The following is a 41,852-nucleotide window of genomic DNA, read 5'->3' as shown; positions in this document are numbered from 1 at the left end:
GACTCCCGAACCAATGGTTATGTTGAACGGATCAGACGCTCATCGCCTCCCGGCCACGGCCCGCACGACGGCGGTGAACATAACCCCAAGGTCGACATACCGTCGCCGAGAGCCCGTAGAGGTCGAGCTGCGGTGTCTCCCAGATGCCACGGGTCGCGTTCCATGCCGCGAAGGGTTGCATCGCCGTGGTTGCGTCGTTCATGGTCGTCTCCTTGTGCTGGTAACCGTGTCGCGGGCGAGGACAGCAGCCCGCGGACGTTCTCGATGACGACCCATTCGGGCTGGAGAGCGTCGATGGCTGCGGCCATGTGCGCCCAGAGCCCTGAGCGCGTACCTGGTGCGAGGCCGGCGCGCTTGCCGACGGTGGAGACGTCTTGTCGCTCCAATGTCAGGGTGGTGGTGCCGTCTTCGTTGACGGTGGCCGGTGAAGCGGCGGTGGGCTGACTCGTTCCCGTGCTGTCACCACGACGACCGAGGAGAGAGCCGATGGTGCTGTGCTTCGAGAATGGAGAGCACGGTGCCGGGTTGGCTCCTTCCCTTAGGTCGCCTTCGTGGTTGACGTGGTCTTGTCATGTCGCCCGTCGCCGCTTCGCTGAGGACCGGTGTGACTTCATTGGAGCGTGATCCCGAGTGCGGGGTTCTTGATTGAGGCATGTCCACCGGTCGACCCCTGAATCGAAAGGAGAACGGAGATGGATCAGAGAATCGTCATCGGGCTCGATCCGCACAAGGACGTCCTGGTCGCTGTCGCGGTAGACAGTAACGGCAGGCAGCTCGATGTGAAGGACGCCTCCGCAAGACCGCGCGGATATCGAGAATTGCTGACGTGGGCGAGGAAGCTCGGGCGGCACCGCTGGGCGGTGGAGGACGTGCGTCACGTCGCCGGCGGGCTCGTGCGGTTCCTGCTCGCCGAGGGCGAGCAGGTGGTGTGGGTGCCAACGCATATGAGCGCCGACTACCGCCGTCGGGTGCGCGCGATCGGGAAGTCTGACCCGATCGACGCCCTGGCTTGCGCTCGCGCGGCGTTGGCGGAGGACCTGCCCGTGGCGGTGCCGGAGACGGACGTGCGGGAGATCAAGATGCTTCTGGACCACCGGGAGGATCTGGTGGGCGAGATGGTGCGGATGTGCTGCCGGCTGCGGTGGCACCTGCACGACATTGACCCGGACTTCGCCGCTACGATTCCCGCCCGCAAGCTGCATCGACCGAAGTGGAACGCCATGGTCGTCGCGTTCCTGCGCGAGCACGAAGGCGGTGTCGCAGTCTCGATCTGCCTGGACCTCGCGGAACGGATCAAGGACCTCGGCGACCGCGCCGGCCGTCTCGAACGTGAGTTGGAAGAGCGCGTGAAGATCGAGGCGCCGCAGTTGCTGGAGCTGCCGGGTTGTGGGCCGATGTCGGCGGCACGGATCGTCGCCGAGACCGGCGACCCTGGGCGGTTCAAGTCGGCCGCGGCGTTCGCGATGTTCACCGGGTGCGCGCCGATCCCAGCATCGTCGGGCAACAGCCAGCGGGTCAGGCTGAACAGGGGCGGGAACCGGCGGATGAACGCCGCGATCCACCGCATCGCGATCACCCAGAAGCGCATGTACCCACCAGCGCAGGATTACCTGGCTGCCCGGCGGGCGCTGGGTAACTCGAACACCGAGGCCATCCGTGCTCTCAAGCGGCATCTTGCGAGGCGCGTGTTCGGCCTCTTGCACGAGCTGCACCGCGAAGCAGAGGCCGGTGCGGCGTCCCTGCGCTCGGCCGCTTGAGCGTGCCTGACTACACGGCGGGTCGCGGGGGAAGCTCTCCGCCGGTCGCGTGCGGTGGGTGTCCGAGTCGTCCCTTCGTGATGGAGATTGTGATGATCGCGAGTGCTGCGAGTCCGAGCGCGGCAGGCCAGTTGTTTTCGATGGCCTGACCGGTGATGGTGCCTGCGGCGAATAGCGCCCAGTTGATGCCGTTGTGCCCGAGGATCGCGAGCATCACCGAACCGTTCGAGCCGTTGAACAGCCAAGACATGATGACCGACATGCTCACGACGAGGAGGAGGTAGGCCAGAAACTGGCTGGGCTGATGACGGGCCGTGTCCCATTCGGAGGTGAGGAACAGCGGTGCGTGCCAGAAGCAGTGGATGACGCCGAGGACGAGCGCCGCGGTGACCGGGGACAGCCGTGTCTGGAGGCGAGGAAGTGCGAAGCCCCGCCAACCGATCTCCTCTTGAACCGGCCCGCCGAGAAGATAGGTAACGTACGTCGTGGTGAGAACCGCCAGCGCCGTAAGGACTCCGCCGTCGAGGACGAAGGTCGTGCCAGGAAGGAAGAGATAGCCGAGGCCGGTCGCCGCAGGGATCACGACGAGCGCGAGGACGTACCAGAAGGGCCGGGCGCGCCACTGCACCATGCGTCGCAGCAGTCGGCGCGGCCCGTCGCGTCCCTCGATGATCCGGGTCACCAGCAGAGCGGATGCGAACGGTCCGGCAAAGAGCCCGAGCTGGTTGATGCCCGCAACCGCGACGAATGGGAGCTCGAATGGGAGCACTCCGACGCCGCTTTGCGAGAGCCACCACGGGCTCCACAGCACCCATGATCCCAAGTACGCGAGAACGAAGAACGCCGTCAAGGGCCGGCGGCGGATGAGAGCGATCACAATTGTCCTTCAATGTCGTCGAGTATGGATTGCCAGAAGGCCAGGTCGGCTCGCACCGTCATCCGGCCCCAGGACAAGACGCGGCGGTGCGCGGGTTGCGTGCCGCCGAGGCCGGGTTGTTCCAGGAACTGCAGCATGCCCGTCAGCTCACCGATGCGCTGCTTCGCCAACGTCAAAGCCCGCTCGGGGGCTGCGTCGGTGAAGAACAGGCGCAGCATCGCGGGATCGTGATACTGCGATGGCTCCGGAGGCGTGCCGAGCCAGCTCACCAGAGCGTCTTGCCCAGATTCTGTAATGGTGAACGTGCGGCGTCGGCGCCCGGACGTCTCCTGGCTCGCCGAGACGAGCCCAAGACCTGCTAACCGTTTCGGCTCGGCATACAACTGTGAACGCGGGACGGGCCAGAAGAAGGACACCGACACGTCGACGTTCCGCGCCAGCTCGTACGACGTCTGAGGGCCGGCGGTCGCCAGCAGGCCCAGCACGATGAACGAGACAGGGCGAAGCAGACGGTCTGATTCGGATGGTTGCATCGCAACTAGCCTAATGGTGCCGGCAGACCAGCTGGGCTCCCGCAGAGCGTGAACTTGACATTGAGGCAGGGGAACCCGCCGATGAGGATGTCCACGGGCTCGACCCGGCTCCAGTCGATGGCCGTGATGTCCCCGAGGTTCGGCACCTCGGGCCAGTGGCGCCAAAAGACGTGGGCGACGGGCTCGTTGAGTTCGGAGAACCACACGGTCTTGGCGTTGAAGACGTGCTCGACGGCGAGGTCGAGCCCGCCGTAGCCACTGAACAGCGACCCGATCCTGAGTCGTGGGTCGCCGCTGGCGTCGAGGTCGCGCATGAAGTCCGCTCCGGTGACGGTCGTCCCCGGCAGCCGTGCCTCATCGAGAACGGATGCCGAGCTGGTCACCTGTCAGGTGCACGACTCCGGCACGCCCGCCGCTCATCGAGCCATCCGAGCGACACCGCCGGAGCCCGATCTGCCACTTCCTCTCCGACCGCACATCGAGGTCACACGCCTCTTGCAGGTCGAGGGTGAGCCGGGCATTACCGCTTCAGAAATCACCGGGTGCGGGTGCTCACCTGCTGGCCATGAGCGGAGGTGAGCATGACGGTTTCGATGCGTGTGATGTCGGCGGGCGATGGCTATAAGTACCTGCTCAAGACGGTCGCGGCTGCCGACGGCGACCGGCCACTTTCAACGCCGCTGACTCGCTACTACATGGAGGAGGGCACCCCGCCTGGTCGCTGGCACGGCGCGGGTGTAGCGGACCTCGGCAAGGGCGAGATTCAGGTGGGCGACCGAGTATCAGAACACCAGCTCCAGATCCTGATGGGCACGGGCTGTGATCCGATCACTGGCGACAAGCTCGGCCTGGGCTTCGCGGCGTACAAGAGCCAGGAAGAGCGGATCGAGGCACAGATCGCCGCTCTTGACCAGACGCTGACACCTGGGGCCAAGGGCGAGGCGGTCGCGCAGATCGTTGCCGATGAAACTGCCCGGAGCACACGGCGTGCGGTGGCGGGCTTCGACTTCACCTTCTCCATCCCGAAGTCCGCATCGGTGCTGTGGGCGGTCGCCGACGCCGGGGTCCAAGCACTCATCGCAGAAGCGCATCATCGCGCGGTTGCGGAGGTGGTTGCGTTCATGGAACGCGAGGTTGCAGCCACCCGCGCGGGCGCAACCGCCGGGGACGGTGCGGTTGCTCAGGTCGATGTCACCGGGCTGATCTCGACCGCGTTCGATCACTTTGACTCCCGCGCTGGCGACCCTCACCTCCACACGCACGTGGTCATCAGCAACAAGGCCAAGACCGTCCTCGACGGGAAGTGGCGCTCGCTCGACGGCAGACCCATGCACACCGCCGTCGTCGCGCTCTCCGAACTCCACGAAGCCGTGTTCGCCGACCACATGACACGCACCTTCGGCGTCTCATGGGAGGCCCGAGAGATGGGCCGCGACCACAACCCTGCATGGGCGATCACTGGAGTGCCCGACGAACTGATCGCCGAGTTCTCTACCCGCGCGCGTCACATCAACGCCGAGACCGATCGCCTCATCGCCAAGTACGTCGCAGCGCACGGACGACGCCCGACACCAGCGGCGATCATGAAATTGCGAGCTCAAGCCACACTCGCGACTCGGCCCGAGAAGCAGGTTCGGTCCTTGGCTGACCTCACCGTCGAATGGCGGGAGCGCGCCACGAAGTCGTTGAGGCGGGATGCGACGACGTGGGCGCGCGAGGTGACCGACAACGACAAGCCGCTCCTGCTGCGTGCCGACGACGTACCGCTCGATGTCATTGGCGAGATTGGGCGTTCGGTCGTCGAGGTGGTCGGTGAGAAGCGCTCGACCTGGCGACGCTGGAATCTCATGGCCGAGGCATCCCGGCAGACGATGGGCTGGCGCTTCGCCACCATGCACGACCGGGAAGCCATCGTCGCCATGGTTGCCGATGCCGCCGAGTTCGCTTCGCTTCGCTTGACCCCGCCCGAACTCGCCGCCTCGCCCGTCGTGTTCCGTCGTCCCGACGGCACCTCGGTGTTCCGACCGAAAAGCTCGACGGTGTTCACCTCCGAGGCCCAGCTCGCGGCCGAGGACAGACTCCTCGAACGAGCCGCCAACCTCGGCGGGCCGACGGTGCCGCTGTCAACCATTGAGAAGATCACGCGCAGACCCGATGCGGACGGTCGGATGCTCGGCGACGACCAGGCCGACGCCTTGACCCGGATCGCGGTGTCGGGACGGATGCTCGACGTACTGGTCGGTCCCGCCGGGGCGGGCAAGACTACCGCCATGAACGCGCTCCGCCGCGCATGGGAAGCCGAGCACGGCTCCGGTTCCGTCGTCGGTCTCGCGCCGTCAGCGGTTGCTGCTCAGGTTCTCGCTGACGATCTCGGGATCGCGACCGAGAACACGGCGAAGTGGTGGCAGAACCACCTTCTCCACGGCACCACGTTCGAGGCGGGCCAGCTCGTCATCATCGACGAAGCCTCCCTCGCTGGCACCCTGTCACTGGACCGCCTCACCCACCTCGCCCAGGACGCTGGCGCGAAGGTGCTGCTGGTCGGCGACTACGCCCAACTGCAATCCGTGGATGCGGGCGGTGCGTTCGCGATGATCGCCAGAGACCGGGCCGACACCCCCGAACTGGTCGATGTTCACCGCTTCACCCACGCCTGGGAGAAGACCGCCTCGCTCGAGCTGCGTCACGGGCGCACGGCGGCTATCGACAGTTACCTCGCCCACGAGCGCATCACCGACGGCGACGCCAAGGCCATTACCGATGCCGCCTACAACGCCTGGCGCGCCGACCGCGACGCGGGACTGGTCTCGGTACTGATCGCCGAAACCCACGAAGACGTGACCATGCTGAACCGACGCGCCCGAGCCGACCTGATCCTCAACAAGACCCTGAAACCCGACCGCGAAGTCGAGCTGCGCGACGGCACCGCCGCCGGCGTCGGGGACACCATCATCACGCGCCTCAACAACCGGAACCTCCGCACCCTGGCCGGACGGGACTGGGTACGCAACGGCGACATCTGGACCATCACCGCCGTCGGCGACGACGGGACCATCACCATCGCACGCGACTACGGGATCGGCACCACCGTCCGCGACGACGGAACCATCAGGGCTCGCAGGCGTGGGCGCAGGTTCGGCGGCAGCATCGTCCTCCCAGCGGCGTATGTGGATGAGCATGTCGATCTCGGCTATGCAGTCACCGCCTACCGCGCCCAAGGCATCACGACCGACACCGCGCACGTCCTGGTCGAACCGACCTCGACGAGAGAGACCTTCTACGTCGCGATGACCCGAGGACGGCACGCGAACCACGCCTACGTGACCCTCGACCGCGCCGACGACCACGCGCAGCCACACCCCGGCGACGACCCGCACGCCACCGCACGAAGCGTGCTCTACGGCGTCCTGCAGCACAGCGGGGCCGAACTCTCGGCGCACGAGACCATCGTGGCCGAACAGGAACTTTGGGGCTCGATCGCCCAACTCGCCGCCGAGTACGAGACCATCGCAGCCGCAGCCCAACACGACCGCTGGGCCACCCTCATCCGCGCCTCCGGGCTCACCGACGAACAGGCCGAGAGCGCCATCGAGTCCGAAGCGTTCGGCCCGCTCGCGGCAGAACTCCGACGCGCCGAAGCCAACCACCACAACGTCGAAGCGCTGCTGCCGCGCCTCGTCGCCGCGCGTGGGTTCGGCGACGCCGACGACATCGCCGCTGTCCTCCACTACCGGGTTGAGCGGGCGACCGCGCGTCCCGCAGGCTCAGGCAGGACACGCAAGCCATCGCGGCTCATCGCCGGCCTCATCCCGCAGGCGCATGGAGTCATCGACGCCGAGATGCGCTCAGCTCTCGACGAGCGAGAGGGACTGATCGAGGCACGCGCCGACGCCGCACTCGAAGCTGCACTCACCGAGAACGCACCGTGGACGAAGGCTCTTGGGGCGCAGCCAGACGACCGACGACGAGCCGCGGTCTGGCGTAAGGCCGCCCGCGTGGTCGCCGCCTACCGAGACCGCTACCGCATCACCGACGACACACCTCTCGGTGCTCCGCCCGAGTCGGCCGCCCAGAAGATCGACGCCGCGCGAGCACGATCCGCAGTCACGCAGGCGACCGAAGCCGCTGGTACGCCTACGGGACACAGCGGGCCTCGGCCGGTTGAGCACAGGCCGCTGGGTCGCTCGCTGTGACCTGAGCCAGTGGGAGTGTCGGAGCGGCGGCGTAGAGTAGTTACATGGTTGTAGTTCCCGCAAATCCGCCCGACGCCGGAGGCAACGTGCCCGGTGGTCAGCTTGAGGTGGGCGCACAACTGGACAGCGCCGGGGTGACCGGTCAGCTACCTGAGATGGGTTCAGAACCGTTCCAGATACTGGCACTGGACGGCGGCGGCGCCAAGGCCCTCTTCACCGCTCATGTGCTCGCAAGGTTAGAGCAGGACCTTGGTGTCAGCATCAGCGAGTCTTTCGACTTGATCGCCGGGACCTCGGCTGGCGGGATCGTCGCGCTGGCGCTGGGCGCCGGGCTCACCCCCGCCCAGATCGTTGAGCACTACGAGGAGCTCGTCAACACTGTGTTCCCGGCCGCAAGACGTCGGCTGTGGCGGCGTCCGCGCCAGCTGACCGCTCCCATCTACGATGGCGCTGCACTCCGAACCGCGCTCACGAACGTGCTCGGAGGACGGATACTCGGCAACAGCACCAAGCGACTGGTCATCCCAGCGTGGGACGTGCAACGGGGCAGCGTGCACATCTTCAAGACACCACACAACACGCGGCTCACCCGAGACTGGCGCATCCCGATGGTGGACATCGCGATGGCGACCTCAGCAGCGCCGCTCTACTTCCCGGCCGCTCGCGTGGACGGGCACCGACTCATCGACGGTGGTGTATGGGCGAACAATCCATCCGTTGTCGCGATTGCTGAAGCCGTAAGCATGCTCAATCAGCCACTGAGCTCGATCAAGGTGCTCAACGTTGGCACCATCGACCAGCTCACGAACCACCCCAAGCGCCTCGACCGCGGCGGACTGCTGAACTGGGCGAAGCCAATCGCTCCACTCATCCTCAACGCCGGAAGCCGCGGTGGACAAGGCATCGCTGAACATCTGATCGGCAAGGATGCCTACACCAGGTTCGATGCCCGCGTCCCCGGCGATCTGTACGCACTCGACTCGGCAGACCCGAGCGACCTCGCCGGGCTTGCTGCGTCCGCCAGCCGCGAACTCAGCCCCCTCTACACCGAGAAGTTCGCGACGCATCGCGCAGCCGAATACACACCATTGATCGGAGACCCACATCGCGGTGACCCGACGAGTATGCCTACCACGGAGGTCTCCCGATGAAGCTCACCGACCACTTCAACGTCCTGCTCAAGGACACCGTCAACCTCGGCCAGGTAAAGCTGGACCTGCTCGACTCACGCGTCGAGTCGGTCTACAAGGCGTTGAAAGCCGACGAGCAGATCGGCCCGCTTATCCTGGGCAAGACGCCCCAGGGCTCCTGGGCACACAAGACGATCATCAACCCCGTCGGCGACAACGAGTTCGACGCAGACTTCATGCTCAACATGAGCGAGAACCCGGACTGGTCCGACGAACCGAAGAAGTACATCGAGGAGGTCTACGCGGCTCTGCATCGCCACAGCACCTACGGCAACATGCCGCACTCACGGAAGTGCCGCTGCGTCCGTCTAGTCTACGCGAACTCGATGCACCTTGACATCGTGCCGCACTTGAACCTCTCAGACGGGCGCGAGGTCATCGTAAACCGCGACGACAATGACTGGGAACCGACCAACCCCCAGGGCTTCACCGACTGGATGAAGACCAAGGACACGCTCGCCAACGGCAACCTTCGCAAGGTCATCCGGCTGATGAAGTACCTGCGCGACCACAAGAATTCCTTCACAGGAACACGGTCGATCCTCCTGACCACTCTGCTCGGCGAGCAGGTCACCGAACTGCGTACACTGCTGAATCCGAACTACTACAGCGACGTTCCGACCGCGCTCCTACACCTCGTCAACGACCTCGACAGTTGGCTCCAAGACCGCCCGACCAAGCCCTCGATCCCGGACCCGTCCGGTTCTGGAGTCACGTTCGACCACCGGTGGGAGCAGTCAACCTACAGCTACTTCCGGGATCGCATCCACTCCCACGCGGCCGAGATCGAGAAGGCGTACAACGAGGAGAACAAGGACCGCAGCGTTGAGTTGTGGCAGGGCATCTTCGGCGATGGGTTCAAGGCCCCGGCAACGTCGTCGAACAGCACCAAGTTCCCCGCAGCGCCGGTACCGGCTACCACCGTGGGGCGGTCTGGCCGCGCGGGATGAGCCGTCGGAATCGGGGCACGCTGTCGGTCTGGCAGAAGCAACTTGTTGACGATCTGAGGGCGCTCGCCAAAGACAGGCCCGACGACCTGCGGATCGTCCAGCAACCCAAACTCGACGCAGAAGGCCATGCCAGCGTTCGGGTCCGGCTCAACACAGCCAATGTCCTGCGAAGTTCCGCAGGTCTCGTGCTTGAGAACTACGAGGAGTTCATCCTCCAGATTCAACCCTCGATGTTCGTTCCGCCGAGCGTCGAGGTTGACCACCCACGCTTCCTCGGCTTTCCACATGTTCTCCAGGGGCAACGGCTCTGCATCTACCTCGATCCTTCGCGCGAGTGGCGTCCGTCGGAAGGAATGGCTGGGTTCCTCAACCGTCTGTGGGGCTGGCTCACTGACGCCGCTGGTGGAAAGTTCGACCCCTCGACCGCGATGTATCACGCGGTCGGCGGTGTGCTCCACCACGCGGACGACACTCCCACCATCGTGGTCCGCGAGCCTGGCCCAACGAAGCCACGGCAGATTGCTCAGCTCATCGCCCGCTCGACCCATCGGTACGATCTCACCTACTCGACCGAGGGAGGCGGACATCGCACGCCTGTCTTCACCCTCGCTAGCGACATGCCCTTCGGTGCCGCCTCGACTCTCGCGTTGTTCCTTGCGCTCCTGGATGATCCGTATCTCGACCAGGCCGGAGGTCAGCCCCCACGAGTAGCGGCTCAATCGCCAGCGTTCATCACCTCCCTTCTCGCCAGTGCTCTCAGAAACCCCGACGGCGAGGAGCAATACTTCGTCCTCGCCGTTCCCCATCCCGCAGGCGGCCCACATCACCTGCTCGGCGGACGCCTCCACGCGACGACCGCCGACGCGCTTCGACGTATCGCTAAGAAGCACGGCACCGCGATCAACCTTGATCCCGCGAGCATCAACGCCGAAATCCCCATTGAATGGTGCAACATGTCCGACGAACGACAAGCAGTCACGACGCGGCGCGACGAACGCCGACCAGTCAACGGCTACCAAGGAAAGATGGTTCACATCTGGGGGTGCGGCGGACTGGGATCATGGGCGGCCGAGTTCATCGCACGCGCCGGGGCCGCAGGTATCACCGTCTGCGACCCAGGAGTCATCACCGGCGGACTCCTGGTACGACAGAACTACACCGAAGCCGACATCGGACAGACGAAAGCCGATGCCCTCGCGACACGGCTGCGCTCGCTCCGCGACGACCTCACCGTCACAATCGCCGAGGGAAGCGTGCCAGACCTCGCCGATCTCCTGGCCGCCGATCTCATCATCGATGCGACCGTAAGCCACAGCGTGACCACGTACCTCGACACACTTGTCGGCGTCGAGCGCAAAGCCCTCATTGCCCAGATCGCAACTGACGCCAGCTCCGGCACCCTCGGCATCGCCAACATCAGCGCACCTGACTCCACTCTGACGCCATCGGGAATGGACGCACGCGCGGGTCGCACGGTCCTCACCGACAGTGAGCTGGAGCTTTACCACCCGCTCTGGCAGGAGGTGGCCGACGGGGACGAACTGATACCAACAAGAGGGTGCTCCGTGCCCACCTTCCACGGTTCAGCCGCAGACCTTGCCGCCGTCGCTGCGACGCTCGTCAACATGATCGGCCGCCACCTGCAACAGGTGCCGTCCACAGTCTCCGGGACACACCTCATCGCGCTGCCGCACGCTCCCTCCGGGCCCAGGCATCACTTCGTGTTGGCCGAAACAGAGGATACGAGTCTGCCGCCCTCAGCCGGAGTCACTGAATAGCCTCGCCTACGCCGCTGACGGCTACAAGCGCCTCGATCCAGACCAAGCTGTCGTTGCGGGCAGACACTACCGGCCTTCCCAAGCCCGCAACTGGGGCGTAGCCTTGAAGGTGAGGCGGATTTCTCCCTACCTTTGGGCCGCTCGCGGCAGACCTTCGGGTCACTCTCCACGCACCGTCTCGACAACGACTCGCGTGTTGAGAGGAGCCCATCATGATCCGCCTACTGTGGACAGCCAGCGCCGAGGTCCGCTACTTCCTGCGTCGCTACATGCCGAGCAACATCCTGCTCGATCTGATCCGCACGAGGAAGGGACTGAAGTGGGGCGTCCCCGCGATGCTCCTGGCCGGTCCCTACCTGGCCATCGCCTTCTGGTGCACCACACTCATCGAGAACCGCGGCCCAGGATGGCTCCACATCGTCGTGCTGGTCTGCCTCTGGAACGCTCTCAAGATGATGGCCATCGGCCCAGTGAGCGTCGTTCTCCTCGTAAGGGCTCGCGCCCGTGAGTACCGCGCGCAGCGGCAGGAGCTCTCCGAGGATGTGCCACTGGGTGAGCTCACTCGAAGCTCTCGCTGAGTTCAGGCTCCGGCGTCCACCTCTGACCGGCGCGCTACAGCGTGCGCGTCGGAGCGGGCGAAGGAGGGCGGACGAGCTCCCTGTCGAGCCCTACTCGCGGCGTCTGATCTCGTTCCACCAACCTGGCAAGGTCCGAAGTGTCCGCCACCAAGGACGCGATGCCATCGCGCAGCAAACGATGCGGTCCCACACTCACAGCGCTCGTGACTGGACCGGGGACAGCTCCGACACGTCGGCCGATTTCCGCGGCTCGCTGAGCAACCAGCAGTGAACCTGATCGCGAGCCCGCCTCCACGATCACCGTCGCGGAGGACAGCGCAGCCATCAGCCGGGCGCGGGCGATGACCCGATGTCGGGTCGGAACGGCACCGGGCGGAACTTCGCTAACAAGCAGGCCGACGTCAGCGACGCGATCAAGCAGGTCGCGATGGCCGACAGGGTACGGGCGATCAACTCCGTTGGCGAGGATCGCGATCGTGTCGCCACCTGCCGCGAGGGCCGCCTGTTGCGACGCACCCTCGATGCCGTAAGCACCTCCCGCGACGACAACCCGTTCGTCGGCAGCAACGGAACTGGCAAGTTCCCGCGCCACATACTCACCGTAGGAGGTGCATGCCCGAGCGCCGGTGATCGCGACGAGATCGCTCATCGGACGCGAGAGGAACGATGACGCGCCGCGAGTCCACAGCGCGTAGGGTGCGACTTCACCAAGATCGTCGACTGCGGTGGGCCAGTCTGTATCGCCTGGGATGAGCGCGCGAACACCTGATTGCTGCACCTGGTCGATACGCGCCGTCAGTTCCGTTGCGCTTGGCACGCTGAGGTGGTCGCGCCAGACCTGTGCGCCCACGGGGCTCAGCCCCATCACCGCACCGTCGCGCTCAGCGAGCCAGAGCGTCTCGACTGCTCCCAGCCTGGACAGGATGCGGCCTGTCACTGGGTCATTGGGCTCGACGAGCATAGACAGCACCATCCTCGCGGTACGCTCGTCATTCGCGACATTACTCAAGCTGGTCATCATCGGTTCCTCTCGGCGCTCGTTACCGACAAGGTGCGCCGAGCGCTACCGACGGATCAGCTACTCGGAACCTCGGCTATGCGTCATCGCTCGCTTCGGCCACGATGAGTCCCGCCTCGACCAGCGCTGCGCGCACGGCCTTGCGGTCCACGCCCATCCGACGGCCGATCGCGCGCATCGAGACCCCAGCTCGCGCGAGACGCACCGCCTCGGCCTTCTCGTCGATCCCGAGCCCTGGTCGGCGGCTCGGCACGTTGCGGCGACGGAGGTGCGCGAACACCGTGGCGCGGTGGATGCCGTACCTCTCAGCGAGTGCCTTGACGCTCGTCCCGGCCAGGTAGTCGCCGACGAGCGCGTCCACCTCGGCGGCGGTGAGAAAAGTTTGAGCCGTCTCGACAGTCCTCACGACGGGGCCACGATCGTCCTTCGGAGCGGTATCCTGGGGGCGTCGAGAGACCGCGTAGACCCCACGGTCTAGGCGGTTGACCAGCGTTTTTGTCTTGGGGGCGGAGTTGCCGAACGTATTACTCAGGCACCCCAAACGGGTCAGGTTTGAACTCGCGACCAAGGGTCCGCCCTTGGTCGCGGGGTCAGCCTGGCCCATTTTCCTTGCCTCGGCGGCCCAACTCAGTGCGTCGGCATTGAGACCGGGGATGCTCAGCCCGTCGTATGGGTTGCTGTAGCCGACGCGCACGTCGTTGTCCTCGTCGATGTAGATCGTCTTGAACAGCGCCTGGTTGAGGAGCCGACGGTTCGCGTCGTCGGCGTGCTCGTAGATGTCGGCGGCGTTGGACAGCAACTTCAGTGAGTCGTCGAGGTTCACTCTCGCGTCGGCGTAGTGCCCATCACCGGCAACCCACTTGGCTTGGCGTTCCCGAACTACAAGACCCAGGCGGAGCGGATCGAATCCCGGATCGCCGCGCTCGATCCGTCGATGACGCCCGGAGCCAAGGGCGAGTCCGTCGCGCAGATCACGGCCGAGGAAACCGCTCGCGGCACCCGGCGTGCCGTGGCTGGCTTCGACTTCACGTTCTCGATCCCGAAGTCCGCGAGCGTGCTGTGGGCGGTCGCCGATGCCGGGGTCCAAGCACTCATCGGCGAGGCCCACCACCAGGCGGTTGCGGAGGTGGTTGCGTTCATGGAGCGCGAGGTTGCAGCCACCCGCACGGGCGCAACCGCCGGGGATGGCGCGGTTGCGCAGGTCGATGTCACCGGGCTCATCGCGACCGCGTTCGATCACTTCGACTCCCGTGCCGGCGACCCTCACCTGCATACGCATGTGGTCATCAGCAACAAGGCGAAGACCGTCCCGACGGTAAGTGGCGTTCACTTGACGGCAGGCCGATGCACGCCGCCGTTGTCGCCCTGTCCGAGCTGTACGAAGCCTTGTTCGCCGACCACATGACCCGAACCTTCGGGGTCTCCTGGGAAGCCCGAGACATGGGCCGCGACCACAACCCTGCCTGGGCGATCACCGGAGTCCCGGAAGAACTGATCGCCGAGTTCTCCACCCGCGCCCGTCACATCGATATCGAGACCGACCGTCTCATCGCTGAGTACGTCGCAGCACACGGCCGGCGCCCAACACCCGCAGCAATCATGAAGCTCCGCGCCCAAGCCACCCTGACCACCCGGCCCGAGAAGCAGATCCGATCCCTGGCCGACCTCACCGCAGAGTGGCGGACCCGCGCCACGAAGACGCTGGGCCGGGACGCGACGATGTGGGCTCGCGAGGTCACCGACAACGACAAGCCGTTGCTGTTTCGCGCCGACGACGTGCCGCTCGACGTGATCGGCGAGATCGGGCTCTCGGTGGTCGAGGTGGTTGGCGAGAAGCGATCGACCCGGCGACGGTGGAATCTCATGGCTGAGGCAGCCAGGCAGACGATGGGCTGGCGGTTCGCCACCATGCAAGACCGAGAAGCGATCGTCGCGATGGTCTCCGACGCAGCCGAACAAGTATCCCTCCGGCTAACGCCACCCGAACTCGCTACGTCACCGGTAGTGTTCCGCCGACCCGACGGCACGTCCGTGTTCCGGCCGAAGAGTTCGACCGTGTTCACCTCAGAGACCCAACTTGCGGCCGAGGACAGGCTGCTCGAACGTGCCAGCAACTTGGCCGGTCCGACGGTGGCGCTCGCGACGGTCGAGAAGATTACGCGTCGCGCCGGCCCTGATGGGCAGCTGCTTGGCGACGACCAAGGCGACGCTCTGAGCTGCATCGCGGTGTCAGGGCGGGTGCTTGACGTGCTGGTCGGTCCTGCCGGGGCGGGCAAGACAACCGCCATGAACGCACTCCGCCGCGCGTGGGAGGCCGAGCACGGTGCCAGGTCGGTCGTCGGCCTCGCTCCGTCAGCGGTCGCTGCACAGGTCCTCGCCGACGACCTGGGGGTCACGACCGAGAACACAGCGAAGTGGTGGCAGAACCATCTCCTGCACGGCACGACGTTCGAGAAGGGTCAACTCGTCATCATCGACGAAGCCTCGCTCGCGGGCACCCTGTCGCTGGACCGCATCACTCACCTCGCCCAGGATGCTGGTGCGAAGGTGCTGCTGGTCGGTGACTACGCTCAGCTGCAATCCGTGGACGCCGGTGGCGCGTTCGCGATGATCGCCAACGACCGCGACGACACCTCCGAACTGGTCGACGTTCACCGCTTCACCCACGCGTGGGAGATGGCCGCCTCACTCGAGCTGCGCCACGGACGCGTCCAAGCCATCGACTCCTACCTCGCTCATCAGCGCATCGTCGGCGGTGACGCCGAGACCATGACCGATGCCGCCTACAACGCCTGGCGCGCCGACCGTGACAAAGGGCTCGTCTCAGTGCTGATTGCTGAGACCCACGAAGACGTGACAGAGCTCAACCGACGCGCCCGCGCCGACCTGATCCACGACGAGACCCTGAACCCCGACCGCGAGGTCGAACTGCGCGATGGCTCCGCCGCCGGGGTCGGCGACACGATCATCACGCGCGACAATGACCGGCGGCTTCGCACCGCGACCGGGCGGGACTGGGTACGCAACGGCGATGTCTGCACCATCACGGCCGTCGGCGACGACGGGACTCTCACCATCGCCCGCGACCACGGGGTCGGTACCACTGTCCGTCAGGACGGGACCATCGCAGTACGAAAGCGTGGGCGAAGATTCGGCGGCAGCATCGTCCTGCCCGCCTCGTATGTCTCCGAGAGCGTCGATCTCGGCTACGCAGTGACCGCGTTCCGTGCGCAAGGCGTCACGACCGACACCGCGCATGTGCTGGTCGAACCGACCTCGACCAGAGAGACCTTCTACGTCGCGATGACCCGAGGCCGGCACTCCAACCGCGCCTACGTCACCCTTGACCGCGCCGACGACCATGCAGAGCCGCACCCCGGCGACGACCCCAACGCGACCGCCCGCAGCGTGCTCCACGGCGTTCTCCAGCACAGCGGAGCCGAACTCTCGGCGCACGAGACCATCGTTGCCGAGCAGGAGCAGTGGGGCTCGATCGCCCAGCTCGCCGCCGAGTACGAAACCATCGCCGCCGCTGCCCAACACGACCGCTGGGCCACCCTCATCCGCACCTCCGGCCTAACCGGCGAACAGGCCGAAAGTGCCATCGAATCCGAGGCATTCGGCCCACTCGCCGCCGAACTCCGCCGCGCTGAGGCCAACCACCACGATGTCAATGCGATCCTGCCGCGCCTGGTTGCGGCGCGGGGATTCGGCGACGCCGACGACATCGCCGCCGTCCTCCACTACAGGGTCGAGCGAACGACTGCTCGGCCCGCTGGGTCAGGGCGAACCAGGAAGCCACCACGACTCATTGCTGGCCTCATCCCGTATGCCCACGGTGTGACGGACGCGGAGATGCGAGCAGCCCTCGACGAACGAGAAGCACTGATCGAAGCCCGCGCCGACGCAGTGCTCGACACCGCGCTTACCGAAGGCGTTCCCTGGACAAGGGCACTCGGAACGCCACCGAGTGAGCGACGCCGAGCGGCGACCTGGCGCAGGGCTGCACGAGTCGTCGCCGCTTACCGGGACCGGCACCGCATCACCGGCGACGCACCCCTTGGTGCCCCGGCCGAGTCGTCCGCGCAGAAGATCGACGCCGCAAGAGCGCGAGCAGCACTCGACAGGATGCTCCTTCTCGCTGCCCAGAGCGCTCCGCCGGAGCCTGGGCTCAACGCCATCAGGCGGGGGCAGCCTCAGACAGGACGCAGCATCTGACCCTTCCAGATGTCCCCGCCGCTACGTAGTCTTGAGGGTGAGGCGGATTTCTCCTTACCTTTGGGCCGTTCGCGGCAGACCTTGGGGTCACTCTCCACGCACCGTCTCGACAACGTACGTGCGTGTTGAGCGGAGCCCATCATGATCCGCCTACTGTGGGCAGCCAGCGCCGAGGTCCGCTACTTCCTGCGCCGATACATGCCGAGCAACATCCTGCTCGACCTGATCCGAACGAGGAAAGGACTGAAATGGGGCGTGCCAGCGATGCTGCTGGCCGGCCCCTACCTGGCCGTCGCCTCCTGGTGCACTACTCTCATCGAGTCCGGCGGCCCCGGATGGCTCCACCTCGCCGTCCTGGTCTGCATCTGGAACGCTCTCAAGATGGTCATCATTGGCCCAGTGAGCGTCGCGCTGCTCGTGAAGGCTCGCATACGCGAGCGCCAGGTCGAGCACGATACGCGCGCAGAGGCGCCGCTTCCAGAATTTGCCCGAAACGGCCAGTAGTCCAAGACTCCACCTCTGGGCACCGCAGCACGCAGCGAGCGAAGGGCAGCAGACAAGAACCGATCAAGGTCGCGCCACATGCGCTGACGCTGAGGCACCGATTGAAACGTTCCCCAGGTGTCAGACCACTCCTTGATGGTTAAGCCGTTCAAGATGGCGAAGGTTCTTGAGCTGTTCAAGGAAGCCCGGGTAGTCGTCTACGTTCTTGAGAGGCTCGGTGGCAAGCTTGAAATCGCGGCGGAGTCTCGTCGTCCCTGCGTGGATCACATCTCCAGCGAAGGTGTCGTCGACTGCGGCATCGATTCTCTTCAGCACCACCGCTGCACGATCTCGCGTGCAACCGATTGGGTGGTCTGCGGTGAATGTGTCGATGATGCGTTCCAGCCTCTGATCCCTCCGTGCGTCGCTCTCACGTTCACGCGCAAGTGTGAGTGTGTCGGTGAGGTTGAGGAGTAGCGCACCGAAGTGGGAATCGAGCGCCGGTACGCCAGGCGGGCGTGCGCCGCCATCTGCTTCTGACTCCGCCAGATAGGCGAGCAGTTCTTTGGCAAATCCGGCCTTGCCGATCTCCGTATCAAAGGCCGTCCTGAACGCCTCGGCTAACGCATCCCAGAGACTGCCATCCTTGCTGCTGATGAGGTTCGTCACCGAGTCTTCCGTCAGGCTTTTGTACGAGGCCTCGTTGAGACCCAGGAAGTACCGCGCATAGCGGCGAGCAGCCGCTACTGCGACGCTGACGGGAACAAGGTCCTCAGGCTCACGGACGCTCACACCATCTGTGACCGTCAAGCTCGCTTTGCTCGCCCATTCAGCAAGATCGATGATGAGGTCGTCAGAGACGGTTGGCTTACCGTGCGCACCACCACGTCTGATCTGCTTCCTCATGGTCTGACCAGCAGCATCCCCGTCCACGAGGACTGCACAGGCTGGCTTGATCTGGTCCCGGCCTCTCGCAAGGTACAGCATGTAAGGAACGTTCGAGCCGCCATGAACGATGGTCACCTGGTTGAGGTCGAGGCACTGGCTCGGCGGAGTCCCCAACCTGAGTAGCCGCGCATTCATGCCCGCAAGCAGCACCTGATCCGAGATTCCTTCAACGAAGAGATTGTCGCCACCGATGAAGGCAGTCTCGGCGACAAACGCGCCCAGGGATGCCCGAAGCGGTTCGTAGTGGTTGCGCGTCGCATCCTTCACGAGCCTCGTTCCCTCGTCGCGGGCTCCCTTATCGACCACGCGGACGCGGTGCCCAGCATTTCTGTTGATGAGGAACGGTGAGTGCGTCACGTAGATCACCTGGTCCTCACGATCTGAGTCATCCGGACGAGCCTGATGCTCCAGCACTCGGAGAAGGTCCTGTTGGCCTGAAGCTGAGAGGTAGGCATCGGGCTCGTCCATCAGAAGGACCTCAGGGAGTGCTGCCGGACGATCATGAGCGAGTAGCTGAACGTAGTAACTGAGGAAGTAGCGGAGCCCTCTGCTGCGTTCCGTGAACGAGTAATCTGTGCCGGTTCGGTCGCGGATGGTGAACACAAGTTCGTGCTCACGTGGCGAGACACGGAGCTGGAACTCAGGGTCCTGCGTCCACCAGCGGGAGACGTTCAGATGGCGGGCGATCGAGTTGTTCATCTCCTGGATAAGGCCATTGACGAGTCCCTCGCGCTCCTCCGCAATAGCCTTCTGGAGTTCCTGGAAGCTTGACTCTTCGATGCGAGCCACGCGTACGAGAAGATCGACACCAAGCTGCTGGGCGGCTGCTTCGGGGTCCTCAAGGTCGCTCGGCACCAAGCTCGCGGCATTCGCCGTTACGTCGTTCGCGCTTGTGAAGGACGAAATGATGTCGAGCAGACGCTTGCGCTCTCTCCGGCTTCGGAACCTGCTGCCATCGTGAGCCAGTGCAGAGATTGAGACAGAATCCGGCAGGGCTACCTCGGTCTTCAACTCATGGGGATGCGGCATCAGTGCCTGAAGCGCTGCGGCCTGCGTCGAGGTCAGGTCCACCCGCTTCTCATCCGAACCGACGACGGCAGTGACGCCCGGAGCCGATCGCAGCATGAGAAGGTCGCCGTTCTTTCGGGTCGGGATGTTGTTGTCGCGAAGAACCGACGCCTCGCCTTCGCTCGGCGTCAGCGTGAGCCCGACCTCCGGGTAGAAGCGCGAGCCGTGCTCAACCGAAAACAGCGACGACGAACGACAGAAATCCCTCTGAAGGAGCCCATCGCCCGTGAGTGCGATGCGAATTGCATCGAGTAGGTGAGTCTTGCCCGACTCGTTGGCGCCGACGACGGCGGTGATGTCGGGCTCGATTGGGACACGCACGTGAGGCATCCAGCCGTCATCCAGTTGCTGCCAGGGTTTTGCCTTGCTGCCTGGCGTAGCCTTCAACTCATAGTCGAAGTTGAACGACTTGTAGAACCGGACCCAGACTTCTCGAATGCGCACGTCTACTCCCTCCTAAAATCCTGGGGGTCTCGTGGACACCCCGCATGCGACCCTACGGCTGACCTCCGACATTGGCCGCTGGACTACTCCAGCGGCCAACCCGAAGATCACCCCTTGGATGACCTCGGGTCGTTGCCGGGTGCGATCGTGTCTTGCGCACGGATCGTTCCTTTGAGCGAACGGACCTGTAGCTCGCCACCTCCGTCGTTGCCGAGGATCGTGCGGGCGCGCTCGATGCCCTCTGCCTGTGTCGAGGTAACAGCGCTGGCGCGATCGGCTCCCGGCTTTCGTACCTCCCAGTCGCCGTCGCCTCGACGCTGAACTACTCGCTTGTTGGGCTCTGTCATGGTTCTACCTTTCTCAGATGGGAGTGCGTCCCACTACTTCCTGCTGTCTGGATGGTCTTTCACCAGCGTGAGCTTGGGTTGAGGATCGTCGATGTCGGCTAGCCGTCGTATGTGGCGAGGAGTCATCTGGAGGTCCTCCGCGACCTGACTCAGTGGAATCCCCGACTCGTCGAGCAGTTCGAGTGCGGACTTGAGGAGTTCTGGCCGCTCGCCGGGATAGTCGTGGACCGGCATGGGCCGCCGCACGATCCCGTTCAGCGTGATGTACGCGCGCCGGGCTGTGGATTCTGAGATGAGGTCGAGTTCACGCGACCGGAAGATCAATGAGTTGATCGAGACTCCCCACAACTGGCTGAGCTCCTCGTATCGATTGAAGTTGATTCGTCGGGGCAACTGATCCCGGATCACATCACGGGGAGTGAGAAACTCAGCTGCGAACATGTCCGCCTGCCGCTCTAGTTGGCTATCTGTTCCCTGCCTGCCACGATGGAGGACAATGTGCCCGAGTTCGTGCGCAGCCGAGAACCGATGCCGCATCACGTCATTGGCCTTGTCTGGGGTCAGCACGATCATGGGACGCGGCAGCGCGATGGTTGAGAAGGCATCGATGCGACTCTTCTCGTCGAGCGAGGCATCTTCCTTCATGGAGAAAAAGACCGTCAAGATGCCGTGCTGTTCAAGCTGATACACGAGGTGCTCTATCGGACCGGTTCCGAGCAGCCAGTGTTGGCGCATGGCTCGCGCTGCGGTCGCAGGGTCCGGCACATCAAGTGAATCGGCGTGCGCCCAGGCAGGGAGGTCCAACTCCGGGAACTCCACACTCTCTTCGAGGTAGCAGCTGAGTTCCCAGGCTTGTTCGACATACGCGGTCGCCTGCTGCTGTTGTGTGACAGTCGTTGAGCGGAGTCGACGGAACGATGCTTCAGCGATGTCCACTTGGACACGTGGACGCCCAAGCGCGAAGAAGCCCGGTGGGACACCGAGCGCCGTGGCCAGTGCAGCGACCGTTTCTGCGCGGGGACGCACCTCTCCGCGCTCGTACTGCCCGATCGCGGCGGCGGACACGCCCACCTTGCGATGAAGGTCCGCCTTGGACATCTTGCTGATCCGGCGAGCCTGGGCTAGCCGCGCTGGGTCAAACATCCTGGCGATTCCGGCGAGGTCAACGTTGCCGTCGTGTGCCATCGCCATGATCAGCTGCCTTCCTGCTCGGGCTGCCGCTGGCGCAGCTTCACTGAGGTACGCGGGCGGTCGCCGCTGTTGAACCCAGCGACAGGCTTCAACATGGTGCGCGGAGCATCGACGGAAGACGGTGTGCGCTCGTAGGTCAACCGCTCGGGGTCTGCAAACTCCAGGTACCGACCGTTCAGTCGCGCGGGCGCGAAGTAGATCGTTCCCACGCCCTGCGGCGTACTGCTGTAGTACGGAACGAAGAGGGTCGTGCGAGGCACGGCCGACTCGACGTGGCTGAGAGCATCCTCGAGAGACGCAGGCTGATCTCCTTCGAGAACGTCGCTGATGTCGAAGAGCCCGGCGTCGGAGTACTTGACGTTACTCGTCTTCGAGAGGAGTTCACGGCGCGAGTCGGGCAAGTAGCTGAGTCGAACTCGGCGAAAATTGCGCGGCATCTGCTTGCCCACACGTTGCGCGAAGATGAGCGTGTTGCCGACGAAGGTCAGCATCCGTCGGGTGGTGGGAATCTTGGCCTCTCGATAGGAAGGCAGGTCAGACAGAAGTGTGCGGAGTTCCTTCTGTACGCCACGGGCCATCCCCGCGCCATACACGTCCTGGTCCCCATCGGGATCGTCATACGCTGCCTGAGCGCGGGCCGAGCGATCCTGGCTGCACTGGATCGCGGTCGGGATTCGTTCGCGGAGTGCCGCGAGTTCTGCTGGCTGGAACTCGCTGCGCCAGTCGTCGCTGTCGTGTTGCTGAACCACCGGGTCCTCCTTCGCCGTCACGAAGGACTCTAGCACACAACTTTAGTCTCAGTCGTCATTCCGTCAGAGTTAGCGAGCATGAGAGGGTTGCCACGGTCACTCTTCACTCGGTTCAGTGCCATCAGTCTGTCAGATCGGGGTCGGCATGCCGGAGCGGCGCGCTCCATTGGTGCAATCCATGATGAGTCCAGCCTCGACCAGCGCTGTGCGTACAGCCTTGCGGTCCACGCCCATCCGGCGTCCGATCGCCCGCATCGAGATGCCCGCGCGGGCGAGCCGCACGGCCTCCGCCTTCTCGTCGACCCCCAGCCCCGGCCGGCGGCTCGGTACGTTGCGACGGCGAAGGTGTGAGAACACCGTGGCGCGGTGGATGCCGTACCGCTCGGCGAGAGCCTTCACGCCCACCCCGGCCAGGTAGTCGCCGACAAGCGCGTCCACCTCGGCGGCGGTGAGAAAAGTTTGAGCCGTCTCGACAGTTCTCACAACAGGGCCGCGATCGTCCCTGGGAGCGGTGCTTTCGGGCCGTCGGGAGACCGCGTAGACCCCACGGTTCAGACGGTTGACCAGGGTTTTCGTCTTGGGGGCGGAGTTGCCAAACGTGCTACTCAGGCACCCCATGAGATCGGCCCCGAGGCATCGCCTCGGGGCCGATCTGCTTTCTCGGCGCAGCGCGACTTATGCGCTGGGAGCCGCCGAGCCCGGCACGTTGAGCGCCCACATCACGCCGTATTTGTCGAAGATCTGCCCGTAGTGGTCCCCCCAGGGCGCCAACTCGAAGGGCATGGCGAGTTCGCCACCTGCGGCGACCATCTGGTCGATCACCCGCCGGGCCTCGTCCACATTGTCGAGCGTGTAGAGCAACGAGTAGACCGTGTCGCGCACTGCGTAGTCGCCGCCCGGCGGCATGTCGCCCCCAGCGATGACCCCGCCCGGCAAGGTGAGGACACCGTGCGCCACCGAGTCGGGATCGGGTTCGAAGGGCATGCCGGGCATCGGGATATCGCCGTAGAAGGTGAGGTCGAGCTCTCCGCCGAAGACCTCCTGATAGTGCTCGAGCGCCTCCTTGGCGTTGCCGAAGAAGGCGATATAGGTAGCCAACTGAGCCATGCGTACTCCCTTGACGTGGTGGACCGAGTAGTGGTCGGCCGACGACAACGCTAGAGGTCCGGGTCTGCCCCAGCCATCGTTCGCCGGGACCTTTTCCCCGGTAATCGCTGAGCGGCTCCGGGCCGCATCGAGACCCCCTTCGCCCTGGCACGCAGGAACCCCAGGCCCGCCGAGGCAGACCTGGGGTTCAGCGATGAAGGGAGATCAGCGACGGCGGCCGATGACCACCTTCAGCACGATGAGCCCGACGACGACCGCGCCCGCGACCGCGAGGCGCTCGGTGCGCAGCTCGCCCCGCTCGTCGTGGGTGGCGTCATAGAACCCCTGCTTGGCGCGAGCGACCTGCGAGGCGACGAGGTTGTCGGGCCGGACGCGCTCGGTGAGCTCGTCGATGCTGCGGGCCAACCGGTCCCGGGTCGCGGTGATGTCGTTCTCGAGCGCGGTCAGGCTGCGCGAGTCGAGCGCGGCCTGGTCGGACGGGCGGTTCGGGATCTCACTCATATCGGTGGTTTCAGTCCTTCTCTTCGAGGCCGAGGTCGCGCCGGAGCTTTGCTACGTGCCCGGTCGCCCTGACGTTATAAAAAGCATGCGTGACGACGCCCTCGCCGTCCACCACGATGGTCGAGCGGATCACGCCTTGTACTACCTTGCCGTACAACTTCTTCTCGCCGAAGGCGGCATACCGCGTCATCACCGACTTGTCGGGGTCGGAGAGGAGGGTGATCGTGAGGGCATCGCGCTCTCGGAAGCGGGCGAGTTTTTCCGGCTTGTCCGGCGAGATCCCGACGACCTCGTAGCCATCGCGGTGCAAAGACTCCAGCGATTCGGTGAAGTCGCACGCCTGCTTGGTGCAGCCCGGAGTCATCGCCGCCGGGTAGAAATAGATGATGAGGTTCTTGCCGGCGTAGTCGCCGAGGCTGACCTCCTCCCCTTCGTCGGAGGTCAAGGTGAAGTCCGGGGCATGGTCGCCGGGGACGAGTCGGTCGGTCACCAGGTCTCCTTTTGTTGCACAGATGGTGCAATAGTGCGGGTGAGGTGCTTCGATCGTGCCCTCGCAACCTATCCCAGCGGACCGACCGGTAGGAGACCAAGGCCGTGCACGTACCCGACGGATTTCTCGACGCACCCACGTCGCTTGCGACCGGCGTCGTCGCGGTCGCGGGTATCGGCCTCGCGCTGTGGCGTTCCCGCAGCGCCGCCGCGGACCCGATTGCGCCGCTCGCTGGGCTCGTCGCGACCTTCGTGATGGCCGCGCAGATGCTGAACTTCCCGGTGGGCGCTGGCACGTCGGGCCATCTGCTGGGCGGCGCATTGGCCGCGGTCCTGATCGGACCCTGGCTCGCGACGCTCGCCATCTCGGTGGTCCTCCTGGTGCAAGCCGTGGCCTTCGCAGATGGCGGGCTCACCGCGCTCGGGACCAACGTGACCTTGATGGCGCTCGTCGGCGTCTGGACCGGATGGGCGATCTTCGCCGCGATCCGCTCGGTGCTGCCCAAGCGCCTCGCGATGGTCCCGATCGCCGCCGCCATCGCAGCCTGGTTCTCGGTCCTCTTCGCCGCGCTCACCTTCGTCGGCCTCTATGCGATCGGCGGCCAAGCGCCGATCGCGCTCGACACTCTCACCACAGGGATGCTCGGCGTCCACGCCCTGATCGGTCTCGGCGAAGCAGCGATCACCTTCCTCATCGTCTCGGCCGTCATTACCGCTCGGCCCGACCTCGTCTACGGCGCGGGACCGGCTCGTGCTGTCGAGGCCAAACGGCGCGCCCAGCAGATCCAGGGGGCCCTCGCATGAGCACCAAGACCAGCACGACGCAGGAGCAGGAGAAGGGGGCCCGCCGCCGGGTGTCGACCCGCACCTTCGTCCTGGCCTCCCTGGTGGTGATCCTGCTCCTCGCCGGGGTCGTTTCGTACTTCGCCTCCGCCCACCCCGATGGTCTTGAGCACGTCGCCGAGACCCTCGGCTTCGACACCACGGCTGGTGATCACGGCACCGAGGCCTCCCCCTTCGCGGACTACGGGACCTCCGGCGTCGACAACGGCTTCCTCTCCGGCGGGATCGCCGGGGTCGTGGGCGTCGTGCTCGTCGGCGCGGTGATGTGGGCCGTGCTCGCGCTCCTGCGCCGCGGTCGCAAGCGGGACTGATCGTGGGTGGGCCGCACGGGCACTCCCTGAGTTATCACGGCCACTCGCCGCTCCACCGCGCCCCCGCGCACGTCAAGATCGTCGGGACGCTCCTCTTCGTCCTCGCCGTCGTGGCGACGCCCCGAGAGGCGATTTGGGCCTTCGGCATCCACCTGCTGGTCCTCGTCGTCGCGATCGTGATCTCCCGGGTTCCGCTGCGGCACATCGTGGTCCGCCTTGTCGTCGAGGTGCCCTTCCTCGTCTTCGCCGCGCTCATGCCCTTCGTCGCGGCGGGCCCGCGCGTGGAGGTCGGCCCGATGACCCTCTCGGAAGCGGGCCTTTGGGGTGCGTGGGCACTCGTCGCCAAGGGCACCCTCGGCGCCGCCGCCTCTATCCTGCTGGCCTCGACCACCGAGGCTCCCGATCTGGTCTCTGGGCTCGCCCGGCTGCGCCTCCCGGCGACCCTCGTGCAGATCCTCGCCTTCATGGTTCGTTACATCGAAGTGGTCGCGGACCAACTGCGCCGCATGCGGATCGCCCGTGAATCCCGGGCGTTTCGAGGCCGATCCGTCGCCGCCTGGCCGGTGATCGCGGGTTCGGCTGGCGCCCTCTTCATCCGGTCCTACGAGCGCGGCGAGCGCGTCCACCTGGCGATGCTCTCGCGGGGCTACCAGGGCCAGGCCTACTTCGACGAAGGGGGCAGCGTCTCCCTTCGCACCTGGACCTATGCGCTCATCCCGGCGGCCGTCGCGGCGAGCGTCGCCCTGATTGGCATGATGGCCCGATGACCACCCCCGTGCTCGACCTGCGCGGCGTCATCCACGCCTACCCGGATGGGCACCTCGCGCTGCGGGGGGTGGATCTTCACGTCCATCGCGGCGAGCGGGTCGCTCTCCTCGGCCCAAACGGCGCCGGCAAGACCACGCTCGTCCTGCACTTAAACGGCATCCTCGTCCCAGAGGCGGGGACGGTCACCGTCTCCGGGCTGCCGGTCACCGAGGACAACCTGCTCGATATCCGTCGGCGCGTCGGGATTGTCTTCCAGGACCCGGATGACCAACTCTTCATGCCGACGGTGGGTCAGGACGTGGCCTTCGGCCCGCGCAACCTCGGCTTGCGCGGCCCGGAGCTCCAAGCCCGGGTCGACGCGGCACTCGACGCCGTCGGGATGCGCGAGTTCGCCGACCGACCTCCGCACCACCTGTCCTTCGGCCAGCGGCGACGCGTTGCTGTCGCGACCGTGCTTGCCATGGAGCCGGAGATTCTCGTCCTCGACGAACCCTCGTCCAACCTCGACCCCAGCGCCCGGCGCGAACTCGCTGACATCTTGCGCGGGCTCGACGTCACGGTCCTGATGGTCACTCACGACCTGCCGTATGCCCTCGAACTCTGCGAGCGTTCGGTCATTTTGAGCGAAGGGCGAGTGGTCGCCGATGGCGGGACCGCTGACCTGCTCTCCGACCCCGAACTGATGGCGGGGCATCGGCTGGAACTGCCCTACGGATTCGATCCCCGGTCGGTCTCCTGACGGATGACCGGTTCGAGGGTGATCTCGCTGGACAGTGACCGAGCGATGAAGCACTCGCGATGGGCGACCTCGAGCAGGTGCCGGATTCGCCCTTCGTCCACCTCGCCGCGCACGGTGACGTCGGGGCGCAGGATGATCCGGCCAACGCGAAGGGGTGGATCCGCCTCATCCATCACCGCGCTCGCCCGGTCGGAGTAGGCGATCACATCCAACCGGGCCCGCGCCGCCACGGCGAGGAAGGAGAGCAGCTGGCACGACGAGGCGGCCATGAGCAGCAATTGCTCGGGGTTGGTGAGCGCAGGGTCCCCGCGAAAGGCCGGGTCGGCCGAGAGCGCGTACTCGCGATCGCCCACGACAGCCCGATGAGCGCGCCCGTAGTCGTCGTGCCCGAGGCCGGTCGAGCCGCTCCAGCGCAGCGTCGTGTCGTAGGTGTGCTCCATGCCGCCTACACTTACCAGTCGCGCCGAAGTGGTGGAATTGGCAGACACGCCAGATTTAGGTTCTGGTGCCTTCGGGTGTGCGGGTTCAAGTCCCGCCTTCGGCACTTTTAAGTTTCACAGGTCCCTCGGGCGCGGCGGCGGCCGAAGCGTCGGTCAGTGACACCTCGAGCGCCTCCCCGACACCACCCGGGCGCCGAAACGTCGGTAAGTGACACCTCGAGCCCCTCCCCGCCACCACCCAGGCACCGAAGCGTCGGTAAGTCACCCCTCGAGCCCCTTACCGCCACTTCCGCGGCGCCGAAGCGTCGGTAAGTGACAGCTCGAGCGCCTTACCTGCCTGACGCGAAGGGGGAAGCGCCCAGCGCCTCAGCCGAGCAGGTCCCGCAGGTGGGGGGCTAAGGCGCGGAAGGCGCGCCCGCGGTGGCTGATCGCGTTCTTTTCGTCCTGGCTGAGCTCGGCCATCGTGCGCGAATGTCCTTCGGGGACGAAGATCGGGTCGTACCCGAAACCGCCCTCCCCCACCGGCGCCTGGAGGAGGACGCCGTCGACACGCCCTTCGACCGCGGCCGAACGACCATCGGGAAGGGCGCTCACGGCGGCGCAGCGGAAGGCCGCGGCGCGATGCTCGTCCGGGACATCCGCGAGTTGATCAAGGAGCAACTGAAGATTGCGCCGGTCCTTCTCACCGCGAGGAAGCACCTCTCCCCCGTGCAGCCCAGACCAGCGGGCCGAGAAGACGCCCGGCGACCCACCCAGCACCTCGACGCTCAGGCCCGAATCATCGGCGAGCGCTGGCAGCCCGGTGACGACGGCAACCGCTTCGGCCTTCAGGCGCGCGTTGCCCTCGAAGGTCACCTCGGTCTCCGGGACCTCGCCGATCTGCGGAAACGCCGCCATCGAGACGATCTCGAGGTCGAGCTCGGCGACGACGTCGGCGAGGATTGACGTGAGTTCGTCGACCTTGTGCTCGTTGTGCGTGGCTAGCACGACGCGCCGCATGACTTACAGCTCCCGGGTTCGAGGAGTCGCCGCGAGGGCCTCGGCCTGGATCTCGGTGAGCCGAGCGCACCCGGTGGTCGCGAGGTCCAGCAGTTGGTCGAGCAGAGAGCGGTCGAAGGGGACGCCTTCGGCCGTCCCCTGCACCTCGACGAACGCCCCCTCGCCGGTCATCACGACGTTCATGTCGGTCTCGGCGGTCGAGTCCTCCGGGTAGTCGAGGTCGGCGACTGGCTCCCCCTTCACCACCCCGACTGAGACGGCGGCGATGGACCCCGTGAGCGGCTTGGCGTCCTTGGCGATCAGACCGCGCGATCGCGCATCCTCGATCGCGTCGGCGAGGGCGACATAGGCCCCGGTGATCGACGCCGTGCGGGTCCCGCCATCGGCCTGGAGGACATCGCAGTCGATCACGATCGTGTTTTCGCCAAGCGCCTTGGTGTCGATGATCGCCCGCAGGCTCCGGCCGATGAGGCGGCTGATCTCGTGGGTCCGTCCGCCGACCTTGCCGCGCCGGGACTCGCGGTCCGAGCGGGTGTTTGTCGCGCGCGGCAGCATCTCGTATTCGCCGGTGACCCAACCGGTCCCGCGCCCCTTCAGCCACCGCGGCACCCCTTCGGTGAAGGAGGCCGCGACGAGCACCCGGGTCTTGCCGAATTCGACCAGCACCGATCCCTCGGCGTGGTCGAGCCAGTTGCGGGTGATCCGTACGTCGCGGAGTTGGTCGGGGGTGCGGCCGTCGTGGCGAAGGGAGGTCATGTCGCCCCAGGGTAGTTCGCGCCGCGCGATCGGCCACCCCGAGTGGCTACCAACCGGTAACTGGTGGCATGCTCCCTTCTCGTGCAGACGCTTCGCGAGATCGAGCTCCCCAAAGGCGGCTCCACAGTTCTGCTCGGCGCCGAAGGGGGCGGACCGGCCGATCCCGTCATCCTGGTGCTGCCCGCGATGGGGGTCCCGGCCGCCTACTACGGCCCCTTCGTCGAGGATCTCGCGAATCAGGGAGTCGGCGCCGCCGTCGGTGACTACCCCGGCCAAGGTCAGGCCCGTCCCCGGATCAGTCGCGTCGTCGACTACGGGTACGGGGAGTTAGCGCGTATGTGGCTCCCGGTCATCCTCGACGCGACCCACGCCGCCTTCCCGGGACGGGCTGTCGTCCTGCTCGGCCACAGCCTGGGCGGTCACGTTATGCTCGCGTATCTCGCCCATGTCGAGGACCCGAAGGTTCGCGCGGGGATCCTCGTCGGCTCCGGCTCTCCGTACTGGAAGGCCCAGGGCCGAAATCTCGGAGTGCTCGTCAAGACCCAGATCGCCGGCGGCATCACCCGGGTACGCGGGATGTGGCCCGGTCACCGCTTTGGTTTCGGGGGGCGCCAGCCCAAGACCTTGATGGCTGAGTGGGCTGGGTACGCGCGCCACGGCCGACTCGAGCCGGGCGGCCAGGCCGTCGAAGAGCACCTCCACGACGTGGCACTCCCGGTCCTCGCCGTCGACCTCGACGGCGACCCTCTGTGCCCGCCGTCGGCGACCGATCATCTGGTGGGCAAGCTCACCGCGGCGCCGGTCGAACGATGGACCTTCACGAAGGGGCCGACGGATCCCGGCAAGCCGGTGGACCACTTCTCCTTCGCTCGCTCCCCCGAGATCATCGGCGAGCATCTCGCGACCTGGGCGCGCACGACCGTCAGGTAAGCGACTGACTGATGGACTGGCCGCCGGGGTCGACGACCACCTCGGCGTGGGCCCCGTTGACGAGCGTCAGGAAGGGCTGCTGGTGGCCGAAATCGACGTCGAGGACCACTGGCACCTCAAGATCGCCGAGAGCGTCGCGCACCGCGTGGTGTTGCGTCAGCGACGGGGCATCAGGCGCGGGGGTGCGACCGATCAGGACGCCAGCGGCAGCGTCAAACCACCCGGCGAGACGGAGGCCATGGAGCAGCCGCGCCACCTCGTAGGCATTGCCCTCCGCAGCCTCCAGGCAGACCACCGTCGGCTCGTCCTGCTGGGCCGCCCACCCGGGCACGTCACCAAAAGGCGTCCCGGCGAGCGGCGAGAGCACCTCAAGGCAGCCGCCAATCACCCGTCCGGAGAAGTGAGCAGTAGCCCCGTCGAGCACCTTCCATCGCGTGGGGACGGTCAGCGTCATCTCGCTCACCTGCGGGTCCTCGCGGTAGTCGTCCCATCCCGCGTCGCGCCGATGCGTCGCGGCCCGCTGGGCGAAGGGGGTCACCCGCTCCTCTTCGCTGAGCTCAGCGACCTCCAGCCAGCGGCGGTGTCCCGGCGCTGGTGCGTAGGGGGTGTCCATCAGGTTCCAGCCGTGCAGGGTGGCCCAGCCGGAGCGCAGCGTCAACGGGAGCATGGTGGTCGTGGTGTCCGAAAAGCCTGCGTACCAGCATGGTTCGCTCGCGGCGAGGAGCTCGAAGTCGAGGAGAGGGAGCAGGTCGATCCCGGTCTCACCGCCCCACGGCGGAATGACAGCGGCGACATCGGGATCGATGAGCAGCGCCATGAGTTCGTCGGCGCGGGCCTCCTTGGAGGCGCTGATGTGCGCCGTTTCGGTGTCATCGCGAAGGCAGACGCCCTGGATCACCTCGTAGCCGCCGGCCCGTAAGGCCGCGATCGCGACGTCGAGGCGCGCCGACATGCTCGGCGGGACCCCCGCAGAGGGGGCCGTGACCGCGATCGTGTCACCGGGCGTGAGCGGTGCCGGATAGACGATGTCCATGCCACCAGCCAATCAGACGCGAGTGGGGACGACTGCCCAGGCGGCCGACCGGCCGAGCTAGATCTCGTAGGTCGTATCTGGCGCCGCGAGCTCGACCTCGCGGCCATCACCGGTCCACACCGCGGCGGCCTGCGCTCGGCAGACCTCGGGGTCATTCCATGCCGGGATATGGGTCAGCATGAGCCGCTTCGCGCCAGCGGCCATCGCGGCCGCTGCCGCCCGGGACCCCGACAGGTGGATCCCTTCGATGTGATCGCGCCCGTCGATGAAGGCCGAGTCGGTGAGTGCGAGATCCACACCCTCCATCAAGGTCACGAGCGCGTCGCAGGTGTCGGTGTCGCCGGTGTACGCGAGCGCGCGCCCCCCGGCCTCGACCCGTACCCCGTACGCCTCGACCGGGTGATTCACGAGGTGCGGGGTGACGGTGAAGGGCCCGAGCCGGAAGGGAATCCCATCGGCGACGCGACGGGAGTCAAAAACCCGGTCGAAGTCGACCTCGTACATGCCCTCATAGGCCGCCGCGAGACGCGTGCCGGTCCCCGCCGGTCCGTAGACGGGCAGCCGGTCGGTGTGCGCCCCGCGCGGATCGTAGGTCCGCATGACGTAAAGGCCGGTGAGGTCCAGGCAGTGGTCGGGGTGGAGGTGGCTGATCATGATGGCGTCGAGCGCCGCCGGGTCCAGGTGGCGCTGCAGCGCCCCGAGCGCCCCGTTGCCGAGGTCGAGGAGCAGGTGCCAGTCCCGCCCTTCGTGCTCGGCCGTCACGAGATAGCACGACGCCGGCGAAGTGGGGCCCGCGAAGGAGCCCGAGCAGCCGATCACCGTCAGCCTCACGCCGCGCCTCCCGGGTTTTCGTAGATGTCGCCGACCTCGGGTCCGAGGAAGCGTCGCGCCAACCGGCGGAACTCCTCCGGGTCACCCGTGGTGGTGAAACCATGCGCGGGCGAAGGGAGGTCATCCCCCCGGAGCAGATCGAGGTCGGCAAGCACACGGTAGACGTCCTTGGCCGTCTCCTCGGCGGATGAGACGAGGGTGACACCTTCACCCATCACGTACGAGATGACACCGGTGAGAAGGGGGTAATGCGTGCAGCCGAGCACGAGCGTGTCAATCTGCTTGCGCTGCAAGGGTTCTAGATACTCGCGCGCGACCGACAGCAGTTCCGGACCACCGGTGATCCCGGCCTCGACGAACTCCACGAAGCGGGGGCACGCGATGCTTGTCACATCGATTTGGGGGGCCGCGGCGAAGGCATCGATGTACGCCCCGGACTGGTGCGTCCCGCGGGTCGAGATCACCCCGACCCGCTCGTTGCGGGTCGCGGCGGCGGCACGCCGGACCGCTGGGCGGATCACCTCGACGACCGGCACGTCGTAGCGCTCCCGCGCGTCGTGCAAGACCGCTGCGCTCGCGGTGTTGCAGGCGATGACCAACGCCTTGACGCCGTGGTCGACGAGCCGATCGAGGCACTCGAGGGCGAACTGCCGGGTCTGCGCGATGGGCCTCGGGCCGTAGGGAGCCCGCGCGGTGTCGCCGAGATAGGCGACCGATTCGTGCGGCAACTGGTCGAGCACGGCCCGGGCGACCGTGAGCCCGCCGTACCCGGAGTCGAAGATCCCGATCGGTGCGTCCACGACGGCTCAGCCTACGTGCCTGAGGTGACGACCCACGACGACGAGCAGCGCCCCGATGAGCGCGCCACCGGTGTTGCTGATGACATCCAGGTAGGTCGCATCGCGCACTCCGCCGAGCAGTTGACCCCCTTCGATGAGGCAGCTGCCGACGAAGGCCACCAGGACCCACACCCAGACCGGCACGCGCGGGAAGGATGCCGCCGCAAGGATGACGAGAGGGATGAAGAGGATGACGTTGAGCAGCGTCGCGAAGGCTTCGGGCGAGAAGGTGCTCGGGTCGTACCACCCGTTGGTCACCCCGATCTGCCAGACCCGCACGACCGTCCGGTTGACCGTCCACGCATTGGGCCAGGCCACGACGAGGGCGGTCAGGGCGAGATAGACCCCGAGGATGACCCGCCACCCGGCGCGGCCGGCCCCCTTCTCACTCACCGCCCATCAGCGCCTGCGCAAGGGTTTCCTGCAACCAGGTGAGGAAGTCATAGATCATCAGGGCCACCACGGCCGGGTCGTCTTCGTCGAGTTCATCGACCAACTCATCGAGCCGCTCGGCATCGGCATCGGTGCGCAGCCCGAGCCGCTCGCCCATCACCAGGCGGATATCGGTGAGCGCCGTCAACACCTGGGGCGCCGTCGTCGCCGCGAGGCGCACCTCGTCGTCGTCGGCCTCCGGATCGACCGCCGCGATGAGCGCGGCGAGCTGATCCCCCTTCCGCTGTCGCAGCGAGGCCTCGGTGAGCCGCCGGAACTCCGTGGCCTCCTGCTCGTCGGTGCGGTGGCCCGTCGGGAAGAGGCGGTCCAGTGCCGGATCGCGATCCTCGTCGTGGCCGAAGCCGCGCTCGGGCAACTCATCGGGGACGGTCGGGCTGGTCGGGTCATCGGTGGTGAGCGGGCCGATCCCGGCGACGATGGCCTCGAAGGGGTCCAGGCTCGCCTGATCGGTGGACGCGCCAGCCGGCGCGACGAGTTCGCGCACCTGCTCGGCCAGCGAGCGCACGAGGGCGCGCTCCTGCGAGTCCAACCGGGCGACGACCTCTTCGCCGTCGCGCGCAAATGCCCAGGCCACTTAGTCGTCCTTCTGATAGGTCGCCCAGAGGCCGTATCCCTGGAGGGCCTCGGTATCGAGTTCCATCTGCTCCTTCGGCCCGTTCGAGACGACCGCGCGACCCTTGACGTGGACGTCCATCATGAGCTTTTCGGCCTTCGCCCGGGAGTAGCCGAAGTGGGTTTGGAAGACCCAGGTCACGTAGGACATCAGGTTGACGGGGTCATTCCAGACGAGCGTGACCCATGGGTGGTCGACCGCGTCGAGGACCTCCGGATCCTCGGTGAGTTGCTCGGCGGGGGCGATGGACACCATCCCACTGTAGAGCGGCGTCGCCCTACAGTGGGCCGGGTGAGTGAGCCCACCACCGCCCTGTTGACCGACCACTACGAGTTGACGATGATCCAGGCCGCGCTGGCCTCGGGCGCCGCCAGTCGCAGGTGCGTCTTCGAGGTCTTCGCCCGCCGCCTGCCGACCGGCCGGCGCTACGGCGTGGTGGCCGGGACCGGGCGCGTGCTCGATGCGATCGAGAACTTCCGCTTCGGGGACGCCGAGATCGCCGACCTGCGCGCGCGTGGCGTCGTGGACGAGCAGACGCTGGACTTCCTCGCGTCCTATCGCTTCACCGGGGACATCTGGGGGTATGCCGAGGGCGAGACCTACTTCCCCTACTCCCCCGTCATGGTGGTCGAGGCCGACTTCGCCCACGGCGTGCTGCTCGAGACCGTCGTGCTCTCGATCCTCAACCACGACTGCGCCGTCGCGTCGGCCGCCTCGCGGATGACCGGCGCGGCGGGCACGCGGCCGTGCATCGAGATGGGCTCGCGCCGCGCCCACGACCAGGCGGCGGTGGCCGCGGCCCGCGCGGCGTACATCGCTGGGTTCGCCTCGACCTCCAATCTCGAGGCCGGCCGCCGCTACGGCGTCCCGACCCAGGGCACGGCCGCGCACGCCTTCACCCTCCTGCACGACACCGAGCGGGAGGCCTTCGCCGCTCAGGTCGCCTCCCTCGGTCCGCAGACCACGCTGCTGGTCGACACCTACGACGTGACCGAAGGGGTCGCGACGGCCGTCGAGGTCGCCGGGACCGGTCTCGGCGGGGTTCGCCTGGACTCCGGCGACCTGCTGGTCCAGGCCCACGAGGTCCGCGAGCAGCTCGATAGCCTCGGCGCCCGCGACACGCGGATCGTCGTCACCTCCGATCTCGACGAGTACGCGATCGCGGCGCTCGCCGCTGCACCGGTCGATGCCTACGGCGTGGGGACCCGGGTCGTCACCGGATCCGGTGCCCCCACCGCGAGCATGGTCTACAAACTGGTCGCCCGCGAGGACGACCACGGGCAGATGATCGGCGTGGTGAAGAAGAGCAAAGACAAGCAATCGATCGGCGGCCGCAAGTACGCCCTTCGTCGTCGCGATGCCAACGGTGTGGCGACGGCTGAGGTCCTCGGCATCGATGAGCTGCCCGAAGACGACGGCACCGGCGCGGTCGACCGCGAGCTCCTGGTCCCGCTCGTGCGCGACGGCGAGATCGTCGGCCGCGAGGTCACGACCATCGCGGCAGCTCGGGCTCGCCACGAGGCGTCCGTCGCCGAGTTGCCTCGCGCCGCCCACCAGTTGTCGCAAGGCCAGCCGGCGATCGAGACCCTCTTCGCGACCGAGACGCCCTAGCGGCAACCCTCGGCGAAGGAGCAGCTTCAGCCACCGATGGCGGCCCAGACTGACCCTCCCGAGGTCGACCTGGTCGACGGGACGACGATCTAGGCTGGATGCCATGAACGAGCGGGCGCTGATCCTCGTCGATATCCAAAACGACTTCGCCGAAGGGGGCTCGCTGGCGGTCTCCGGCGGCGCTCAGGTCGCGCGCGATACTGCCGCGTACGTCGAGCGGTCCCACGACGCCTACGCCGCCATCGTCGCCACCGCCGACTGGCACCACGATCCCGGCGATCACTGGGCCGCGGCTGGCGAAGAGCCCAATTACGTGACGACCTGGCCCGTGCACTGCGCGGCCGGGACCGAGGGTGCGTCCTTCCATCCCGAGGTCACGCCTGCGCTTGGTCGGGTCGATGAGGTCTTCCGCAAGGGCGCTCACACGGCGGCCTACAGCGGTTTTGAGGGGACGGCGCCCGACGGGACCTCCCTTGCGGACTGGCTGCGCGCCCGCGGCGTCACCGAGGTCGACGTCTGCGGCATCGCCACCGATCACTGCGTCCGCGCGACCGCGCTGGACGCCAACCGTGAGGGCTTCGCCACGACCGTGCTGCTCAACCTGGTCGCCGGCGTTGCCCCCGAGACGACGGCTGCCGCTCTGGATGAGATGGCCGACGCTGGCGTTTCGATCGCCCGCTAGCGCCCCTCTCGGCGACGGGCGGCCGTGACCCTTAGTGCCGGTTGCGCCAGGACCAGGCGTACACGCCGTCGTCGCAGGCGATCCCCCCTTCGCCAAGCGCCAGCGGCTTGAAGGTGTCGACCATGACCGCGAGCTCATCGAAGGCCTCGACGCCGATCGCCTTCTCGTAGGCCCCCGGCTGCGGGCCGTGCGCGTGCCCGCCGGGGTGCAGGCTGATCGACCCGGCCTTGATCCCACTGCCCTTGCGCGCCTCGTAGTCGCCGGCCACGTAGAACATCACCTCGTCGGAGTCGACATTGGAGTGGTAGTACGGCACCGGGATCGCCAGGGGGTGGTAGTCCACCTTCCGCGGCACGAAGTTGCACACGACGAAGTTCCAGCCCTCGAAGACCTGGTGCACGGGCGGCGGCTGATGCACCCGACCGGTGATGGGCTCGAAATCGGCGACATTGAACACGAAGGGGTACAGGCAGCCATCCCAGCCGACGACGTCGAGCGGGTGGAAGGGATAGGTGTAGACCGTGCCGACGATGCCGCCCGGGCCGTCGCCGCGGTGGCGGACGAAGACCTCGGTCGGCTCATCCGCGGACTCCCCGATGTCCTCGGCGAGGAGCGGCCCCTCGGGCACGCGCAGGTCACGCTCGCAGTAGGGCGAGTGCTCGAGGAGCTGCCCGTAGCGCGAGAGGTACTGCTTCGGCGGGGTGATGTGGCTGCTGGCCTCGATCGCGTACGCGCGAAGGGGGGATCCGTCACCGGCCTCATCGGCCCCCTTCGGCAGCCACCGGTGGGTCGTTGCCCGCGGGATCACGACGTAGTCGCCGTGAGCGACCTCGAAGGAGCCGAAGACCGTCTCGACCCGCGCCTCGCCGGCCTCGACGAAGACGCACTCGTCACCAACTGCGTTGCGGTACCACGGGCTCGGGGCACCGGCGACGACATAGGACAAGCGCACGTCGGCATTACCGAGCAGCAGTCGGCGGCCGCGGACGACGTCGATGTCACCCACGTCATCGCCGAAGAGGGTGTGCGGCTGAAGGTGGAGGGGCTTTAGCGGGTGGTTGGCGGTCAGCGTCTGATCCGGGAGCTCCCACACCTGCGCATCGCTGATCTCGCTCGGGATGAAGCGGTGGTAGAGCAGCGAAGAGTCGGAGGAGAAGCCCTCTTCGCCCATCAGTTCCTCGTAGTACAGCCCGCCGTCGTCGGTGCGGTGCTGCGTGTGCCGCTTGTGCGGGTAATCCCCCATGGCCTGGTAGTGCGCCACGTTGTCGCCACCTCGTTGTGGTTGCCGGTCACGCCGCGCTCACGTCAGGCGCGGCATGTGAGGTGGGTCTCACCTCACGCCTGCCAGCCTAGTAGCCTCGCAGTATGCCCACGACGCCGTCGGCCCCACACCCTGGACTCTTCGTTTCGCTGATCAACGACGCCTCCCCCTTCCCACCGGCTGCCCTGCCGGTTCGCGAGGCGCTCGCCCGTCACCGGGAGCACCGCGCAGCCTGGTACGCCGATCTCATCGGGCCGTTGCTCGTCGGCGTCGCCCACGTCCCCGACCTCATCGAGGCGCTGAGCGACGAGGCCTCCGAAGGGGGTGAGGCGCTCCCCCTTCGCGTCGGCCTGGCGGCCCGTCCCGGTACCAAGCCCGGTGATATCGCCGCGGCCCTGCGCACCCTCGCGGAGCAGCCCGCAGTGGAGGTCGTCTCGCTTGATCGGGCCTTCGACCCCGGGTGGGCCGAAGAGCCCCACGAGCACGGTCGCACCCTGAACCTCGAGGTTGGCCGCGAGCATCGAGAGATCGAGACCGCGCTCGACAGCATCGACGACGAGGGCATCGAGGGAGTGCAGGCGAAGTTCCGCACCGGTGGGACCCCGAAGTGGCGCTGGCCGGAGGAGAAGGAGCTCGCCGGTTTTATCCACCAGGCGGTCGAGAGCCGGGTCCCCTTCGTGCTGACTGGTGGGCTCCACCACGCGATCCGGGGCCGGTATGAGGTGACCGGCAACCAGGCCCCCGAGAAGCCTCAGGAGCAGCACGGCCTGCTCAATGTCCTCCTCGCGACCTGGCGCGCCGCCCAGGGCGCCGACGTCGAGGACATCACCGCGACCCTGCGCGAGCGCAGCTCTGAGATCCTCACCTCCCCGTTCGCGACCATGACGGCCGTCGATGTCTCCCTCATCCGGGGTCATTTCAGTAGTTATGGCTGCTGCGATGTGACCGATCCCGTTCGAGAGCTGAAAAAACTGCACCTCATCAAGGAGAAGAAGTAGATGCCGCTTGACCTCCCCGCCGATCACCCCTACGGCATTCACCACCTTCCCTATGGGGTGTTTGCCGCTGATGGCGCTTCGCCGCGGGTGGGTGTCCGGATCGGCGACCAGGTACTCGACCTCGCCGGTTGCGGTGGCGACCCTGCGGTGTGGGACCAGCCGAGCCTGAACCCCCTTCTCGCGCAAGGCTCGTCGGCCTGGCAGGAGGCGCGGTCGTGGGTGACCAGCCTGGTGACCGAGCCGGAGCACGAGGACCTCGTGCGGGCGAACCTGCACCCGCTGGACGAGGTCTCCCTGCACCTGCCATTCGCGGTCGCCGACTATGTCGACTTTTACGCGAGCGAGCACCACGCAACCAATGTGGGGCGGATCTTCCGTCCGGATGGCGAGCCGCTCACCCCGAACTGGAAGCACCTGCCGATCGGCTATCACGGGCGGTCCTCCACGGTCGTCGTTTCGGGCACCGACGTGCGCCGGCCGCACGGTCAGCGCAAGGCACCGAGCGACCCCGCACCGACCTTCGGTCCGAGCATCAAGCTCGATATCGAGGCCGAACTCGGCTTCGTCGTCGGTGGTGCGACGACCCTCGGCGAGCCCGTCAGCGTCGACCAGGCCCGCGATCACCTCTTCGGGGTTGTGATCCTCAACGACTGGTCCGCCCGCGATCTCCAGGCATGGGAGTACGTGCCGCTCGGCCCCTTCCTCGGCAAGTCCTTCGCGACCTCGATCTCGGCCTGGGTCACTCCGATGGCCGCTCTCGAGGCGGCGCGGGTCCCCCTTCCCGGGCAGGATCCCGAGCCGCTCGACTACCTACGTGGCGACGCCGCAGAGGGCATCGACATCGAGGTCGAGGTCGAGTGGAACGGCACGGTCGTCGCGCGCCCGCCGTACGCCACCATGTACTGGGCGCCCGAGCAGATGATCGCCCACATGACCGTCAACGGCGCCACCCTGACGCCTGGTGACCTCTTCGGGTCGGGCACGATTTCCGGATCGGAGCGCGATCGCCGCGGCTCGTTCTTGGAGTTGTCCTGGAATGGCACCGAGCCGATCGACCTCGGCGAAGGGGGCACGCGCACCTTCCTCGAAGACGGCGACGAGATCGTCATGCGGGCGTGGGCACCGGGCGCGGACGGCACGCGGATCGAACTCGGCGAGTGTCGGGGACGGATCGTCCCCTGACGCGCCGCTCGGCTCAGCGGACCCGGATGACCTGAGTGTCGGCGATCTTGTCGTGCAGGGCTTGGCGCCGCTGATCCCACGCCGGCCAGAGCAGGTCCAGGATCAGCACGATCGGCGCGACCAGCCCGATGAGCGGGAGGTTGGAGAGCGCGTTCGCCGCGACGACCAAGAGGTAGCGTCGAAGGGCGACGGCGAAGCCCACCGGACCGGGGTGACCGGTCCGCCGAATCCGCAGTCCGAGCACCAGTTTCCCGGGTGTCGCGTTCTTCCACGCGACGAACCCGACGTGGTAGATGATCGCCACCGCGGTGCCGATCAGGACCCCAATCCCGATCTGTCCCATGTCGACCCACTGCTCGGGGTTGCGACTGAGCTCGGTTTGGAGCTGATTGAGCCGCTCCTGGTCTCCCGACGCCGCGGCCTCACTGAGCACGCGGAAGTACGGCGCGAGCCCCTGCCAGAGGAAGTAGCCCGCGAAGAGCAGCGACAACGCGCCCTGGATCAGCATGTCGATGAGGTAAGCCCCGACGCGCCGGCCATAGGTCGCGAGGGGCTCGCCGTCGACCGTCGTCGCCCCGCCCAAGATGCTGGTTCCCGGGTACGTCGGCGCCCCGTAGGGGTTCATCGGGCGCGGCGACCCACCGTTGTCCTCGAAGCGTTGCCGATAGCCCGGGACCTGCCCGGACGGCGGATACGAAGGGCGGTGTCCCGGCTGCTGCTCGGGCGGCCGCCCGAAGACGTCGGTGCCGGGTGCGATCTCCTGGCGCTCGGACGTGCGCGGACGGGTCTGCTTGGGGACCCGACGCTCACTCCAGACGATGCCGTCGAAGTAGCGCAGTTGGCCCTCGTCGTCAGGATCGTCGTACCAGCCGGGCGTGGTGGGGGTCGTGCTCATGTCCGAAGGATGTCATGCGAACCCTGGCGCCTCGGACCATCCCTTGCGCGCGCCGGGCGGCTTCCCGCGGCGGTGGCAGGACTCCCTTCCTGGTCGCCGTGGCCTCAAGACTGACACGATGGGCTTTTGTGAGCACACACCTTTGGATGCGTCATGAAGCCCGCGCGACCGAGCGGCGGGCCCCCATCACTCCCGCCGACGCGCAGCGGCTGATCGGCGACGGGATCACCCTCACCGTCGAGCGATCGCCGCAGCGGATCTTCCCCGACGACGAGTACGCGGCGGCCGGTGCGGAGCTCGTCGAGGCCGGTTCCTGGGTCGATGCCCCAGACGACGCGGTCATCGTCGGGATCAAGGAATTGCCCGACGAGCCCGCTGACCTGCGACACACTCACGTCTTCTTCGGGCACGCCTACAAGGGCCAGACCGGGGCGCGCGAACTGCTCAGCCGGTTCCGTCGCGGAGGGGGCCGACTGCTCGATGTCGAGTACCTGACGACCGGGGGTCGGCGGGTGGTGGCCTTTGGGTATTGGGCCGGGTACGTCGGCGCGTCCCTCGCCGTTTTGCACCTGCGCGGCCAACTGAAGACGCCGCTCGTCCCGATGGAACGCTCCGATCTCGATGCGGCCCTCGCCGAGGGAGCGGACGAAGGGGGGATCGCCTCGGCTCTGGTGACTGGGGCACTCGGCCGCAGCGGGACCGGTGCCCGTGACGCGCTCGCGGTCGCCGGGGTCCCGACGACCGGGTGGGACATCGCCGAGACCCGTGAGCTCGACAAGCCCGCACTGCTCGAGCACGAACTCCTCGTCAACTGCGTCGTCTCGACGGCGCCGGCACCTCCCTTCGTCGAGGACGCTGACCTCAAGACGCCGCGCGCCCTACGGTGCCTCTCCGATGTGACCGCGGACTTCACGAGCGACCTCAACCTCGTGCCGGTCAACCGCGAGGAGACGACCTGGGCCGAGCCGGTGCGCCGCCTCTTCGCGGGCGAGGGGGACCTTCCCCCCTTCGACGTCATCGCGATCGACAACTTGCCCTCGCTCCTCCCCCGCGAGGCGAGCGAGACCTTCTCGGCCGACCTCGCACCGCATCTCGGCGCGATCGGCGACATGACCGAGCCCTGGCAGGCGGCGCAAGCGGTCTTCGACCGGGCCATCGCGGCGCTGGACTGACCCCACGAACGCGAGCCGGCCCGGCCCCCGAACGATCGGGTGCCGGGCCGGGTCGTATGAGTCGGTCAGAGGTTGCC

The 41,852-nt window shown here is 66.7% G+C and carries 42 protein-coding genes, 1 tRNA gene and 2 pseudogenes; 19 read left to right on the top strand and 26 right to left on the bottom strand.

The window, feature by feature from the left end; genetic code table 11:
* Positions 1–31: 31 nt before the first annotated feature.
* Together AB8K43_RS14890 and AB8K43_RS14885 are read right to left on the bottom strand one after the other, a co-directional pair.
* The gene (locus AB8K43_RS14890; protein WP_370895003.1) at positions 32–202 is read right to left on the bottom strand and encodes a hypothetical protein; all 171 of its coding nucleotides are present in this window, start codon (positions 200–202) and stop codon (positions 32–34) included.
* A 43-nt stretch (positions 203–245) separates the two neighbouring features.
* A pseudogene (locus AB8K43_RS14885) lies at positions 246–386 on the bottom strand (DNA cytosine methyltransferase); the annotation flags it as partial.
* A gap of 306 nt (positions 387–692) precedes the next feature.
* On the opposite strand from AB8K43_RS14885, the gene AB8K43_RS14880 reads away from it, so the two are divergent.
* Positions 693–1,757, top strand: a complete 1,065-nt coding sequence (locus AB8K43_RS14880; RefSeq protein ID WP_370895001.1) for an IS110 family transposase — start codon at positions 693–695, stop codon at positions 1,755–1,757.
* Between the two features lie 10 nt (positions 1,758–1,767).
* On the opposite strand, the gene AB8K43_RS14875 is transcribed toward AB8K43_RS14880, so the two are convergent.
* From AB8K43_RS14875 to AB8K43_RS14865, 3 genes are read right to left on the bottom strand one after another with little or no spacing between them, the layout of a single operon-like run.
* Positions 1,768–2,634: a CPBP family intramembrane glutamic endopeptidase gene (locus tag AB8K43_RS14875; RefSeq protein ID WP_370895000.1), complete on the bottom strand. Its 867-nt coding sequence runs from the start codon at positions 2,632–2,634 to the stop codon at positions 1,768–1,770.
* Positions 2,631–3,167 (bottom strand): PadR family transcriptional regulator, encoded by a 537-nt coding sequence (locus AB8K43_RS14870; RefSeq protein WP_370894999.1) that lies wholly within the window; start codon positions 3,165–3,167, stop codon positions 2,631–2,633. Before AB8K43_RS14870 ends, AB8K43_RS14875 begins: the two co-directional genes overlap by 4 nt.
* Positions 3,168–3,172: 5 nt before the next feature.
* Positions 3,173–3,550, bottom strand: coding sequence for a DNA cytosine methyltransferase (locus AB8K43_RS14865; RefSeq protein WP_370894998.1), 378 nt, complete (start codon positions 3,548–3,550; stop codon positions 3,173–3,175).
* Positions 3,551–3,748: 198 nt separating this feature from the next.
* Between AB8K43_RS14865 and mobF (AB8K43_RS14860) the strand changes: the two genes are divergently transcribed.
* The 5 genes from mobF (AB8K43_RS14860) (at position 3,749) to AB8K43_RS14840 (ending at position 11,856) form a co-directional block, all read left to right on the top strand.
* Positions 3,749–7,360 carry a MobF family relaxase gene (gene mobF, locus AB8K43_RS14860; RefSeq protein ID WP_370894997.1) on the top strand — a complete coding sequence of 1,204 codons (3,612 nt, stop codon included), beginning with the start codon at positions 3,749–3,751 and terminating at the stop codon, positions 7,358–7,360.
* Between the two features lie 44 nt (positions 7,361–7,404).
* Entirely contained in the window at positions 7,405–8,511 is a 1,107-nt protein-coding gene (locus AB8K43_RS14855) for a CBASS cGAMP-activated phospholipase (RefSeq protein ID WP_370894996.1), read from the top strand.
* Positions 8,508–9,500 carry a cyclic GMP-AMP synthase DncV-like nucleotidyltransferase gene (locus AB8K43_RS14850; RefSeq protein ID WP_370894995.1) on the top strand — a complete coding sequence of 331 codons (993 nt, stop codon included), beginning with the start codon at positions 8,508–8,510 and terminating at the stop codon, positions 9,498–9,500. Before AB8K43_RS14855 ends, AB8K43_RS14850 begins: the two co-directional genes overlap by 4 nt.
* Complete coding sequence (locus AB8K43_RS14845) at positions 9,497–11,278, top strand: ThiF family adenylyltransferase (protein ID WP_370894994.1); 1,782 nt, start codon at positions 9,497–9,499, stop codon at positions 11,276–11,278. Before AB8K43_RS14850 ends, AB8K43_RS14845 begins: the two co-directional genes overlap by 4 nt.
* 212 nt (positions 11,279–11,490) lie before the next feature.
* Positions 11,491–11,856: a sulfate permease gene (locus AB8K43_RS14840; protein ID WP_370894993.1), complete on the top strand. Its 366-nt coding sequence runs from the start codon at positions 11,491–11,493 to the stop codon at positions 11,854–11,856.
* A 34-nt stretch (positions 11,857–11,890) separates the two neighbouring features.
* Here AB8K43_RS14840 and AB8K43_RS14835 read toward each other — a convergent pair whose 3' ends face one another.
* Positions 11,891–12,874 carry a DNA-processing protein DprA gene (locus AB8K43_RS14835; RefSeq protein WP_370894992.1) on the bottom strand — a complete coding sequence of 328 codons (984 nt, stop codon included), beginning with the start codon at positions 12,872–12,874 and terminating at the stop codon, positions 11,891–11,893.
* 76 nt (positions 12,875–12,950) lie between these two features.
* Positions 12,951–13,697: a hypothetical protein gene (locus tag AB8K43_RS14830; RefSeq protein WP_370894991.1), complete on the bottom strand. Its 747-nt coding sequence runs from the start codon at positions 13,695–13,697 to the stop codon at positions 12,951–12,953.
* Positions 13,698–13,703: 6 nt separating this feature from the next.
* On the opposite strand from AB8K43_RS14830, the pseudogene mobF (AB8K43_RS14825) reads away from it, so the two are divergent.
* Both mobF (AB8K43_RS14825) and AB8K43_RS14820 read left to right on the top strand, forming a co-directional pair.
* Positions 13,704–17,092: pseudogene (gene mobF / locus AB8K43_RS14825) on the top strand (MobF family relaxase); the annotation flags it as partial.
* Between the two features lie 141 nt (positions 17,093–17,233).
* Entirely contained in the window at positions 17,234–17,596 is a 363-nt protein-coding gene (locus AB8K43_RS14820) for a sulfate permease (RefSeq protein ID WP_370894990.1), read from the top strand.
* Positions 17,597–17,716: 120 nt separating this feature from the next.
* On the opposite strand, the gene AB8K43_RS14815 is transcribed toward AB8K43_RS14820, so the two are convergent.
* The 8 genes from AB8K43_RS14815 to bcp all read right to left on the bottom strand — a co-directional run bounded on the left by AB8K43_RS14815 (position 17,717) and on the right by bcp (position 24,420).
* Positions 17,717–20,035, bottom strand: coding sequence for an AAA family ATPase (locus AB8K43_RS14815; protein WP_370894989.1), 2,319 nt, complete (start codon positions 20,033–20,035; stop codon positions 17,717–17,719).
* A gap of 107 nt (positions 20,036–20,142) precedes the next feature.
* Positions 20,143–20,382, bottom strand: a complete 240-nt coding sequence (locus AB8K43_RS14810) for a DUF2188 domain-containing protein (RefSeq protein WP_370894988.1) — start codon at positions 20,380–20,382, stop codon at positions 20,143–20,145.
* 33 nt (positions 20,383–20,415) lie between these two features.
* Positions 20,416–21,573 (bottom strand): ImmA/IrrE family metallo-endopeptidase, encoded by a 1,158-nt coding sequence (locus AB8K43_RS14805; RefSeq protein WP_370894987.1) that lies wholly within the window; start codon positions 21,571–21,573, stop codon positions 20,416–20,418.
* Between the two features lie 2 nt (positions 21,574–21,575).
* Complete coding sequence (locus AB8K43_RS14800; protein ID WP_370894986.1) at positions 21,576–22,343, bottom strand: hypothetical protein; 768 nt, start codon at positions 22,341–22,343, stop codon at positions 21,576–21,578.
* Positions 22,344–22,451: 108 nt separating this feature from the next.
* Positions 22,452–22,805, bottom strand: a complete 354-nt coding sequence (locus AB8K43_RS14795; RefSeq protein WP_370894985.1) for a hypothetical protein — start codon at positions 22,803–22,805, stop codon at positions 22,452–22,454.
* 192 nt (positions 22,806–22,997) lie between these two features.
* Complete coding sequence (locus tag AB8K43_RS14790; RefSeq protein WP_370894984.1) at positions 22,998–23,429, bottom strand: VOC family protein; 432 nt, start codon at positions 23,427–23,429, stop codon at positions 22,998–23,000.
* Between the two features lie 204 nt (positions 23,430–23,633).
* Complete coding sequence (locus AB8K43_RS14785; protein ID WP_370894983.1) at positions 23,634–23,930, bottom strand: DUF3618 domain-containing protein; 297 nt, start codon at positions 23,928–23,930, stop codon at positions 23,634–23,636.
* 10 nt (positions 23,931–23,940) lie between these two features.
* Positions 23,941–24,420 carry a thioredoxin-dependent thiol peroxidase gene (bcp, locus tag AB8K43_RS14780; protein ID WP_370894982.1) on the bottom strand — a complete coding sequence of 160 codons (480 nt, stop codon included), beginning with the start codon at positions 24,418–24,420 and terminating at the stop codon, positions 23,941–23,943.
* 104 nt (positions 24,421–24,524) lie between these two features.
* Here bcp and AB8K43_RS14775 point away from each other — a divergent pair, with 104 nt between their 5' ends.
* From AB8K43_RS14775 to AB8K43_RS14760, 4 genes are read left to right on the top strand one after another with little or no spacing between them, the layout of a single operon-like run.
* Entirely contained in the window at positions 24,525–25,223 is a 699-nt protein-coding gene (locus AB8K43_RS14775; protein WP_370894981.1) for an energy-coupling factor ABC transporter permease, read from the top strand.
* A complete protein-coding gene (locus AB8K43_RS14770) occupies positions 25,220–25,573 on the top strand; it encodes a PDGLE domain-containing protein (RefSeq protein ID WP_370894980.1) in 354 nt (117 codons plus the stop codon). Before AB8K43_RS14775 ends, AB8K43_RS14770 begins: the two co-directional genes overlap by 4 nt.
* A 2-nt stretch (positions 25,574–25,575) precedes the next feature.
* Positions 25,576–26,340: a cobalt ECF transporter T component CbiQ gene (gene cbiQ / locus AB8K43_RS14765; protein WP_370894979.1), complete on the top strand. Its 765-nt coding sequence runs from the start codon at positions 25,576–25,578 to the stop codon at positions 26,338–26,340.
* On the top strand, positions 26,337–27,080 hold the full coding sequence (locus AB8K43_RS14760) for an energy-coupling factor ABC transporter ATP-binding protein (protein WP_370894978.1): 744 nt from the start codon (positions 26,337–26,339) through the stop codon (positions 27,078–27,080). Before cbiQ ends, AB8K43_RS14760 begins: the two co-directional genes overlap by 4 nt.
* On the opposite strand, the gene AB8K43_RS14755 is transcribed toward AB8K43_RS14760, so the two are convergent.
* Positions 27,050–27,520, bottom strand: a complete 471-nt coding sequence (locus AB8K43_RS14755; protein WP_370894977.1) for an OsmC family protein — start codon at positions 27,518–27,520, stop codon at positions 27,050–27,052. The genes AB8K43_RS14760 and AB8K43_RS14755 overlap by 31 nt on opposite strands.
* A gap of 22 nt (positions 27,521–27,542) precedes the next feature.
* On the opposite strand from AB8K43_RS14755, the gene AB8K43_RS14750 reads away from it, so the two are divergent.
* Positions 27,543–27,624 (top strand) — tRNA-Leu (locus AB8K43_RS14750).
* 262 nt (positions 27,625–27,886) lie between these two features.
* Here the strand turns inward: AB8K43_RS14750 and rdgB are convergent.
* A complete protein-coding gene (gene rdgB, locus AB8K43_RS14745; protein ID WP_370894976.1) occupies positions 27,887–28,519 on the bottom strand; it encodes an RdgB/HAM1 family non-canonical purine NTP pyrophosphatase in 633 nt (210 codons plus the stop codon).
* A gap of 3 nt (positions 28,520–28,522) precedes the next feature.
* Positions 28,523–29,275 carry a ribonuclease PH gene (rph, locus tag AB8K43_RS14740; RefSeq protein WP_370894975.1) on the bottom strand — a complete coding sequence of 251 codons (753 nt, stop codon included), beginning with the start codon at positions 29,273–29,275 and terminating at the stop codon, positions 28,523–28,525.
* Positions 29,276–29,356: 81 nt separating this feature from the next.
* Here rph and AB8K43_RS14735 point away from each other — a divergent pair, with 81 nt between their 5' ends.
* Positions 29,357–30,205 carry an alpha/beta fold hydrolase gene (locus AB8K43_RS14735; RefSeq protein ID WP_370894974.1) on the top strand — a complete coding sequence of 283 codons (849 nt, stop codon included), beginning with the start codon at positions 29,357–29,359 and terminating at the stop codon, positions 30,203–30,205.
* Here AB8K43_RS14735 and AB8K43_RS14730 read toward each other — a convergent pair.
* From AB8K43_RS14730 to clpS, 6 genes are read right to left on the bottom strand one after another with little or no spacing between them, the layout of a single operon-like run.
* Complete coding sequence (locus AB8K43_RS14730; protein ID WP_370894973.1) at positions 30,198–31,238, bottom strand: S66 peptidase family protein; 1,041 nt, start codon at positions 31,236–31,238, stop codon at positions 30,198–30,200. The two genes, AB8K43_RS14735 and AB8K43_RS14730, sit on opposite strands and share 8 nt — an antisense overlap.
* A 57-nt stretch (positions 31,239–31,295) precedes the next feature.
* Positions 31,296–32,069 (bottom strand): MBL fold metallo-hydrolase, encoded by a 774-nt coding sequence (locus AB8K43_RS14725; protein WP_370894972.1) that lies wholly within the window; start codon positions 32,067–32,069, stop codon positions 31,296–31,298.
* The gene (murI, locus tag AB8K43_RS14720) at positions 32,066–32,869 is read right to left on the bottom strand and encodes a glutamate racemase (protein WP_370894971.1); all 804 of its coding nucleotides are present in this window, start codon (positions 32,867–32,869) and stop codon (positions 32,066–32,068) included. Before murI ends, AB8K43_RS14725 begins: the two co-directional genes overlap by 4 nt.
* A 6-nt stretch (positions 32,870–32,875) precedes the next feature.
* The gene (locus AB8K43_RS14715) at positions 32,876–33,301 is read right to left on the bottom strand and encodes a VanZ family protein (protein WP_370894970.1); all 426 of its coding nucleotides are present in this window, start codon (positions 33,299–33,301) and stop codon (positions 32,876–32,878) included.
* On the bottom strand, positions 33,294–33,935 hold the full coding sequence (locus AB8K43_RS14710) for a DUF2017 domain-containing protein (protein WP_370894969.1): 642 nt from the start codon (positions 33,933–33,935) through the stop codon (positions 33,294–33,296). Before AB8K43_RS14710 ends, AB8K43_RS14715 begins: the two co-directional genes overlap by 8 nt.
* A complete protein-coding gene (gene clpS, locus AB8K43_RS14705; protein WP_370894968.1) occupies positions 33,936–34,229 on the bottom strand; it encodes an ATP-dependent Clp protease adapter ClpS in 294 nt (97 codons plus the stop codon).
* Positions 34,230–34,265: 36 nt separating this feature from the next.
* Here clpS and AB8K43_RS14700 point away from each other — a divergent pair, with 36 nt between their 5' ends.
* Both AB8K43_RS14700 and AB8K43_RS14695 read left to right on the top strand, forming a co-directional pair.
* On the top strand, positions 34,266–35,585 hold the full coding sequence (locus tag AB8K43_RS14700; RefSeq protein WP_370894967.1) for a nicotinate phosphoribosyltransferase: 1,320 nt from the start codon (positions 34,266–34,268) through the stop codon (positions 35,583–35,585).
* Positions 35,586–35,688: 103 nt separating this feature from the next.
* Positions 35,689–36,267 carry an isochorismatase family protein gene (locus AB8K43_RS14695; protein WP_370894966.1) on the top strand — a complete coding sequence of 193 codons (579 nt, stop codon included), beginning with the start codon at positions 35,689–35,691 and terminating at the stop codon, positions 36,265–36,267.
* 31 nt (positions 36,268–36,298) lie between these two features.
* Here AB8K43_RS14695 and AB8K43_RS14690 read toward each other — a convergent pair whose 3' ends face one another.
* Positions 36,299–37,528: a homogentisate 1,2-dioxygenase gene (locus AB8K43_RS14690; RefSeq protein WP_370894965.1), complete on the bottom strand. Its 1,230-nt coding sequence runs from the start codon at positions 37,526–37,528 to the stop codon at positions 36,299–36,301.
* Between the two features lie 104 nt (positions 37,529–37,632).
* Here AB8K43_RS14690 and AB8K43_RS14685 point away from each other — a divergent pair, with 104 nt between their 5' ends.
* Both AB8K43_RS14685 and fahA read left to right on the top strand, forming a co-directional pair.
* On the top strand, positions 37,633–38,526 hold the full coding sequence (locus AB8K43_RS14685; RefSeq protein ID WP_370894964.1) for a hypothetical protein: 894 nt from the start codon (positions 37,633–37,635) through the stop codon (positions 38,524–38,526).
* Positions 38,527–39,708 carry a fumarylacetoacetase gene (gene fahA, locus AB8K43_RS14680; RefSeq protein ID WP_370894963.1) on the top strand — a complete coding sequence of 394 codons (1,182 nt, stop codon included), beginning with the start codon at positions 38,527–38,529 and terminating at the stop codon, positions 39,706–39,708. It abuts the gene before it with no gap.
* 13 nt (positions 39,709–39,721) lie between these two features.
* Here the strand turns inward: fahA and AB8K43_RS14675 are convergent, their stop codons facing one another.
* The gene (locus AB8K43_RS14675; protein WP_370894962.1) at positions 39,722–40,603 is read right to left on the bottom strand and encodes an RDD family protein; all 882 of its coding nucleotides are present in this window, start codon (positions 40,601–40,603) and stop codon (positions 39,722–39,724) included.
* 128 nt (positions 40,604–40,731) lie between these two features.
* Here AB8K43_RS14675 and AB8K43_RS14670 point away from each other — a divergent pair, with 128 nt between their 5' ends.
* Positions 40,732–41,775 (top strand): saccharopine dehydrogenase, encoded by a 1,044-nt coding sequence (locus AB8K43_RS14670; protein ID WP_370894961.1) that lies wholly within the window; start codon positions 40,732–40,734, stop codon positions 41,773–41,775.
* Positions 41,776–41,852: the final 77 nt, after the last annotated feature.

The sequence above is a fragment of the Janibacter sp. GXQ6167 genome (assembly GCF_041365945.1).
In the GTDB taxonomy this organism is placed as follows: domain Bacteria; phylum Actinomycetota; class Actinomycetes; order Actinomycetales; family Dermatophilaceae; genus JBGFSK01.
Note: the sequence above shows the minus strand (reverse complement) of the source record. Positions and strands in the feature narration are given on the sequence as shown.

Excerpts from the sequence above, each read along its gene's own strand:
- AB8K43_RS14890 (WP_370895003.1), bottom strand. The coding sequence starts at position 202 with ATGAACGACGCAACCACGGCGATGCAACCCTTCGCGGCATGGAACGCG.
- AB8K43_RS14880 (WP_370895001.1), top strand. The coding sequence starts at position 693 with ATGGATCAGAGAATCGTCATCGGGCTCGATCCGCACAAGGACGTCCTG.
- AB8K43_RS14870 (WP_370894999.1), bottom strand. The coding sequence starts at position 3,167 with ATGCAACCATCCGAATCAGACCGTCTGCTTCGCCCTGTCTCGTTCATC.
- mobF (WP_370894997.1), top strand. The coding sequence starts at position 3,749 with ATGACGGTTTCGATGCGTGTGATGTCGGCGGGCGATGGCTATAAGTAC.
- AB8K43_RS14855 (WP_370894996.1), top strand. The coding sequence starts at position 7,405 with ATGGTTGTAGTTCCCGCAAATCCGCCCGACGCCGGAGGCAACGTGCCC.
- AB8K43_RS14850 (WP_370894995.1), top strand. The coding sequence starts at position 8,508 with ATGAAGCTCACCGACCACTTCAACGTCCTGCTCAAGGACACCGTCAAC.
- AB8K43_RS14845 (WP_370894994.1), top strand. The coding sequence starts at position 9,497 with ATGAGCCGTCGGAATCGGGGCACGCTGTCGGTCTGGCAGAAGCAACTT.
- AB8K43_RS14840 (WP_370894993.1), top strand. The coding sequence starts at position 11,491 with ATGATCCGCCTACTGTGGACAGCCAGCGCCGAGGTCCGCTACTTCCTG.
- AB8K43_RS14835 (WP_370894992.1), bottom strand. The coding sequence starts at position 12,874 with ATGACCAGCTTGAGTAATGTCGCGAATGACGAGCGTACCGCGAGGATG.
- AB8K43_RS14820 (WP_370894990.1), top strand. The coding sequence starts at position 17,234 with ATGATCCGCCTACTGTGGGCAGCCAGCGCCGAGGTCCGCTACTTCCTG.
- AB8K43_RS14810 (WP_370894988.1), bottom strand. The coding sequence starts at position 20,382 with ATGACAGAGCCCAACAAGCGAGTAGTTCAGCGTCGAGGCGACGGCGAC.
- AB8K43_RS14805 (WP_370894987.1), bottom strand. The coding sequence starts at position 21,573 with ATGGCGATGGCACACGACGGCAACGTTGACCTCGCCGGAATCGCCAGG.
- AB8K43_RS14790 (WP_370894984.1), bottom strand. The coding sequence starts at position 23,429 with ATGGCTCAGTTGGCTACCTATATCGCCTTCTTCGGCAACGCCAAGGAG.
- AB8K43_RS14785 (WP_370894983.1), bottom strand. The coding sequence starts at position 23,930 with ATGAGTGAGATCCCGAACCGCCCGTCCGACCAGGCCGCGCTCGACTCG.
- AB8K43_RS14770 (WP_370894980.1), top strand. The coding sequence starts at position 25,220 with ATGAGCACCAAGACCAGCACGACGCAGGAGCAGGAGAAGGGGGCCCGC.
- AB8K43_RS14760 (WP_370894978.1), top strand. The coding sequence starts at position 26,337 with ATGACCACCCCCGTGCTCGACCTGCGCGGCGTCATCCACGCCTACCCG.
- AB8K43_RS14755 (WP_370894977.1), bottom strand. The coding sequence starts at position 27,520 with ATGGAGCACACCTACGACACGACGCTGCGCTGGAGCGGCTCGACCGGC.
- rdgB (WP_370894976.1), bottom strand. The coding sequence starts at position 28,519 with ATGCGGCGCGTCGTGCTAGCCACGCACAACGAGCACAAGGTCGACGAA.
- rph (WP_370894975.1), bottom strand. The coding sequence starts at position 29,275 with ATGACCTCCCTTCGCCACGACGGCCGCACCCCCGACCAACTCCGCGAC.
- AB8K43_RS14730 (WP_370894973.1), bottom strand. The coding sequence starts at position 31,238 with ATGGACATCGTCTATCCGGCACCGCTCACGCCCGGTGACACGATCGCG.
- clpS (WP_370894968.1), bottom strand. The coding sequence starts at position 34,229 with ATGGTGTCCATCGCCCCCGCCGAGCAACTCACCGAGGATCCGGAGGTC.
- AB8K43_RS14695 (WP_370894966.1), top strand. The coding sequence starts at position 35,689 with ATGAACGAGCGGGCGCTGATCCTCGTCGATATCCAAAACGACTTCGCC.
- AB8K43_RS14685 (WP_370894964.1), top strand. The coding sequence starts at position 37,633 with ATGCCCACGACGCCGTCGGCCCCACACCCTGGACTCTTCGTTTCGCTG.
- fahA (WP_370894963.1), top strand. The coding sequence starts at position 38,527 with ATGCCGCTTGACCTCCCCGCCGATCACCCCTACGGCATTCACCACCTT.
- AB8K43_RS14675 (WP_370894962.1), bottom strand. The coding sequence starts at position 40,603 with ATGAGCACGACCCCCACCACGCCCGGCTGGTACGACGATCCTGACGAC.